Here is a 57671-nt window from a genome sequence, read left to right as displayed (position 1 = left end):
CTCCTGCGGATACGCGGACCCCGACGGGGGACCCGCCGCCGCGCACGCCGGACAGCAGGACGCTTTCGGCACCCCTCGGGCCACGAAGTACCACCGCCCGTGGTGCCCCCGGCTGCGCGACGGGCTCGGCGAGACGAAGGCCGCACAGCAGGGCGTGAAACTGCTGCTCGCCCACGAGCTGCGCAGTGAGGCGCTCCGTATCCTCATCCCCGCGGTCACCGCCTACACCGAAGAGCGCCTGGCCTCCTTCAAGGCGCTGCTCCTCGCGGGCATCGCCCAGAGCTACGGCGGCGACCCCGACCACCTGGCCGTGGTCACCGACTCGATGCCCGAGCCCGGCAGCGACGTCCGCAGGCACTTCCTCGTGCTGTACGACTCGCTGCCCGGCGGCACCGGCTATCTCCACCGGCTCGCGGGACCCGACGGGATGCACGACGTGCTGACCCGGGCCCGCCAGGTCATCGAGCGGTGCCCGTGTGTCGGTGAGGAGCGCCCCGCCTGCCACCGCTGCCTGCTGCGGCATGTCGGTAACAGCGAGTACGAACTGGTCTCGCGCGAGCACGCCCTCGACATCCTCGGTGAACTCCTCGGCCGTACCGGCGACGCCTGGAGCATCGAGGAGGCCGAGACGACCGGGGACATCAGTCTCGTCCAGCAGGTTGAGAGCGAGCTGGAAGCGCTGTTCCGCCGGGGGCTCCTCGCCTGGGCCGAAGGCGTCGACGACGTGAGTGTGCGTACCGCACAGACGCCGGACGGCGAGCGCGATACAACGCTGCGGTTCACAGCCCCGGACGGCAAGGTCAGCGGCTGGCGCATGGAGACGCAGACCGACCTCGGCTTCACCGTGCCCGACGTGGTCTTCCGCAGCCTGGACGACGACCGGAAGCGGGTCGCCGTCTATCTGGACGGCTACCGCTACCACGCGAGCCCCGCACACAACCGCATCGCGTCCGACGCCGACAAGCGGACGCGCCTGCGAACCGGACACGGCTGGCAGGTCTTCCAGCTGACCTGGGACGACGTACGCGCCTGGACCGGCGATGCGAAGCCTCCCGCCGATCCTGTGTGGGTGCCGTACCAGAACACGGCGCAGAAGACCGCCTCCGACATCCATCGGCGTCTGCACGGGGACGACCCGCGTGACCTGCATCGCTTCGTGTGGACGAATCCGGTCGAGACGCTGATCGGCTATCTGAGCACCCCGGACCACGGGGTGTGGCGGCGGCGTGCCCAGAGCGCGCTGGCAGGATTCGCCGCGGTCTCCGCGACCAGCCGAGCCCTGGCGGACGGGCCCGAGATCGGGCACCGCATCGCTGAAGCGCTGGAGGGCAAGCGGCTGGCCGGCGGCCAGGGTGCCGTCCAGGTCATGGCCACCAAGGACGGTAGCGGATGCCCCCTGACGGTTGCCCTCGATCTGCGCAACGGGCAGGCGGGCGCGGTGTGGACCGCTCTGACCGTGCTCGACGACAGTCCGCAGGCGCTGGGTCGCGACGAGAACGCCCATCGCAGGCGATGGCAGGCCTGGCTGTACTGGACCAACCTGCTCCAGTTCCTCAACGAGGGCGAGGGCGACGGCGTCCAGTTGGCGGCCAGTCAACTGCCGGGCTTCGACCCGGTGGAGCTGGCCGTGACGGGCGGGGCGGGCTGGCTGGAGTCCCGGCGACAGCGACAGCAGCCCGATTCGGAAGCGCCGACGACGGACGCCGCGGCACCACCTGCGGAGGCGTCGTCGCACGTTGAGGCCCCGCTGCCCTCGGATTCGGCGACGGGGGCCGTGCGCGATCCGGCCTGGGACGAGGTCGTCGACTATCTGGTGGAGGAGCCCGGGCTCGCCGAACTCGTCGAGGTACTGGTTCGGTCCGCAGTGCCCGCTCCCGAAGCCGGATTCGAGCTCGGCGACGCCGCATGGCCCGCCGAACTGGCCTGGTCCACCCACCGCATCGGTGTCGTCCTCGCCCCCGAGCACGAGGACGAAGCCGCGGTTGCCGAAGCGCGGGACCGCGACCGTGCCTACGCGGCAGCGGGGTGGACCGTACGGACCGCCGTGGAGTGGGACGCCGGGGAACTCGCGGCCGCCCTGACCCGGCTGGCCCAGGCAGACGGCCACCCGGCCGAGAACGACGACGAGGAGCCGGCCTGATGCCCAGCACGACCAGCACCGGCGCGCCGACAGCGGGCGCGACCCTACGCCTTCTCGACAAAGCGGACAAGGAAATCGTCAAGCTGGACCGGGCGATCGTCGGGGCGGTCTACAAATTCCAGCACGAGTTCCGCAAGAATCCCGAGGCGCCGGGCTTCGACCTCAAGCCGCTCAAGGGGCACGAGCGGCTGTGGTCGGCGCGCGTCAACCGCGAGTACCGGGCGCTGCTGGTGCGGCTGGGCGGCAACGACTGGCTGCTTGTCTCGGTCAAACACCGCGGACACGTCCACCGCAACCTCGACCGGCTCGCGTACGGCATCAACCAGATCACGGGTGCGATCGAGTATGTGGACCTCCAGGTGGTGGAGGACGGCGTCCTGGGCACGGAAGGCCCGGTGCCGCGTGCCGCAGCGGCCGCTCCGGAAGCCGTCCCCGACGCCCCGCTGTTCGCCGAATACACCGCGAAGCAACTGGCCGACCTGGGCGTGGCCGAGCCTCTGATCCCGATCGTCCTCAAGCTCACCACGGACGACGAGTTGCTCGGACTCGCCGAATACGCCCCGCGGCACACGGGAGAGGTGCTGCTGCGTCTGCGCGACGAGGTGCCGTACCAGCAGGTCATGGATGAGGTGACCGCGCCGGTCGCGGTCGCGTCCGAGGAATCGCCCGAGAGCGTCCGCGGCGAGGACTGGCAGGCGGCGGCCGACCGCTCGCAGGCCGTGGTGATCACCGATGACGAGTCGCTGCGGAGCATCCTTGAGGAGGGCGACTTCGGCCGGTGGAAGGTATTCCTCCACCCCACCCAGGAAAGGCTGGTGGGACGCACTTACTCCGGGCCCGCCCGCGTGGGTGGCGGTCCCGGAACGGGGAAGACGATTGTCGCCCTCCACCGGGTGAAATACCTCGTGGACCAGCTGCCCCCCGGCCACAACAAGCCGGTCCTCTTCACCACCTTCAACAAGAATCTCGCCGCCGACCTGCGCTCCCGCCTCCTCTCGCTCGGCGGACCGCAGACGCTCGCCCGCGTCGACATCCTGCATGTCGACCAGTTGGCGACGCGTGTGGTCAGCGAGGCCGACCCGGGGAACGCCAAGCGCAGAATCGATGACACACAGGCTCTGCGCGAGTGGCGCCAACTGCTCGTGGAGGCCGGGGAGAGCCGCTGGGACGCCGAGTTCCTGTGCGATGAGTGGAACCAGGTGATCCTCGGCCAGGCCGTGGCGTCGCGCGCCGACTACTTCCGGGCTCGGCGGGCGGGGCGGGGCCGCAGCGTGACCCGCCCCGACCGGGCCGAGATCTGGCAGCTCGCCGAGCGCTTCACCCAACGACTCGACGTCAAGGGGCTGGAGACGCACCGTCAAGTAGCGGAACGAGCAGCCCAGTTGGAGATGGCCCGCCAGCAGAAGATCGAGGAGCGCCGCCGTCAGGAGGAGGAGCGTGGCGGGCCTGGCAACATCCACGCGGAGTCGGGGACCGGCGCCTGGCTGCGCTACCGCTACCGGCACATCGTCGTGGACGAGGCCCAGGACCTCGGGCCCGCGCACTGGAAGATGCTGCGAGCCATGGTGCCCCCGAAGGAGGCCAACGACATCTTCCTCGTCGGTGACACACACCAGAGGATCTACGACAACCAGGTCACTCTGGGCAGTCTGGGCATCAACATCCGGGGCCGCTCGGCGAAACTGACGCTCAGCTATCGCACCACCCGCGAGATCCTGGCCGCCGCGATCGGCATCCTGGAAGGGACCGACTTCGACGATCTCGACGGCAGCACCGATGACCTCGCCGGATATCGGTCGGTGTTGCACGGCGGACGCCCGTTTCTGCGGAGCGCGGACAGCTGGGACAAGGAACTCGACCTCGTGGTGGAGCAAGTACAGGCCTGGCACGACGTCCCGCGCGAGTCCGTCGCGGTCTGTGTGCCGACGAACGAGAAGGTCGACGAGGTGGTGGCGCGGCTCGGCCGCCGCGGAATCGTGGCCACGAAGATCACTGGTGAAGGGGCGCGAGGGGCCGAGGGGGTGCACGTGGGCACCATGTACCGCTTCAAGGGTCTTGAGTACCGCTGCATGATCATCGCCGGTGTCTCGGAGGGCTTGGTCCCCCGCTCGGCCGTGGACACCTGGGAACGGACCGATCGCCTGCGCCACAGGCGCGAACTGCAGCGAGCGCGCTCCCTGCTGTTCGTTGCGGCCACCAGGGCACGGGACGCACTCACCATCTCTTGGAACGGTGAGCCCAGCCGGTTCCTTCGTCCCCTGGGAGCTGGGGGCCATTGATCCGGCCTCCTGCGTGTCGGGCGCATGTGCGGTGTGCTCGTCGACGACGCGTGCGGTGAGCCTTCTGGGAGGCGCGGATGGTGTCGCAGCGTCGCCATGACGCATCTGTGACGCACGGAGTTCTCCGAGATGGGCGAAGATCCGTTCGCAGGGTGATCAGCGGGAACACGCGGTCGACTGGGCAGTTGGGGGCTCCCGGCCGCGACCGAGCCTGGGTCCTCGCGTGGCGAGGGCATGGCGGCCCCGGTCGGCCCACCGGAGCCGAACGGCGCCGACTTGGACGACGCGGCCCCCGACGGCTGGCCGACGTACCCCTGACCCTGCCCGGTCCAGGCGGCGGTCCGGGTGAACGACCGCCTCTTTCGGCCCACGGTCGCCCCGCCCCGGGGCATGGGCCCCACGTGCCGCTGCTCCGGGCGGGGGCCGAGCTGGGCTACGGAATCCGGTACGGCTCCGTCCCGCTCTTCACGACCTTGCGTACGGTCTCGATGTCGCCGCATCCGGCGCCGAGAAGCCGTGCCCGCTCCGCGGTGAACGCGGCCGCCAGCTCCGCCCTGCGGTCGTCTGTGACGTTCTCGCGGGCACTGTTGAGGATGGTGCGCTCCTCCTCGTCGGTGTGGTGCGTGACCGCCTCGACCAGCTTTTCCAGCTTCTTGTCCCACTCGTCGGAGCCGATCTCGGCGACTTCGAGCAGGGCGAGCAGCGCCTCGTTCCCCTCGGCGTGCTCCTCCTCGCCGTGCTCGACCTCTTCGTTGTCGATGTTCTTGTAGCGCTTCAGGGCGGGGTAGACCTTGATCTCCTCCGCTTCCCCGTGGGCGATGAGAAGCTCCGCGAAGGACCGCAGGGCGCCTCCCCGGTCCGCTTCGACGCTGCGCATCTCGCGGAAGAGGCCCTCCATCGTCCGGTGGTCGTCGAGGATCAGCTCTACGACGTCCTGCGTGGCGCTCTGCTCGTCGGTCATGCCTGCGGCTCCTCCGTGTGCTTGCGCTGCTGTGCTTACGCGTATCTGGTCCCGGTACCCCGTTGTCGCCCCGGCAGTACGTCCTGACCACCGGATGGCGCAGCCGACATCGACAGATAGGAAAGTTTCCTGTTATCCATTGACAGGGACACGGCTCGTTGCCAGGCTGCCCCGCAGCGGCTCGGCGCGGCGCCCGACTCTTCGTGGGCGTGACGCGCTCAGCGAGAGCTCTGACCCGGCCGCCGCACGCCGCGCCCACCCTGAGCAGGGGCGTGGCTGCAAGCAAGCTGTCCAGCTCTCGCTGTCTCAGCCAGGGAGTCCAGGCATGCGCCTGACCACCGCCCCACCCCCACTCCGCACCAGGACCACCGTCCTGGCGACCGCGTTCGCCGCCGTTCTGCTCCTCATCGGCGGTCTGTTGCTGATGAATCCGGACCGGGCCGACGCCGCGGCCGATCCCCTGATCTCCGGCGGCAAACCCGCCACCGCGTCCTCCACGGAGGAAGCCGCACTCGGCCCCGCCCAGGCCTTCGACGGCGACCCGGCGACCCGCTGGGCCAGCGTCGAGGGCAAGGACCCGCAGTGGCTCCAGGTCGACCTCGGCGCCGCCGCCACCATTTCGCGGGTCACGCTCTCCTGGGAGGCGGCCTACGCGAAGGCGTATCGCGTCGAGGTCTCCGACGACGCCGTCACCTGGACCCGTCTCGCCAACGAGACGGCGGGCAACGGAGGTTCGGACGACTGGGCCGGCCTGTCCGGCAAGGGCCGCCATCTGCGGGTGTACGGAACCGCGCGCGGCACCGGGTACGGCTACTCGCTCCATGAGGTCCAGGTCTACGGCAGCCTGGCCGGTGGCCCGCCGCCGACCGGGGCCTTCGCGGTCGTCGCCGCCGGGGACATAGCGGCGCAGTGCACCGCGTCCTCCAGTTCCTGCGCCCACCCGAAGACGGCCGCGCAGGCGCAGCGCATCGACCCGAAGTTCTATCTGACCATGGGCGACAACCAGTACGACGACGCCATGATCTCCGACTTCCGTTCCTACTACGACACGTCGTGGGGGAAGTTCAAGGCGAAGACCCGCCCGGTGCCCGGCAACCACGAGACCTACGACCCGGCCGGGTCGCTCGCGGGCTACAAGAGCTACTTCGGCTCGATCGCCTACCCGCAGGGCAAGTCCTACTACAGCTACGACGAGGGCAATTGGCACTTCGTGGCCCTCGACTCCAACGCCTTCGACCAGGCCGCGCAGATCCAGTGGCTGAAGGACGATCTGGCGCGCAACAAGAAGGGCTGCATCGCCGCGTACTTCCACCACCCGCTGTACAGCTCGGGCGGACACGGCAACGACCCGGTCGGCAAGCCGGTCTGGAAGATCCTCTACGGCGCCAAGGCCGACCTCGTATTGAACGGCCACGACCACCACTACGAGCGCTTCGCTCCGCAGAACGCCGACGGGCAGGCCAAGGCCGACGGGATCGTGGAGATCGTCGGCGGCATGGGCGGCGCCGAGCCCTACCCGATCGAGGAGGTTCAGCCCAACAGTGAGAAGCGCATCAGCGGCCCGTACGGCGTGCTCAAGCTCAACTTCACCGACACCACCTTCGGCTGGCAGTACGTCGACACCGCGGGCCAGGTGAAGGACACCGGACCCACGTACACCTGCCACTGACACCGAGGCGGCAACGTCGGTCCCGGCACCCTCGTCACCCTCCGGACACTGCGGACGGTGACGAGGCGCCGGGCACTGTCAGTTCGGCCCGCCCCGAGCCGTCGGCGGGCACGGTCCAGACGGCCGAGGACCGCGCGGTGCGGCCGGGAACGGCGTAGGCGAGAGTGCGGTCGTCCAGCCAGGCCACCTGGTCGTCGACGGACCGGGTCTCGGCCAGTGGCGTCTCGCGCATCGTCCTGAGGTCGAGCACATGCAGCCGCCAGGGTGCCGAGCCGCCGCCGGACACCCGCTTCTTGAAGGCGATGCGGGTGTTGTCGGGGGAGAGCGAGGGGCATTCGACGTTCTCGCGGACGGTGTGCGCGCTCCACTTCTTCATGTCGCCCTCGACCAGGTAGGTCTTTCCCCGGGTGGCCATGGTCGCGAAGAAACGGTTGTCGTCGCGCGCGAAGGTGACGCCCCAGAAGTTCACGTCCGACGAGTGGTACCGCTTGCCGTCGCGGTAGACCTGGATGGTCTCCATGTTCTTGATCAGGTAGCCGGTGCGGGTGTCGAGAATGCCACTGCGGGTCGAGAAGGACGACGAGGAGTAGGAGTCCCCGGTCACGAAGACGGTCCAGGCGACCATCCGACCGGAGGCCGAGACCCTGGCCCTGTTGGGCACGCCGGGAAGCAGGACGCCGCGCTTCTCCTTGAGGTCCCGGTCGAGAATCACCGCCTTTGTCCTGGGCGGGATCCCGGGCCTGGTCGCCAGACAGACCGCCGTGGCGCCTCCGGCGTAGAACCGGTGACAGGGCATGGCGGACTCCTTCGCCTTCCCCCGGCTTCCACCCTTGCCACCAGCCGGCCTGGAGACCGATGCGAGCCTGCCCCGGTCGGTCCGGAAGAACACCGCGGGGCCGTCCCCCAGGGACAGGACGCTCTGCGCGCCGTCGGCCGGCTCGGTGCGATGCGCGCTGTTCACGGCGTGCACGACGCCCAGCGTCGCGAGCAGCACGGTGGCCGCGCCCACGGCGACGAATCTGGCCCGCAGGCTCATGGCAACCATGGGGGTCTTGGTGTGAGTTGGCTCATCGGCGGAGTTCACGGCGTCGGCTCCTGCTGTGTGGGGAGGAGGAAGAGACTGATCGGCAGGGTGAGGGCGAGACCGGCGGCAGCGAGGGCGAGGGCCGGCTGGGTGCCCCAGGTCGTCCAGGCCGCGCCGAAGAGCACGGAGGCCAGCAGGCGGCCGACGGCTTGGCCGGTCTGCAGAATGGCCAGCCCGCCCGCCCGCTGGGTTCCCGGCAGGGAGGGCCCCGCCAGGGCCATGAGTACGCCGTCGGTGGCCGCGTAGAAGGTGCCGTGCAGCGCGAGCGCGGCGACGAGTAGCGCCGGGCCGCCGAGTGGGGTGAGCAGCACCGCGTACACGGCCAACAGGGCTGTGTGGCCCAGGAGATAGAGCCCTCGTCGGCCGTGCCGGTCCGCGATTCTGCCGAACGGTACGGCGAGCGTCAGATACACCAGGGCGGTGCCGAGCGGCAGCAGGGGAAGGTAGCCGGCGGTAAAGTCGAGGCGGCTCTGCAGAAGCAGGAAGATGAAGCCGTCCCCGACGGTGACCAGGCCGAGCGCCGAAGCGGTGATCAGCATCCGGCGGAAGCCCGGCTCGCGCACCAGACCCACGGTGTCCCGCAGCCTCGGCGCGGCGGCCTCGCGGTCCGAGGTCTCGCGGTGCCCGGGGACGAACGCGAGCAGGATGACCACGCCCAGGACGCCGAAGCAGAAGCTGACGACGAAGACGCTCTCGTACGAGTCCATGGTCGCCCACAGCAGGGCGAACGCGGCAAGTGGCCCCAGGAGAGCGCCGGTTGTGTCCATCGCGCGATGCACGCCGAAGGCGCGGCCGAGGTCGCGCGGGTCGCAGCTGAGCGTGATGAGCGCGTCCCGGGGGCCGGTGCGAATGCCCTTGCCCACCCGGTCGGCGGCCAGGGCGGTGGAGAGGGCGGGGGCCGAGGTGCCCGCGAAGAGCAGGCCGAGCTTGCAGAGCGCAGAGAGGGCGTAGCCCGCACCGGCGACCGCCCTGTACCGCTGCCTGCGGTCGGCGATGTGCCCTCCGGCGAGCCGTACGAACGCGCTGATCCCGTTGTGGATGCCGTCGAGAAAGCCGAACTGGAGGGGGCTCAGCCCCAGGCCGAGGACGAAGTAGAGAGGCATCACCGCGGTGACCATCTCGGAGGAGATGTCACTGACGAGGCTGACCGCACCCAGCGCGACGACCGTCCCTGCCACTCCTTTGCGGGCGGTGCCCGGTCTGGGTGACCGGCCGCTCGCCGGGCCGTCGGGCACGTCCGTGGATCTGCTGGAGGCGAGATACATAGGGGCTCCGCGGCCGTGGGGGGCTGGTAGGGCAGGGCACAGCTGCGCCCGGGGAGTAGGGGAACGGAAGGCTCGACTGTTAGGAACCTTTCCTTATATTTGACTGCGCTTGTCGTGCCTCGCGCAAGAGGTGCGACAGGAGGCGTGGCGGGAGTTGTGACGGGATGCGCGTCGGGCGCCGGGCTGGGAGGTGGGGTGCCTTAACGAGCGGCGAACGAGGTGACAAGTAACCTGCCAGTAGCTTTCGGATCGAAGGCGCCCCGTATGCGCGCATGTCAGAGGGACCCCGGCCGTGGCCGGGGTCCCTCTGAGGTTCTGGGGTCGGGCTACGCGGCGGCCGGCTCGGGGTCTGGCTCCTGCGGGACGGGCTGGGCGAGCTGAAGCCGGCGGCCCATATTTAGCCGTACCTCGCCGTAAGGCTGGATGTGCATCCAGAACAGCGGGGTCAGGGCGCGTTTGTCCTCGTCGGTCAGGAGGTCTGCCCACTCGTCGTAGTTGTCCTCGTCCTCGCGGCCGGGCCGGTACAGCGTGACCTTGTTGATCTGCTTGATGCGCGGCAGCAGGTCGTAGCCCAGGAGCCGGGTGAGTCCGAACCCGATTTCCGACTGGCCGCGCGAATCGACGTAGTTGCCCTCGGCCTGCATGGTGGTGGCGTGCCGCATCATGCCCTCGATCGCGGCGGCGACCTCCGAGGCGGTGCAGTTCAGAAGCTGGCTGTGAATGGCCATCGAACCCTTTTCGATGTGCCAGTACACGAGCACGCCGCGGCCTCCGTACCGGGAGTGCCACTCGGTGAGGATGTTGCGGTCCCAGGCTTTGAAGTGCGTGGAGTCCGAAGCTGCGGTGGTGGTGCCCTGGCCCCAGATCGCTTCGGAGCGGGCCGCGAAGGTGGCATTCGCTATCTCGACGCCGGCGGCCTTCAGCCCGACGGCGGTCAGATAGCGGCGGGCCGTGTAGCGCGGCTCTTCCTCGGTGTGCTTGTGCTCGCCGGACGCGACGGAGCTGATCGCTGAGTTGGTGCCGTAGGCGTACGCGATCAGGAGCAGGCGTTCCAGGAGCTTCGCCTCGTCGATCGCCTCCCGGGTGCCGGCCGGGGCGAGGGCCTTGAGCATCCCGGTGCGCAGGGCGGCCTCTTTCAGGATGTCGATCAGGGCGACGGTGCCCCACTTCTTGCGGATCGCCTTCCTGAGCTTGCGCAGGTTCTTCGGCTCTTTCTGCGGCTCGGGCTCGGTGAACTTGATCGCGCGGACACCGTGTCGGCGTACCTGGCCAGCTCCCCGCCCCCATGGGTGAGCACGTATCGCCATCCGTCGTCGCCGCCAGGGCGGGCCGGGCCGTCCGCGGGCAGCTGACCTCGGCGAGAGAGCGCTGAGGTCGGGACAGTTACGACCTCGGGGGCAATAGTGCGCGGGCTCCCGGCGTCCTGTGACTCCGCCTCCGGCGTTGTCGTCGGTCGACGACGCTCCATTGCCCCCGAGGTCGTTACCGCTCCCGGACGGTGTAGGTCAGGTGCGTCACCCTTGGGGAGGGCTCCGCGCGGACCGGCTCCAGGGCCACGCGGCCCGCGTCCACGCCCTCGAACAGGCGGATTCCGGAGCCGAACAGCACGGGTGACAGCGCGATCGAGAATTCGTCGATCAGGCCCGCGTTCACGTACTCCAAGATCGTCGCGCCGCCGCCCGCGATGCGGACGTCGCGGTCGCCGGCGGCCTCGCGGGCCTGGTCGAGCGCGGTCTCGATGCCGTCGTTGACGAAGTGGAAGGTGGTCCCGCCGGGCCGCTCCCAGGGGGCACGCTTCTCGTGCGTCACGACGAACACCGGCGTGTGGAACGGCGCCTCCTCCGGCCACATCTTCTCGCCGGCGTCGAACATGCGCTTACCCATCACGCTCGCGCCGGTGCGCTCGAACGTCTCCCGCGCGATGTCGTTGTCGCGCCCTTCCTCGCCGCCCTCGCCGAGCTTCAGGTTCTCCCGGAAGAACCGCAGCGGGAAGATCCACTGCTGCAGTTCCATCCACTGCTGCCCCATCAAGTCCTCGGAGGACTCGGGCGCGATGAACCCGTCCAGCGACATCGACACGCTGAAGAACACCTTCCCGGCCATCAGCCCTCCGCTCCCTTCCGAACGATCCCGGTGACGTAGGCCGCCAGGTTGCTCAGGGTCTGCCGGCCGCCCTCGATCGCGTGGTACTTCTCGACCGCCTCGTCGCGCAGCTCCTTGGTGGGGAACAGCGTGCGCATCTCGATCCGGGTCACCGCGCCGTCGGGCGCGAACGTGAGGACCGACTCGAAGGCGTTCGGGTCGCCGCGGGACTCACCGTGGAGCAACGCGATCCGCTCCGGCGGGGCGATCTCGGTCCAGGAGATCCACTCCTGGTAGTCCGTCCCATCCGGTCCGTGCATCACGAAGTCCCACTCCCCGCCGACGCGGAACTCGAACGCCCGCGTGGTGGTGGTGAACCCCTCCGGTCCCCACCACCGTGACAGGTGCCGCACCTCGGTGAACGCCTCGAACACCAGCTCCCGTGGGGCGCTGATGGCCCGGGAGATCACGATTTCGCGGTCGGCCGTCGCTGACTGCGCCGGCGCCTCCCGTCCTGTCGCTGCCATCGGTCACTCCTCCTGTTTCGCCTGCTTGAGGTCCTGCACGTACTCGTCCAGCCGGTCGAAGCTCTCGTTCCAGAACCGCTCGAACCCGCCGGTCCACTCGTGGACCGGTCGCAGCCCGCGGGCGTCAAGGCCGTACAAGCGCTGCTTGCCTGCCTTGCGGTCCCGCACCAGCCCGACCTCCCGGAGCACCCGCAGGTGTTTGGACGCCCCCGGCTGGGTCATCCCCAACTCCTGGGCCAACTCGGTCACCGGCCGCTCACCCGCCCGCAGCAGCAGCAGGATCTCCCGGCGCTGCGGCTCGGCGATCGCGTTGAAGACGTCCGACGTCGTCGCTGCTCGTGCCATGGGTTCCATCATATTCCGATATAGGTATGCGTCAAGCCGGAGGAATCAGGCGGGTCTTGTCGGATAACGATCGTGGCCCTTGTCGGCGGCTGCGGAAACCGGGCGATGGCAGGCCCTGCAGGCATCACGGTAAGAACTACATCGTGCGCACGTACTTCCGTGGGCCTGTCAAGTACACGTTGCGCTGCGGCACCAGCACGTGGGGTTGGAAACACATAAAGGCGGGGCATGGCTGGAACAACACGATGAATAGGAAGATCAGTGCCGCCATATGGTCCGGCAAGCCCAACGGAGGTGGGTTCTCGATCTGGACCGCTTCGTGCCCAAGTCGCGAGAAGTTCCGCACCAAGCTCGGAACGCCCGCCGGAATCAACGACCTGCGGACCGCTTACCAGGTCACGAGCCTCGCCACCGCCATGTGTTAGCGACTAACTTGGGATACTCGTAGACGAGGTGAGAGGTGCATATGGCGGCTCACACGCCAGCTGAGCGCGCCCTGGCTCGCTCATACACCACCGGTGATGGCGCGATCAGGTTCAACGTTACCGACCTGACTGTAGACCACCAACCGGACCGCAGCGTCACGTTGACCTACCGGCTCATCATCGAGCGGAAGGGTTACGCCGACGAGTGCTGGGTGTTCACACTGCCATGGGGCGACAAGTCCTTTGTGGACGTGTTCACCTCGTCCGCCCCTGATCCTGAGCGTCTTCGCCAACTGGTTGAGCTGGTGAGTGGCCTTTTGGAAGAGTGGTGGGATACCAAAGGGTACAACCGGCGGTCGGCGAAGATGGGACGCCGATGCTCCTGAGCTGTCTCTACGGGCTGTAAGAGGTCGGGTCGCCCGGGGGTGAGAATCCCCCGGGCCCCCCCCCCCCCCCCCCCCCCCCCCCCCCCCGACTGTTTTTGAGTTACGACCTCGGGGGCAATAGGGCGTGGATCAGCGAGTCGCAGGACGTCGGGAGCCCGCGCACTATTGCCCCCGAGGTCGTTAGCTCAGGGGTAGTTGACGAGATCCTGTCCGATCGGAAGATCGGGCAGGATCTTCGTCGTTTCCGGGGCGTGTTCGATGCAGTGACGGCGGCCACCGTAGGTTGGCTCTCGCAAGATTTCCGTGACGAAGTGACAGACCGTCATCGCAGTGGGATCGTCCGGAGTATGTGACCGAACTCCTGGACATCGTGTTCCCGCATCTGGCGTCGGTGCTGGTGGAAGCCGTGCGCGTGGAGCGCGGGGTGGTGCGGGTCACCGCACGGACGCTGGAGCGAATGGCGCTGCCGTGCCTGGACTGCGGCACGTTGAGCGGACGGGTGCACAGTCGCTACCAGCGTCACATCGCGGATACCCCGCTCGGCGATCGCACTGTGATGATCGACCTGTCGGTCCGGCGGCTGTTCTGCGACGCGCCAACGTGCCCACGCCGTACGCTTGTCGAACCTCATGGAGCTGTCCAAGCAGCTGGAGGCCGACGGCGTCGACCTGTTCGTGCTCGACCAGGGCATCGACACCTCCACCGCGATCGGCCGCATGTTCTTCCAGATCCTCGGCGCCATCGCCGAGTTCGAGCGCGCCCTGATGTCCGAGCGCACCATGGACGGCCTGGCCGCCGCCCGCGCCCGCGGACGTACCGGAGGACAGAAGCCCAAGCTCGGCCTCCGCCGGGTGCAGCTGGCGCAGGCGATGCACGAGGAAACAGATGACAAGGGCCGCAGCCGCTACACCGTGGCGCAAATCGCCGAAGAGTTCGGCGTCTCCCGGCCCACCATCTACCGCCACCTCGGCCAGCAGATCCCCAGCCAGCCAGCCGGAGTGCAGGGGACTACGGACACCCGTGCAGCCGACTTCGGAAACTGACAGCGCGCATCACGTACATCGACTACAAGGACACCGACCTGCTGCGGAAATTCATCTCGGACCGGGGGAAGATCCGCAGCCGCCGGGTGACCCGGGTCGGCGCGCAGCAGCAGCGGCGGTTGGCCCGCGCGATCAAGAACGCCCGGGAGATGGCCCTGCTGCCGTATTCGTCGCGATGAGACTCCGCGGAACTCGCGCCCTGTCTCGGGGGGTTTCGCCCAGCAGCGTCCGGCGGAACTCGGCGACCAGCGGCCTGAGATCGACCCGGTGCCACACGGCCGGCGCCGGGCTCCCGGCCCTGGTCCTCGCCGGGATACTGGTGGCGTACAACGCCGCTTCCCTCGACCGGGTGGCGTGGCTGCTCCGCCACTGAACGCCCGGCCCCGCGCCGCCCCTTTTCGCCCCGAGCCCGGACTGGCCCGTGTCGGTGTTGGGCCGAACGGGTGAGACGGGTGAGAATGGCTCAATGCAGACACAGTGTGCGGGCCAGGTGGTCCGGTGAGCAGGTACGACGCCACCGACGAGCAGTGGGCCGGGCTCGCCCAGGTCGTGCCGCTGCGCGGCCGGGACCAGTGGCCGTCGCAGGTCGATCACCGCACGATGCCTCAGGAGTACGGCTCCGAGCAACGGCGCATGATCGTGCTGCGCGTCCAGGTCTTCGCCGACGCACGTGAGGTCGCGGAGTACCTCGTCGCGCAGATTCCGGTGCTGCTCGATCTGACCGCCGCCGACAGCGATGTGGCGAAACGAATCCTGGACTTCAGCAGCGGCGTCGTCTTCGGCCTCGGCAGCGGGATGCACCGGGTCGACCGCAATGTCTTCCTGCTGGCTCCGGAGGGCATGGAGGTCGAAGGGGCCGAGGCCGCCGCCGTCCCCCGATCGTAGGAAGATCCACCGGGCGGAACGATTCGCCACCACCGGCCCTGGCTACCCTCCGGCCATGACTGTGCTTCCCCGGGCGACCGCCCCCATCCCCGCGGCCGGACCCCACCGGCCGCCCACCGTCGTCGAACTCAGGCTGTCCGCCTTCAAGTCGCACCGCGGGACAGCCGTCCCGCTCGGCCCGGTCACCCTCATCGCCGGGGCCAGTGGCAGCGGCAAGTCGAGTGTCCTCCAGGTGTACGAGGCCCTGGCCCGGCTGGGCGGCGGCGCCGAACTGGCCGAGGCCTTCCCCCGGCCGACGGAGTGCGTGCCCGAACGGGCGGCGCCGGATGCCCAGGGGCGACGCGGTTTCCGGATCGGCTGCACCGTGGACGGGCCCGTGGGACCCGTCCGGCTCGACCTCGCCGTGCAGGTGGAGCCGGAGCTGCGGATCGCCGGTGAGCGGTTGACGTGCGACGGGCGGACGCTGCTGACCACCGCGCTGCGCGATCCGGCGCGGCGCTCCGTGCAGGCGGCCTGGCACACAGGGGGAGCCGCGCCGGTGACTCGTGCGCCCCTGCCCGACGACCGGCTGGGCACCGCGCTGTTGCCGCTGCGCGTCGCGGGCCGGACGCCGGGCCAGCTGCATGTGCTGGCGGCGGCCGAGCAGATGATTCTCGCGTTGCGGTCGGTGTTCGCATGCGACCCGAGGCCGCCGCGGATGCGAGAGCCGGTGCCGACGGGGGAGGGGCGGCTGCGGACCGGCTGCGACAATCTCGCGGAGGTGCTGTGGCGCACGCGCAGCCAGTGCGCGAGGCGCCATGCGCGACTGACCGCCATGGTGCGCGCCGGATGCGCGGGGCCGGTGGCCGAGCTGACCGTCGAGGAGCTGACCGACGGCACGGTACGGGCGGTGCTGGCCCGCGGTGAACGCTGGTCCACGCCCGTCGAGCGGCTGGGGGACGGGGAGTTGCGCTACCTGGCACTCGCCCTGGTGCTGCTGACCGGGCCCGGAGTGCTGGCCATGGACACCGTCGCCGAGGTACCTCCGGCGATGCAGGCGCTCACCGTCCTGGCGGACGGCTTCGACCGGTCCCTGGACGTCACACAGTCGCGGGAGCTGCTGGCCCTCGCCGCGGACATCTGTGGGGAGAGGCACATGCGGCTGGTGGGGGCGGTCTCGGATGCGCCGTACGCGCGCGGAGTGGACGGGGTGACGGTGGTAGACCTGGGGGCGTGACGGAACTGGATGTGCAGGGACTGCAGCGCAGGCTGGCCGAGTTCGCGACGGCGCGGGGGTGGGAGCCGTACCACACGCCGAAGAACCTCGCGGTGGCGCTGAGCGTGGAGGCGTCCGAACTGGTCGAGATCTTCCAGTGGTTGACGCCGGAGGAGTCGGCGCGGGTGATGGAGGATTCGCGCTCCGCGCACAGGGTGGCGGACGAGGCCGCGGACGTTCTGGCGTATCTCCTGCAGTTCTGTGAGGTGTTGGGGGTCGATGTGCTTGCGGCGCTGGCAGCCAAGATCGACCGGAACGAACACCGTTTCCCGGTGCCGGAATCCAAGAATCGTCACTCTTCGGAGTGAGTGACATATCCACAACTGTCGATTAGTGCACAGATTTCGCCATAGCCCTGGCTTTCCGGGCCCTGGAACCTCACTCTGGGTAGTGGACAGGAGAACGTAAGAAAGAAGCGGGCCATCGTAGGGACGGGGGCGGTGTATGGACGCGATGCGGCTCATCAAGGTCAGTCGGCATGCACTGGCGGAGAGCCGGGCGGCGCTGGACATCCTGGCGGAGGCGTGGCAGGCACAGACACTGGCGCAGGCGATCGGCGGCCGACTGGCACTGACCGGGCCGCCGGAGCTGAGAGGCGAGGCCCGGGGGCTGAGTGAGGTGGGTGGGCGGGGCTCCGGGGTGCTGGACAGTGCGGTGCTGCGAGCGAGCGAGCTGTGCTTTACCGGCGGGGTCCCTCCCTGCTCCCGCCCGCGCGCCGCGCAGCTGTCCGAAGTGGCGGACGTGCATGAGGCGTTGACCGGTTTGGCCGGGCTGCTCGGCGAGGTGGGGATAGCGCTCGTCGGGGTCGCGTGCGCCACCGACGAGGAGGCGCTCTACTGGCAGTGCATCGAAGGGATCGACGCCGCCGACGAGTCGAGCGACCGGGTGCGCGGGATGCTGCGTCGGCTCACGGTGCGGGAGCAGGGCAGGACGCGGAGCGCCGATCGGGACCCGGCGGCGGAGCCGTCATGACCTGGCTCTCCTCGGACGGTCCGTCAGGCGGACCGGTCGGCTCCGTCCGGGCAGCCGATCACCTCGGGCAGATTCGGTCACCGGGAGGGGCCGTACGGACGGGGAGGAGGTGTGCGAATGGTGAGCGTGACGAAATTTCACCCGACCGAGCAGGTGGGGGCCTGGTGAGGGAGGTGGGGTAGGCGGCAGTTCGACGGTGCAGGATGGCGGCATGGATCTTCGAATCTTCACCGAGCCCCAGCAAGGGGCGAGCTACGACACCCTGCTGACCGTGGCCAAAGCCACCGAGGACCTCGGCTTCGACGCCTTCTACCGCTCCGACCACTATCTGCGGATGGGGTCGGGCGACGGCCTGCCGGGACCGACCGATGCCTGGATCACCCTGGCCGGCCTCGCCCGCGAGACCAAGAGGATCCGGCTGGGCACCCTGATGACCGCGGGCACCTTCCGGCTGCCGGGCGTACTGGCCATCCAGGTGGCGCAGGTCGACCAGATGTCGGGCGGGCGGGTCGAGCTCGGTCTGGGGGCGGGCTGGTTCGATGACGAGCACCGGGCGTACGGCATTCCGTTCCCGAAAGAGAAGTTCGGCCGGCTCGAGGAGCAGCTGGCGATCGTCACCGGCCTGTGGGCGACGAAGGTCGGTGAGAAGTTCAACTATGACGGGACGTACTACCAGCTGACCAACTCGCCTGCCTTGCCCAAGCCCGCCCAGTCCAAGGTACCGGTCCTGATCGGCGGACACGGCGCGAGCCGTACGCCGCGACTGGCCGCGCAGTACGCCGACGAGTTCAATATCCCGTTCGCCTCGCTGGAGGACAGCGAGAAGCAGTTCGGCCGGGTGCGGGCCGCAGCCGAGAAGGCCGGGCGCAAGGCGGACGACCTGGTGTACTCCAACGCGCTGGTGGCGTGCGTGGGCAAGGACGACGCGGAGGTGGCGCGCCGGGCGGCTGTCATCGGAAGGGAGGTGGCGGAGCTGAAGGCGAACGGGCTGGCGGGCTCCCCCGCGGAGGTGGTGGACAAGATCGGCCGGTACGGCGCGCTCGGCGCCTCCCGGATCTACCTCCAGATGCTGGATCTGGACGACCTCGACCACCTTGAGCTGATCTCCTCGCAGGTCCAGTCCCAGCTGAGCTGACGCAAGCTGACGCGTCTGCGGGGCAGCGGCGCAGGAAGAGCTGGAAAGAGCAAAGGAGTCACTGTGAAGCCGGTGCGTTCGATGGCTGCCGCCCTCGCCGAGGGGCCGGTTGTCCTCGACGGCGGTCTGTCGAACCAACTGGAGGCGCAGGGCTGTGATCTTTCCGACGCGCTCTGGTCGGCGCGGCTCCTCGCCGATGCCCCGCAGCAGATCGCGGCGGCGCACGCGTCGTATGTACGGGCGGGCGCACAGGTGCTGATCACCGCCAGCTACCAGGCGACCTTCGAAGGCTTCGCGCGGCGGGGTGTCGCGCCGCGCGAAGCGGCGAAGTTGATGGCACGCAGCGTAAAACTGGCACGCGCCGCAGGGGAGTTCACCGAGCGGGAGGTGTGGGTGGCGGCCTCGGTCGGGCCGTACGGGGCGATGCTCGCCGACGGCAGCGAGTACCGCGGGCGGTACGGGCTGTCCGTGCGGGAGCTGGAGCGCTTCCATCGGCCCCGGATCGAGGCCCTGGTCGCGGCGGAGCCCGACGTGCTCGCGCTGGAGACGGTGCCGGACACCGACGAGGCGGAGGCGCTGCTGCGGGCAGTGGCCGGGTGCGGGGTGCCCGTCTGGCTCTCGTACAGCATCGACGGGGACCGTACCCGCGCTGGTCAGCGACTGGACGCGGCCTTCGAGCTCGCCGCTAGGAACGAGCAGGTGATCGCCGTGGGGGTCAACTGCTGCGAACCGCACGACGCGGACCGGGCCGTGGAGCGCGCCGCTTCGATGACCGGCAAGCCGGTCGTCATCTACCCGAACAGCGGGGAGAAGTGGGACGCGGAGGGCCGGAGATGGCGGGGTGGGCGTACCTATGATCCGGAGCGGGTGAGGGAGTGGCAGGCGGACGGGGCACGGCTGGTCGGCGGCTGCTGCCGGATCGGGCCGGGGCGGATCGCGGAGCTGGCCGGACTGCTGCGGCCGGAAGCGGGGTGACTCCGGCGGCACCCACCCCTCTCCTCCGCCGCTACGCTCTGCGCCACGTGCACAGGAGCAGGGGGAAAACATGGCCGGGGATCGTGACGCTGACGGTGTGGTCGTCTACTGGCGGCCCGGCTGCCCGTACCGCATGAAGCTGCGGCTGAGGCTGCGCCTCGCGCGGCTGCGGCGCACCGAGGTGAACATCTGGAAGCACCCCGGGGCCGCGGCGTACGTCCGCTCGGTCGCGGACGGGAACGAGACGGTGCCCACGGTGACCGTGGCCGGACGGGCGATGGTGAACCCGTCGATGCGGCAGCTGCGGCAGGAGGTCCGGAAACACGCGCCGCACCTGCTGCGCGAAGCCCCCTGAGCCCCGGCCGCCAGGAAGCGACCGGACTCGGCCCGACCGGGCTGACCCGGACTCTCCGCACCGGCACTGGCACCGGCCCCCGCACCTGCCCGCCCAGGCGCGACCCGGACTCCGCCGTCCAAACTCCCTGGCCGGAAGATGTCGATCCGGCGATACTCAGACGTGTGTTCATGACGATCAGCACCACAGGAACGGACCTGCGCCCCGCCACCGACCTCGGATTCCTGCTGCACAAGCATCCCGAGAAGGCGCAGGCGTACAAGACCTCCCACGGCACGGCGCACGTCTTCTACCCTGAGGCGACCGCCGAGCGGTGCACGGCCGCGCTGCTGCTGGAGGTCGATCCGGTGGCGCTGGTGCGGCGGAGCAAGGGCAAGGACCGCGGCAGCTCGCCCGACTCCGCGCTCGCGCAGTACGTCAACGACCGTCCGTACGCCGCGTCGTCACTGCTCGCCGTCGCGCTGAGCACCGTCTTCAGGACCGCCCTGCAGGGCCTGTGCAAGGCGCTTCCCGAGCGTGCGGAGTCCCCGCTGCCGCTGCGCGTCGAGCTGCCCGCGCTGCCCGCCCGGGGCGGCGCGGAGCTGGTGACGAAGCTGTTCGCGCCGCTGGGCTGGACGTCGGTGGTGGCCGAGCCGGTGCAGCTGGACAAGGAGTTCCCGCAGTGGGGCGACTCGCGGTACGTACAGCTGGTGCTGGAAGGGGAGCTGCGGCTCGCCGACGCGCTGCGTCAGCTGTATGTCCTGCTGCCGGTTCTGGACGACGCCAAGCACTACTGGGTCGCGCCCGACGAGGTCGACAAGCTGCTGCGGGCCGGTGAGGGCTGGCTGGCCGAGCACCCGGAGCAGAAGCTGATCACCAGCCGTTATCTGTCGCGCCGCTGGGGTCTGACCCGACAGGCGATGGAGCGCCTTGAGCTGGTGCGGCTGGCCGAGGCCGACGACCTCGTGGTCGAGGACGTCGACAACGCCGTCGACGAGTCGGCGGACACCGAGGACAAGCCGGTACCGCTCGCCGTGCAGCGCCGCGACGCGATCCTGGCGGCGCTGGGCGAGTCCGGGGCGTCCCGGGTTCTCGACCTGGGCTGCGGGCAGGGCCAGTTGGTGCAGGCGCTGCTGAAGGACGTGAAGTTCACCGAGATCGTCGGTGTCGATGTGTCGATGCGCGCCCTGACCGTCGCCTCCCGCCGGCTCCACCTGGACAAGCTCGGCGAGCGGCGGGCCGCACGCGTGAAGCTGATGCAGGGCTCCCTCGCGTACACCGACAAACGGCTCAAGGGGTATGACGCGGCAGTGCTCAGTGAGGTGATCGAGCACATCGACCTGCCCAGGCTGCCCGCCCTGGAGTACGCGGTGTTCGGCTCGGCGCGGCCGCGCACCGTCCTCGTGACGACGCCGAACGTCGAGTACAACGTGCGGTGGGAATCCCTGCCCGCCGGGCATGTGCGGCACGGCGACCACCGCTTCGAATGGACCCGTGAGGAGTTTCGCACGTGGGCCGCCGCAGCGGCCGAACGGCACCGCTACACCGTGGAGTTCGTCCCGGTCGGACCCGACGACCCCGAGGTGGGGCCGCCCACCCAGATGGCGGTGTTCAGCAGGACCGCCGAGCCGGAGAGCCCGAGCAGGGCCGGCACCAGGAACTCGAAGGAGGAGAAGGCAGCATGACCGGAAACAAGCGCACTCTCGCCGTGCCCGACCTCTCCCTCGTGGTGCTGATCGGCGCCACCGGATCCGGCAAGTCCACCTTTGCCAAAGCCCACTTCAGGCCCACCGAGGTCCTCTCCTCCGACTTCTGCCGCGGCCTCGTCGCCGACGACGAGAACGACCAGAGCGCGAGCGGCGACGCCTTCGACGTACTGCACTACATCGCGGGCAAGCGGCTCGCGGCCGGGCGGCTGACCGTCGTCGACGCGACCAGCGTGCAGTCCGAGAGCCGCAAAGAGCTGGTGAAGCTGGCCCGCGAGTACGACGTACTGCCCATCGCGATCGTCCTCGATGTGCCGGAGGCGGTCTGCGCCGAGCGCAACGCCACCCGCCCCGACCGGGCCGGTATGCCCCGCCATGTCATCCAGCGCCACCAGCGCGAACTGCGGCGCTCCCTGCGGGGCCTGGAGCGCGAGGGCTTCCGCAAGGTGCACATCCTGCGCGGTGTCGAGGAGATCGGGAGCGTCGAGATCTCGCTGGAGAAGCGGTTCAACGACCTGCGGCACCTCACCGGTCCCTTCGACATCGTCGGCGACATCCACGGCTGCCGCTCCGAGCTGGAGACCCTGCTCGGCAAGCTCGGTTACGTCGACGGGGCGCACCCAGACGGCCGCACGGCTGTCTTCGTCGGTGACCTCGTCGACCGCGGCCCCGACAGCCCCGGCGTGCTGCGCCTGGTGATGGGCATGGTCGCCGCCGGCAACGCGCTGTGCGTGCCCGGGAACCACGAGAACAAGCTCGGCCGTTATCTCAAGGGGCGCAACGTCCAGCACACGCACGGACTCCTCGAGACCATCGAGCAGTTGGAGAAGGAGGACGACGCCTTCAAGGAGAAGGTGCGGGAGTTCATCGACGGGCTCGTCAGCCACTACGTCCTCGACGGCGGTGAGCTGGTCGTCTGCCACGCGGGTCTGCCCGAGAAGTACCACGGCCGCACCTCGGGCCGGGTCCGCTCGCACGCTTTGTACGGCGACACGACCGGCGAGACCGACGAGTTCGGCCTGCCCGTGCGCTACCCGTGGGCCGAGGACTACCGGGGCCGCGCGGCCGTCGTCTACGGCCACACACCCGTGCCCAACACCTCGTGGATCAACAACACCATCTGCCTGGACACCGGCGCGGTGTTCGGCGGGAAGATGACCGCGCTGCGCTGGCCGGAGCGCGAGCTCGTCGACGTACCGGCCGAGCAGGTCTGGTACGAGCCGGTGAAGCCGCTCAGCACCGAGGCGCCCGGCGGTCACGACGGCCGTCCGCTGGACCTCGCCGACGTGCACGGCAGGCGCATCGTGGAGACCCGGCACATGGGGCGGGTCGCCGTCCGCGAGGAGAACGCGGCTGCGGCGCTCGAAGTGATGAGCCGTTTCGCGGTCGACCCGCGCCTCGTGCCGTATCTCCCGCCGACCATGTCGCCGACCGGGACCTCGGAGCGCGAGGGGTACCTGGAGCACCCGGCCGAGGCCTTCGCCCAGTACAGGTCGGACGCCGTCGCCAGGGTGGTGTGCGAGGAGAAGCACATGGGTTCGCGGGCGGTGGCCCTGGTCTGCCGTGACGCGGACGCGGCGCGCGAGCGCTTCGGCGTCGACGGCCCGACCGGCTCGCTGTGCACCCGTACCGGCCGCCCCTTCTTCGACAACCCCGCGGTCACCGAGGAGATCCTGGGCCGGCTGCGCGAGGCGGCCACAGCCGCCGGGCTCTGGACTGAACTGGAGACGGACTGGCTGCTGCTCGACGCCGAGCTGATGCCGTGGTCGCTCAAGGCCACCGGTCTGCTGCGGTCGCAGTACGCGGCGGTGGGCGCCGCGTCGCGCGCGGTCTTCCCCGGTGCGATCGACGCCCTCGAAGTCGCTCGGGCCCGTGGCGTCGAGGTGGACGGGCTGCTGGTCAAGCAGCGCGAGAGGGCCATCGACGCGGCCGCGTTCACCCGGGCGTACCGGCGTTACTGCTGGCCGACCGAAGGCCTGGAAGGCGTGCGCCTCGCGCCCTTCCAGATCCTGGCCGCCCAGGGCCGCAGCCTCGCAGGGCTGCCGCACGACGAGCAGCTCGCGCTGATCGACCGGATGATCGAGCACGACCAGTCGGGACTGCTGCAGACCACCCGCCGCCTGATCGTCGACACCGGCGACGAGTCCGACGTACAGGCGGGCATCGACTGGTGGCTGGAGATGACCAGCCGCGGTGGCGAGGGCATGGTGGTGAAGCCGCTCCAGGCGCTCGTGCGCGACGCGAAGAACAGGCTGGTGCAGCCGGGCATCAAGGTGCGCGGCCGGGAGTACCTGCGGATCATCTACGGTCCCGAGTACACCCGTCCGGAGAACCTGCGGCGGCTGCGCGGCCGGTCCCTCGGCCACAAGCGCTCGCTCGCGCTGCGCGAGTACGCGCTCGGCCTGGAGGCCCTGGACCGGCTGGCGGACAGCGAACCGCTGTGGCGCGTCCATGAGTCGGTCTTCGCGGTCCTCGCGCTGGAGTCGGAGCCGGTCGACCCCCGGCTCTGACGCCCGAGGGCGACCCCGGGGCCTGACCCTGGGGCGGCAGCTGCACCGGCTGCCGCCCCACGGTCCTTGCGACGAGTCGGCATTCGCCGAGTGAACGGCGGTCCGTGCGGTGAGGATGGGGGCATGGGATTCCATGTCGATTCCGAGACCGGACGGCTGCGCCGTGTCATTCTCCACCGGCCCGATCTGGAGCTGAAACGCCTCACGCCCACCAATAAGGACGCTCTGCTCTTCGACGACGTGCTGTGGGTGCGTCGGGCGAGACAGGAGCACGACGGCTTCGCCGATGTGCTGCGCGACCGCGGGGTGGAGGTGCATCTCTTCGGTGATCTGCTCTGCGAAGTGCTCCGGATCCCGGCCGCCAGGAACCTGGTGCTCGACCGGGTCTTCGACGAGAAGGAGTACGGACCGCTCGCCACCGACCACCTGCGGGAGGCGTTCGACGAACTGCCCGTGACCGATCTGGTCGAGGCGCTCGTCGGCGGCATGACCAAGCGGGAGTTCCTCGCGCGCCACCCCGAGCCGACGTCCGTCCGCTTCCACGTCATGGACCTGGACGATTTCCTGCTCGGCCCCCTCCCGAACCACCTCTTCACCCGGGACACCTCGGCCTGGATCTACGACGGGGTGTCCATCAACGCGATGCGCTGGCCGGCCAGGCAGCGCGAGACCGTCCACTTCGAGGCGATCTACAAGCACCACCCGCTCTTCAAGAGCCCCGAGGCGGGCTCCTTCCACACCTGGTCGGAGGGGCAGGTCGACTACCCGTCCACCATCGAGGGCGGCGACGTCCTGGTCATCGGCAACGGCGCCGTGCTGATCGGGATGAGCGAACGCACCACCCCGCAGGCCGTTGAGATGCTGGCCCGCGGTCTCTTCGCGGCCGGCTCCGCCACCACGATCGTGGCGCTCGACATGCCCAAGCACCGCGCGTTCATGCATCTGGATACCGTGATGACGATGGTCGACGGCGACACGTTCACCCAGTACGCCGGGCTCGGAATGCTCCGTTCGTACACGATCGAACCGGGCGCGGGTGACCGCGATCTGAAGGTCACCGACCATCCGCCCGAGCACATGCACCGCGCCATCGCCGCCGCCCTGGGCCTGAACGAGATCCGGGTGCTGACCGCCACCCAGGACGTGCACGCGGCGCAGCGCGAGCAGTGGGACGACGGCTGCAATGTGCTGGCCGTCGAGCCGGGCGTTGTCGTCGCCTACGAGCGCAACGCCACCACCAACACCCATCTGCGCAAGGAGGGCATCGAGGTCATCGAGATCCGCGGCAGCGAGCTGGGCCGTGGCAGGGGCGGCCCCCGCTGCATGAGCTGCCCCGTAGAACGAGATTCTGTATAGTGATGCGCTCCATCGTATAGACTTCCAGCCTCACTCAATCCGCGACCTCTCGCGCCCCAGGAGCAACCACCATGGCGATAGACCTCGCAGGCCGTCACTTCCTCAAGGAGCTGGACTTCACCGCCGAGGAGTTCCGTGGCCTGATCGATCTCGCCGCCGGACTCAAGGCGGCGAAGAAGGCCGGCGCGGAGGTGCGGCGGCTGCGCGGCAGGAACATCGCGCTGATCTTCGAGAAGACGTCCACCCGCACCCGCTGCTCCTTCGAGGTCGCCGCCGCGGATCAGGGGGCGTCGACGACGTATCTCGACCCCTCCGGCTCCCAGATAGGGCACAAGGAGTCGGCGAGGGACACGGCGCGGGTACTGGGTCGGATGTTCGACGGTATCGAGTACCGCGGGGACAGCCAGGCCGTCGTCGAGGAGCTGGGCGCGTACGCGGGGGTCCCCGTCTTCAACGGGCTCACCAACGACTGGCACCCCACCCAGATGCTCGCCGACATGCTCACCATGACCGAGCACTCCGACAAGCCGCTGGAGCGGATCACCTTCGCCTACCTGGGCGACGCCCGCCTCAACATGGGCAATTCGTACCTGGTCACCGGCGCGCTGCTCGGCATGGATGTACGGATCGTCGCACCCAGGGCCTACTGGCCGGCCGAAGAGGTCGTCGTGCGGGCCCGTGAGGCCGCCGAGCTGAGCGGCGCCCGGGTCACCCTCACCGAGGACCTCGCGGAAGGGGTGCTCGGCGCGGACTTCGTCAGCACCGACGTGTGGGTGTCGATGGGGGAGCCCAAGGAGGTCTGGGCCGAGCGCATCAAGGCGCTGTCGCCGTACGCCGTGACCATGGACGTGCTGCGCGCCACCGGCAACGCGGACGTGAAGTTCATGCACTGCCTGCCCGCCTTCCACGACCTGGGGACCAAGGTCGGGCGTGACATCCACGAGAAGTACGGCCTCACCGAGCTGGAAGTCACCGACGAGGTCTTCGAGTCCGCGCACTCCGTCGTCTTCGACGAGGCCGAGAACCGGATGCACACCATCAAGGCCGTGCTGGTCGCCACGATGGCAGGGGCGGAGTAACCGCCGGATCGCGGCACGGAAGCGCTATGCGCCCGATTGGGCGGACATGCGGGACGGTGGCTGGTATGTCGCCGATGAATGGGGTTCGAGCTCACACGCTCGAACCCCATTTGCTTTGAGCGTGCCAGCGCGCTGGTACGTCGAACACCTTGAGCACGTCGAAGACCTTGAGAACCTGAGAAGAGAACCACCCCACGCAGCGCATCAAGTCCCCGGACCGGCTGGTCAGCCAGGGCGGCCCGGAGCGGCAGGAAGCGTGAACCAGACCGCCTTGCCGTGCGCGGTGGGGCGGTGTCCGCAGGCGGAGCTGAGCGCACGGATGAGCAGCAGCCCGCGCCCGTGCTCCTGCCAGGGGTCGGGCGACTGGTCGGCCACCGTCCGGTCCAGATTGCCGGGAGGGGACGGGTCGCCGTCGTGCACCTCGACCTGACAACCGGCGGCGAGCAGCTCCACCACCAGCTCGATCGGCTCGTCCGGGCTGGTGTGCTCCACGGCGTTCGCGACGAGCTCGGCAGTCAACAGCTCCGCCGTGTCACTGTCCGCGGGCGCCTCGATGTCCGCGAGGGCGGTGCGTATCAGGGCGCGCGCTATCGGCACGGCGGCCGCGGTGTGCGGCAGGGCGATGCGCCAACAGGCGGGCCCGGCGGATTCGAGCAAAGTGGGACGCCCCTTTCGGGGAGTGAGAGGTCGTGCTTTCAACGATACGAAAGTGTCATGCGATACAGGTAGAGCCGCTGGGCCGCAGGGGGTGGGGCCTCCGACATACCGCGAACGGGACCTTTCGCCATGATGCGCATCGGATATCGCGCACTCGTGACGGCAGTCACGGACAGGTGATAACTTCGCAGGGCGGGTATCAGTCCCCAGGTTGAAGGAGGCCACAGCCCATGAGCCCCTTTCCCAGCTCAGCGTCGCGCACGGAGCAGTGGCACCATCTGCGGCTGACCGTCGATGACGGGGTCGCCACTGTCACTCTTGCCCGGCCCGAGAAACTCAACGCGCTGACCTTCGGTGCGTACGCCGATCTGCGCGATCTCCTGGCCGAGCTGGCCCGTGAGCGCACGGTACGCGCACTGGTACTGGGTGGAGAAGGCCGGGGTTTTTGCTCCGGCGGCGACGTCGACGAGATCATCGGCGCCACCCTCGCCATGGACACCGCTCAGCTTCTCGATTTCAACCGGATGACCGGGCAGGTCGTGCGGGCTCTGCGCGAGTGCCCCTTCCCCGTGATCGCCGCCGTGCACGGGGTGGCCGCGGGCGCGGGCGCCGTCCTCGCCCTCGCCGCCGACTTCCGGATCGCGGACCCGTCGGCCCGTTTCGCCTTCCTCTTCACCAAGGTCGGCCTGTCGGGCGGCGACATGGGGGCCGCGTATCTGCTGCCCCGCGTCGTCGGGCTCGGGCACGCGACCCGACTGCTGATGCTCGGCGACGCGGTGCGCGCTCCCGAGGCGGAGCGGATCGGCCTGATCAGCGAGATGACGGACGAGGGGCAGGCGGACCTTCGCGCGGCCGAGCTGGCACGGCGCCTCGCGGACGGCCCGGCCCTGGCCTACGCGCAGACCAAGGCACTGCTCACCGCGGAGCTCGACATGCCGCTCGCCGCCGCGGTCGAGATGGACGCCGCGACACAGGCGCTGCTGATGAACGGCGAGGACTACGCCGAATTCCACGCGGCGTTCACCGAGAAGCGACCGCCGAAGTGGCAGGGGCGCTAGCGATGCCGGGGCGTACGGCCGCGGCCCGGGCGGGCGCCGGTGGCGGGGCTGCGGCAGGGCGCACAGCAGGGGGCGGCGACGCGGCTGCGACCGGCGCGGGGCCTGCGGCCGGCCCCGCGCGGGAGGTCACTGCCGCGCCCGGGTCTGCGACCGGTCCCGCACCCGAGGTCGCCGCGCGGACCGCACCCGGGTCTGCGACCGGCCCCGCACCCAGCGCCACCGCCGGGCCCGAACCCGGGCCCGAACCCGGGCCCGAACCCGGGCCCGCACCCGGCACCGCCTCCCCGGCCACCGCCGGGCCCACACCCAGCGCCGCACCCGGGCCCGCTGCCGCACCCAGCCCCGCCCCCGCAGCGAGTTCCGCGAAAGCGGTCACCGGCGGTCGCGCCATGCGCGTCGCCGTGATCGGTGGCGGGCCCGGTGGGCTGTACGCGGCGGCCCTCCTCAAGCGGCTCGACCCCGCGCGCTCCGTCACCGTCTGGGAGCGGGGCGACCCAGACGACACCTTCGGCTTCGGCGTCGTCCTCTCCGACGAGACCCTCGGTGGCATCCAGCACGCCGACCCGGTCGTCTACCAGGCGCTCCAGGCCGAGTTCGTCCGATGGGACGACATCGACGTCGTCCACCGCGGCCACCGGCTGACCTCCGGCGGCCACGGCTTCGCCGCCCTCGGGCGCCGCAGGCTCCTGGAGATCCTGTACGAGCGCTGCCGCTCGCTCGGCGTCACCCTGCGCTTCCGCGAGGAGGCGCCGCCCGCTGCCGAACTCTCCACGGCGTACGACCTGGTGATCGCCGCGGACGGCGTGCACAGCCTCACGCGGGCGGCGCACACCGACGTCTTCGCGCCCCGCATCACCACCCACCGCTGCCGCTACATCTGGCTCGCCGCCGACTTCGCCTTCGACGCCTTCCGCTTCGAGATCGCCGAGACCGAGCACGGCGTGATGCAACTGCACGGCTACCCGTACGCGCAGGACGCCTCCACCGTCATCGTCGAGATGCGTGAGGAGGTCTGGCGGGCGGCCGGGCTCGACCGGTGCGACGAGGCCGAATCCACCGAGCGGTGTGCCAAGACCTTCGCAGACGCGCTCGGCGGCCGGTCGCTGCGCGGCAACAAGTCCTCGTGGATCCCCTTCCGCACCGTCGTCAACGACCGGTGGTCGCACGGAAATACGGTGCTCATCGGCGACGCCGCGCACACCGCGCACTTCTCCATCGGATCCGGCACCAAGCTCGCCGTCGAGGACGCCCTCGCCCTGGCCGCCTGCATCGAGGAGCAGCCCGACCGGGCGGCGGCCCTCGCCGCGTACGAGACCGAGCGACGCCCCGTCGTCGAGTCGACGCAGCGCGCGGCAGCCGCCAGCCTGCGGTGGTTCGAGGAGGTGGGCACGTATCTCGACCAGCCCCCGCGCCAGTTCGCCTTCAATCTCCTCACCCGCAGCCGCCGCGTCACTCATGACAATCTGCGGTTGCGCGACGCCGGTTTCACCCGGGACGTGGAGGACGGCTTCGGCTGCCCGCCGGGCACACCGCCGATGTTCACCCCCTTCCGGCTGCGCGGCCTGACCCTGCGCAACCGCGTCGTCGTCTCGCCCATGGACATGTACAAGGCGGAGGACGGCGTCCCCGGCGACTTCCACCTCGTCCACCTCGGCTCGCGGGCCCTCGGGGGAGCGGGCCTGGTCATGACCGAGATGGTGTGCGTGAGCCCCGAGGGCCGCATCACCCCCGGCTGCACCGGCCTCTACACCCCCGAACAGGCCGCCTCCTGGCGCCGGATCACCGACTTCGTGCACGAGCAGTCGCCCGGCACGGCGGTCGGCGTCCAGCTGGGCCACTCGGGCCGCAAGGGCTCGACCCGGCTGATGTGGGACGGCATCGACCAGCCGCTGCCGGACGGCAACTGGCCCCTGTCCGCCGCCTCCCCGCTCCCGTACCGCGCGGGCGTCAACCAGGTCCCGCACCAGCTCGACCGGGCCGGACTCACCGACATCCGCGAACAGTTCGCCTCGGCGACCCGGCGCGCCGCGCACTGCGGCTTCGATCTCCTCGAACTCCACTGCGCGCACGGCTATTTGCTCTCCGGCTTCCTTTCCCCTCTCGCCAATCAACGGACCGACGCCTACGGCGGTTCCCTCGACCGACGGCTGCGCTTTCCCCTCGAAGTCTTCGACGCGGTGCGTGACAGCTGGCCCGAAGACCGGCCGATGACGGTCCGGATCTCCGCCACGGACTGGGCGGACGGCGGCACGACGGCCGAGGACGCGGTCGAGATCGCCCGCGCCTTCGTCGCGCACGGGGCCGACGCCATCGACGTCTCGACCGGCCAGGTCGTCTCCGAGGAGGCGCCCGAGTACGGCCGCTCGTACCAGACCCCGTACGCGGACCGGATACGCAACGAGCTGGGCGCCCCGGTCCTCACCGTCGGCGCGATCTCCTCGTGGGACGACGTCAACTCCCTGCTGCTCGCCGGCCGCGCGGACCTGTGCGCGCTGGCCCGCCCGCACCTGTACGATCCGCACTGGACGCTGCACGCGGCGGCCGAGCAGGACTACGTGGGCCCCGGCGCGCCATGGCCCCTCGCGTACCGGGCAGGCAGCCGCAAGCCCCCGACGGGCCGCACGGACGGGCCGAAGCCACGGCTCAGCCTGACGTGACCTCCGTGCCCCGGATGCGGGCACGACGGGTGCCCGAATCCGGCTCAGGCCTCGTCCCGTACGAACTCCGCCCCCGCGTCCCGCAGCCGCGCGTGCAGCGCCGCGAAGACCTCCGCCGACCGGACACCGGGCCAGTCCTCCGGCAGGAGTTCCGCGGGCAGGCCCGGATCCGCGTACGGCAGGCGGCGCCAGGAGTCCAGGGCCGGTAGGTAGTCCCGGTACGCGTCCTCCGGCGACGCGGAGGGCGTCGATGACGCGCCACGCGCCGCGGTCCAGGCCCGCAGCACCGGCTCGTGCCGGTCCAGGAACTCCTCGTGCTGCTTCGCGATGGCCGCCAGGTCCCACCAGCGTGCCACTGCCTCGGCCGTCGCGGCGAAGCCGAGGTGTTCCCCGCGGAACAGGTCCACGTAGGGCGCGAGTTGGAGGCGTTCCAGGGTGTGGCGCGTCTCCTCGTACAGGCGCGCCGGGGCGATCCACACGCCCGGCGCGGCCGTGCCGAAACCGAGACGGGCCAGCCGGGAGCGCAGCAGGTGGCGCTTGCTGCGCTCGGCCTCAGGTACTGAGAAGACGGCCAGCACCCAGCCGTCGGACAGCCGTGGCATCGGGTGCTCGTAGATGCGGCGGTCCCCGTCGTCCAGCAGTTGGCGTGCGTCCTCGGACAGGGCGTAGCCGGCCGCTCCGCGCGTGGTACGCGCGGCGACGAGCAGACCGCGGCGCTTGAGGCGGGAGACCGATGAGCGCACGGACGGCGCGTCGACGCCCACTGCGGCCAGCAGCCGGACGAGCGAGGCCACGGGCATCGGCTCGCCGCCCCCGCCCGAGGAGCGGCCGTACGCACCGTAGAGGGTGACGATCAGGGAGCGGGGAGTGTGCTGGTCGGCCACGCGGTCACTCTACGGCCCGGAGCCGGAAGCGCTGGAGCTTGCCGGTCGGGGTGCGCGGGAGGGCGTCCAGGAAGACGATCTCGCGCGGGCATTTGTACGGTGCGAGCTCGGCCTTGGCGAAGTCGCGCAGCAGCGCCACCGTGGACTCGTCGCGCGGGACGCCTTCGCGCAGGACGGCGTACGCGACGACGATCTGGCCGCGCAGTTCGTCGGCCCGTGCGACGACCGCGGCCTCCACGACATCGGGGTGGCGCAGCAGCGCGTCCTCGACCTCGGGGCCCGCGATGTTGTACCCGGCAGAAATGATCATGTCGTCCGCGCGGGCGACATAGCGGAAGTAGCCTTCGGCGTCGCGCACATAGGTGTCGCCGGTGAGATTCCAGCCGTCCTTCACATAGTCGCGCTGACGCTCGTCCGCGAGATACCGGCAGCCCACGGGTCCGCGCACCGCCAGCAGCCCCGGCTCGCCGTCGCCCACCGGCCGACCTGCGGCGTCCACCACGCGCGCGTGCCACCCCAGTACGGGGACCCCGGTCGTGCCCGGCCTGATCGCCTCGTCCGCCGCCGAGATGAAGATGTGCAGCAGCTCGGTCGCGCCGATGCCGTTGATGATGCGCACCCCGGTGCGCTCGTACCAGGCCTGCCAGGTCGCGGCGGGCAGGTTCTCACCGGCCGAGACGCAGCGGCGCAGTGCGCCCAGATCGTAGGCGTCCAGGTCGTCGAGCATCGCCCGGTACGCGGTGGGCGCGGTGAACAGCACCGAGACCCGGTGCCGGTCGAGTGCGGGCAGCAGCTGCTTGGGGCCCGCCTGTTCGAGCAGCAACGCGGAGGCACCCGCCCGCATCGGGAAGATCACCAGCCCGCCGAGGCCGAAGGTGAAGCCGAGCGGCGGGCTGCCCGTGAAGATGTCGTCGGGCTCCGGCTTGAGCACATGGCGCGAGAAGGTGTCGGCGATGGCCAGCACGTCCCGGTGGAAGTGCATGCAGCCCTTGGGGCGTCCGGTCGTCCCCGAGGTGAAGGCGATCAGCGCGACATCGTCGGCGGACGTCTCGACGGCCGTGTACCGCGCGGGCTTGACGGCCGCCAGCCGCACCAGATCGTCGGGCGCGTCACCGCCGTACGTCGTGATGCGCAGCCCGGGGACCTCCGCCTTCACCAGATCGTCGACGGACCGCACGTCGCACAGGGCGTGCCCGACCCGGGCGATCTCGCAGATCGTCGCCAGCTCGGCCGACCGCTGCTGGGCCAGCACCGTCACCGCGACGGCGCCCGCCTTCATCACCGCGAGCCAGCAGGCCGCCAGCCAGGGCGTGGTGGGGCCGCGCAGCAGGACGCGGTTGCCGGGTACAACGCCGAGATCGCCGGTCAGGACGTGGGCGATCCGGTCGACCTGGTCGTGGAGCTCGCCGTACGTCCACACCTCACCGCCGGCCGTCCTGAAGACGGGCCGCTCGGCGCCGAAGCGCTCTACGGTGCGGTCGAGCAGCTCGGCCCCGCAGTTGAGCCGGTCCGGGTAGCGCGGGCCGGGTGCCCCGGGTGAGTCCGGTGAATCGAAGACAAGTTCCGGCCACTGGTGGGTGGGCGGCAGTTGGTCGCGCGGAAAGGTATCGACGTGCGCTGAGGTATTCAGCTCCATGACGGGATCGCCCCCTTGTCGCCTCTGGAGCGTATCGTTTGGGTGACGACAGTCAACGGTCCGCGATAAAAGTGAGGTGCCGCTCCATGCCGGGATTCGCGCTCGAACCTGAACAGCAGGGGTGGTGCGAGGAGCTGCGCGCGCTGGCCACCGACCGGCTGCGCCCCCTCGCGGAGAAGGGAGAACCGGGCCGGATCAACCGCCCTCTGGTCGCAGCGCTTGGCGCGTCGGGGCTCCTGGAGCGACTGTTCACCTCCGGTGCCCTCGACCTCTGCCTGATGCGTGAGTCGCTCGCCCGATCCTGCACGGAGGCCGAGACAGCCCTTGCCCTGCAAGGGCTCGGAGCCTCGCCCGTCGCCCGGTTCGGAACCGCGGAGCAGCGTGCGCGCTGGCTGCCGGAAGTGATCGCGGGCCGGGCGGTCGCCGCCTTCGCGCTGAGCGAGCCCGGCGCGGGTTCGGACGCCGCGGCCCTCTCGCTCACGACCGTACCGGAGGGGGACGGGTGGCGCCTGTCCGGTGAGAAGTGCTGGATTTCCAACGCGCCGTACGCCGATTTCTACACCGTGTTCGCACGTACGACCGAGGGGGCCGGAGCCCGCGGAGTCACCGCGTTCCTCGTCCCCGCCGACCGGCCGGGACTGACCGGGACCCCGCTCGACATGCTCTCGCCGCACCCCATCGGCGCCCTCGCCTTCGACGCCGTCTCCGTGACTCCCGCCGATGTGATCGGCGAGGTGGACCGGGGTTTCCGCGTAGCCATGGACACGCTCAATCTCTTCCGCCCCAGCGTCGGCGCCTTCGCCGTCGGCATGGCCCAGGCCGCACTCGACGCGACCATCGCGCACACGGCCGGGCGCACCGCGTTCGGCGGCCCCCTGAAGGACCTCCAGTCCGTCGCCCACCAGGTCGCCGAGATGGCCACCCGCACGGAGGCCGCGCGGCTCCTGGTGTACGCCGCCGCCTCGGCCTACGACGCGGGCGCGCCCGGCGTCCCCAAGCGCGCCGCCATGGCCAAGCTGTTCGCCACCGAGACCGCCCAGTACGTCGTCGACGCCGCGGTCCAGCTGCACGGGGCCCGCGCGCTGGAGCGCGGCCACCTCCTCGAACACCTCTACCGTGAGGTCCGCGCTCCGCGCATCTACGAAGGCGCCACCGAGGTCCAGCGCACGATCATCGCGAAGGAGCTTTACCGATGACCCTGCACCGCATCAACCCGGCCGAACTCTCCCCGCCGACCGGCTTCTCCCACGCGGTCACCGCCACCGGCTCCCGACTGGTCTTCCTGGCCGGGCAGACGGCACTCGACCAGAACGGCAAGGTGGTCGGCGCCGGGCTCCCCGAGCAGTTCGAGACGGCCCTCGCCAATCTCCTGACGGCCCTGCACGCCGCCGGGGGCGCCCCCGCCGACCTGGCCAGGGTCACCGTGTACGCCACCGATGTCGCCGACTACCGGACCCACGCCGCCGAACTGGGCCGGATCTGGCGGCGGTTGGCGGGCCGCGACTATCCGGCGATGGCCGTGATCGGGGCGGCCAGGCTGTGGGACGAGCAGGCCCTGGTAGAGCTGGACGGAGTGGCCGTACTGCCCTGAGTGCCCGGCTCGGAGCACCGGGCCTTTCACGACCGGCTGGGTGCACCCCGGCCCCGAGCGCCGGGCGCCGCACACCGGGCCCGATTGCCCGGACCGGGCCCGTCCGCGCGATCTCCGTGGCAGGGTGTGCGCAACCGACGTACCGGACCTGGACAGGAGCATCCATGCCCGAGATCGAACTCTCCGCAGGGACCGTCGAGTACGAGGACACCGGCGGCGACGGCCCCGTCGTCGTTCTGCTGCACGGCCTGGTGCACGACCGGACGGTGTGGCGCAAAGTCGTCGCGGACCTGCGCGCCGATCACCGCTGCGTCGCCCCGACCCTCCCGTACGGATCGCATCGAACGCCGATGCGTCCCGACGTACCGCTCGGCCCCGACTCCGTGGTGGAGCTGATCGTCGAGTTCATGGAGCGGCTCGGCCTCACCGACGTCACGCTCGTCGAGAACGACTGCGGGCGCGCCCAGACTGTTGCCGCCAAGCATTCCGAGCGGCTGGCCCGCCTTGTGCTCACCTCCTGCGAGGCCTTCGACAACTACCCTCCCGGCGTGCCCGGCAAGCTCATCGGGCTTGCCTGCAAGGTGCCGGGCGGCGTCGCGCTCCTCGTCCGAACGCTCGCCCTGCGCCCGCTGCGCCGCCTGCCCGTGGGCCTGGGCGCCCTCGTCAAGCGGCCCGTGCCGGACGAGATCGTCGACGGCTGGCTGAAGCCGCTCCTCACCGACAAGGCGATCCGCGGCGACTTCCGCCGCTACAACAGGGCCGTGCGCAAGACGGAGTTGCTCGAAGCGGTGGACGGGATGAGGAAGTTCGACAAGCCGGCGCTGGTGGTGTGGGCGCTGGAGGACCGGATGATGCCACGGGCGCATGGGCGGCGGCTGGCGGACGTACTGCCGCAGGGGAGGCTGCTCGAGGTCGAGGACAGTTGCACGCTGATCGCGGAGGACCAGCCGAAGGTACTGTCCACGGCTCTGCGGGAGTTCATCGCCGAGCGGGGATGAGCGGGCCCTCCGGGCAGCCCTTCCCCGGCCCGCTCCCGGAGCCGGGGTGGGGAAGCGGGCCGGCTTCCGCCCTACCCCCGCCCCCTACTTCTCGCCCGCCACCTTGCCGAAGGTCAGACCCGTGCCTGCCAGGTCCGCCCTGATGCCTTCGCTCTCCACCGAGATGTCCCGCAGTCGGAGATCGCCCGGTGTCTTCGGCAGCCGGAAGGACAGCGAGAGCTGCTCGGAGAGTTCCGGCGGTCGCAGGCTCAGCAGCGCCGCGACCAGCTTGGGGTCGATGCCGACCTTCTTCAGCAGCCAGGGGTTGTCGATGACCACATCGACGAGGTTGACCTTCATCAGCTGCTCGACGAAGCGCGGTGAGCCGGTGAGCCTGCTCAGCTCCTTCTCGCTGCGCAACGCCTGATCGACCCGCGCTTTGGGCAGGCCGAGCCGGTCCACGACCGCGGGCACCGTCAGCATCGCCTTGATGCGCGCGCCCTCGCGGCTGATCCGCTCGGCCGCCTCGGGATGCAGGCGCAGGCCCGAGGACTTGGGGTCCTTTCCCGGCCGGTAGGTGACGAGCCCGGGGATGTCGAGCTGCATGTGGTCGACCGTGGTGGAGACCGCCTGGTCGCCGTCGCGCCGCACATGGGCCTCGGCCTCGATGCGCACCTCGTGCCCCGCGACGGGCAGCGAACCGTCCACCCGCACCCGGTTGGCGCCGTCCTTCGTGAACTTGGCCTGCGAGGACCCCAGTTCACGGTTCAGGTCGTCGAAGGACAGCAGTACGTCGCCGTCCACGCTGCCGATGACCGCGCCCTCGATCGAGGACGGGAGGCTGCCGACGATGCTGATGTCCTTGGCGGTGGCCCGTACTTCCGCGAGCGAGACCCGGTCGGCGGCCACGTCGGGGACCGCGACGTCGACCTTGTCGAGCCGCTTGTCCAGGACCTGGGTGAGGAAGGGGAAGCCGTGGATGTTGACTTCGGGCGCGGTCGCGAGCCCGAGCGATTCCTGGAGCTTGTCCTCGGCCTTGCCCTGCGCGTACATCACGGCGAACCGGTCGGAGAGGAGCAGGAACGAGACCACGACCAGGCCGGTGAGGGCCAGTTTGAGCGCGACGGGGACGGCCGCGAGCCGGCTCTTGCCGCGGTGGTTGGGCGGGGCCCAGGCCTCGTCCTCGTCGTCCGGGGCGAGCCCCAGGCCGAGCGGGTCGTCGTAGCTGTCGCTCCCGCTCTGCTTCCTGGTGTGTTCGCTGCCGTGCTCCTGGTGGTCGTCGGCGGGGTCCGGCTCCGGTGGGGCCAGCTGCGCGAGCTCGTCGTAGGGATTGGGCGGGTGTCCGGCTATGCGTGTGGGGGGTCGCATCGGCTCATCCCACCACGCGTGCCTCCCTCGAACGCAAACTCGATTTCTGTTACCTCCGGTTTTGGTCAGGTTTATGGCCAGGAAAGGGCCTGTTCACGCTCCCGTTATCGTGGCTTTGCTCGATCAGTTGATCAAGCGATGGCGTTCGTGATCCCCGCGTCGGAAGGCACCCGATGAGCAGCGCGTGGCTCGACCGACCGACTCTGACCGGCCGTTGTGTGCGTCTTGAGCCGTTGGCGTCGAGCATGCGGAGGGGCTCTCTGAGGCCAAGCTGCTGCTGATGGGGCGCGCGTTCCAGGAGCTGGGCGCGCTGCGGGTCGCCTGGCACACCGATCTGCTCAACGAGCGTGCGCAGCTCGCCATCGAGGGGGGCGAGTCACCCCCTAAATGTCCCGGAAGATCTCGATCTGCGCACCGATTGAGTTGAGGCGCTCGGCCAGGTCCTCGTAACCGCGGTTGATGACATACACGTTGCGCAGTACGGACGTGCCCTCCGCCGCCATCATCGCGAGCAGCACGACCACGGCCGGCCGCAGCGCGGGCGGGCACATCATCTCGGCGGCGCGCCAGCGCGTCGGGCCCTCGACCAGGACGCGGTGCGGATCGAGCAGCTGGAGGCGCGCACCGAGGCGGTTGAGGTCCGTCAGATAGATCGCGCGGTTGTCGTAGACCCAGTCGTGGATGAGGGTCTTGCCCTGGGCGACGGCCGCGATGGCGGCGAAGAACGGCACATTGTCGATGTTGAGCCCGGGGAACGGCATCGGGTGGATCTTGTCGATCGGCGCCTCCAGCTTGGAGGGCCGGACGGTGAGGTCCACCAGCCGCGTACGGCCGTTGTCGGCGGTGTACTCGGTGGAGCGGTCGTGGTCGAGACCCATCTCCTCCAGCACCGCGAGCTCGATCTCCAGAAACTCGATCGGCACCCGACGGATGGTCAGCTCGGACTCCGTGACCACGGCCGCCGCGAGCAGGCTCATCGCCTCGACCGGGTCCTCGGAGGGCGAGTAGTCCACGTCCACGTCGATGTTCGGCACGCCGTGCACGGTCAGGGTGGTCGTCCCGACCCCGTCGACCCGCACGCCCAGCGCCGCCAGGAAGAAGCACAAGTCCTGGACCATGTAGTTCGACGAGGCGTTGCGGATCACGGTCGTGCCCTCGTAGCGGGAGGCCGCGAGCAGCGCGTTCTCGGTCACCGTGTCGCCGCGCTCGGTCAGCACGATCGGGCGGTCCGGCCCCGTGGAGCGCTCCACCACCGCGTGGTAGATGCCCTCGGTCGCGGTGATCTCCAGGCCGAAGCGGCGCAGCGCGATCATGTGCGGCTCGACGGTCCGGGTGCCGAGGTCGCAGCCGCCCGCGTAGGGCAGCGTGAAACGCTCCATCCGGTGCAGCAGCGGACCGAGGAACATGATGATGCTCCGCGTCCTGCGCGCCGCCTCCTCGTCGATGGCCGCCATGTCGAGATGGGCCGGCGGGATGATCTCCAGATCCTTCCCGTCGTTGATCCAGCGGGCCCGGACGCCGATGGAACTCAGCACCTCCAGGAGGCGGTAGACCTCCTCGATGCGCGCCACCCGGCGGAGGACCGTGCGCCCCTTGTTGAGCAGCGAGGCGCAGAGCAGCGCCACGCAGGCGTTCTTGCTCGTCTTGACGTCGATGGAGCCCGAGAGGCGGCGTCCGCCCACTACACGAAGATGCATGGGACCTGAGTACCCGAGTGAGACGATTTCACTGTCGAGTGCCTCGCCGATACGCGCGATCATCTCAAGGCTGATGTTCTGGTTTCCGCGTTCGATGCGGTTCACGGCACTCTGGCTGGTGCCGAGCGCATCGGCAAGCTGGGTCTGTGTCCAGCCCCGGTGCTGACGGGCGTCACGGATGAGCTTGCCGATGCGTACGAGGTAGTCGTCTGCCATAGCGGCAGGTTATCTCAGATATGAGATGACGCCTCCTTGTGGTGCGCCACCGGAGTGACGGGGAAAATGTTCCGGTTGTACCGGAAAAGGTTGGCGGGGTCGAGAGCCGTTTTGAGCGCGGTCAGCCGGCGGTGGGCCGCCTCGTCGTAGCCCGTGCGGGTCCGCGCCTCGGTCGCCCGCTCCCAGTCGCCGTAGGAAGGGCAGCGAGCTGCCGGTGGCCGCGGGCGCGAGCGCCGCCGTCACCCGGTCGTGCACCTCCCTGGCCTGTGCGACGGCGTCCGGGCCCACCAGCATCGAGACGACCCGCAGGATGTACCGCGCCGCGCGGTTGCCGACCGCGCTCGCCCCGGCCGGCTCGTGCGACAGCGCGCCGCCCAGCTGCCGCAGATCCACCACGTGCGTCAACGGCGCGCCGGGACAGGTCAGTTCGAGCACGGCGCGCAGCGCGGCCGGATCGAGTTCGCGCACCGGGGCGTTGGTCCCGCTGTACGCGTGCGGGAAGGGCGGGACCTGATAGGTGGATGCGCCTTCGCTGTAGGGGAGTTGCCTCAGGTCGTCGATCAGCCGGGGCCCGACCGCCCGCAGCGGCGCCACCAGCCGCTCGCCCTCCTCCGGCGTTCCGTTGAACGCGATCCGCGCATGCGCGACGTACCGGCCGCGAAGCGGCTCGGGCAGCTGCGGAAGGTCCGGGTGGGGGATCAGGCCGACGGAGGGCGTGACCTCCTCGGGTGACCGTGTCCATCCGGTGGGTACTGATCAGCATCCCGCCGTCCGTCGCCACCGAGAGCCCGTGCCCGGTGGCCTGCACGGCGCCGGCAGTCCGTGCGCCGCCGCGAACCGCACGGCCTCGCGCACGTCCTCGGCGCCTCTCGCCCGACGGTCACGGCAGGCCTGTGCCGGTACGCCGTCTGGAACCCGGCCGGTTCCTCGTCGAATCCGTCGTCGCCCGGCGGTAGGACGGGTCCCCGCACGCGGTCGCTCAGGGGCTTGACCTGGGTGGTCGTGAAGTGGTTGGTCATGAGGGGGATCGTGCCGCGGAAGCCTGACACCCGCCGTCAGGTTTTCCCCGGGGGCGTGGTGTGCTCGTCGCAGTCGGGTCCGGGCATGACCGAGTCGCGGTCATGTACTAGAGTTATCTCGACATCGAGATATCTGCCGAAGGCGTACCGCAGCCGCCGGCCGGTAAGGGTGACCTTAGTAAGTCGCACCTTAGCGGATGGGCCAGGGGTCACGGCGGCAGGATGCGGTAGAAGGCGCGTAGAAAGCGCACATTGAAGAAGGAGACTGTCGTGTCGGCGAACAGCTTCGAAGCCCGCAGCACGCTGCGCGTGGGCGACGAGTCGTACGAGATCTTCAAGCTGGACAAGGTCGAGGGCTCCGCGCGCCTCCCTTACAGTCTGAAGGTTCTGCTGGAGAACCTGCTCCGCACCGAGGACGGCGCGAACATCACCGCCGACCACATCCGGGCGATCGGGAACTGGGACTCGCAGGCTCAGCCCAGCGAGGAGATCCAGTTCACCCCGGCCCGCGTGATCATGCAGGACTTCACGGGCGTCCCCTGCGTGGTGGACCTCGCGACCATGCGTGAGGCCGTGAAGGAACTCGGCGGCGACCCGGCGAAGATCAACCCGCTGGCCCCGGCCGAGCTGGTCATCGATCACTCCGTCATCGCCGACAAGTTCGGCACGGCCGACGCCTTCCAGCAGAACGTCGAGCTGGAGTACGGCCGCAACAAGGAGCGCTACCAGTTCCTGCGCTGGGGCCAGACCGCCTTCGACGAGTTCAAGGTCGTCCCCCCGGGCACCGGCATCGTCCACCAGGTCAACATCGAGCACCTGGCCCGTACGGTCATGGTCCGCAATGGCCAGGCGTACCCCGACACCCTCGTCGGCACCGACTCGCACACCACCATGGTCAACGGCCTGGGCGTGCTGGGCTGGGGCGTCGGCGGCATCGAGGCCGAGGCCGCGATGCTCGGCCAGCCCGTCTCCATGCTCATCCCGCGCGTCGTCGGCTTCAAGCTGACCGGTGAGCTGCCCGCCGGCACCACCGCCACCGACCTCGTGCTGACCATCACCGAGATGCTGCGCAAGCACGGTGTCGTCGGCAAGTTCGTGGAGTTCTACGGCCAGGGCGTCGGCGCGACCTCCCTCGCGAACCGCGCCACCATCGGCAACATGTCGCCGGAGTTCGGCTCCACCGCCGCGATCTTCCCGATCGACGACGAGACGCTGAACTACCTGCGCCTGACCGGCCGCGACGCCCAGCAGGTCGCGCTCGTCGAGGCGTACGCCAAGGAGCAGGGCCTCTGGCTGGACCCGGCCGCCGAGCCCGACTTCTCCGAGAAGCTTGAGCTCGACCTCTCCACGGTCGTCCCGTCCATCGCGGGCCCGAAGCGTCCGCAGGACCGCATCGTTCTGGCCAACGCCAAGGAGCAGTTCGCCCGCGACGTACGCAACTACGTCAACGACGACGAGGAGGCGGGCAAGGAGTCCTTCCCGGCCTCCGACTCGCCGGCCACCACCAACGGCGTCCCGACGAAGCCGACCCTGGTCACGGCCCCCGACGGTTCGACGTACGAGATCGACCACGGCGCCGTCACCGTCGCCGCGATCACCTCCTGCACGAACACCTCGAACCCGTACGTCATGGTCGCCGCCGCGCTGGTGGCCAAGAAGGCGGTCGAGAAGGGTCTGACCCGCAAGCCGTGGGTCAAGACCACGCTCGCCCCGGGCTCCAAGGTCGTCACGGACTACTTCGACAAGGCCGGTCTCACGCCTTACCTCGACAAGATGGGCTTCAACCTCGTCGGCTACGGCTGCACCACCTGCATCGGCAACTCGGGCCCGCTGCCCGACGAGGTCTCCAAGGCCGTCAACGACAACGACCTGGCCGTCACCTCGGTGCTCTCCGGCAACCGCAACTTCGAGGGCCGGATCAACCCCGACGTCAAGATGAACTACCTGGCCTCCCCGCCGCTGGTCGTCGCGTACGCCATCGCCGGCTCCATGAAGGTGGACATCACCACCGAGGCGCTGGGCACCGACACTGAGGGCAACCCGGTCTACCTCAAGGACATCTGGCCCTCCGAGGCCGAGGTCAACGAGGTCGTGGCCGCCTCCATCGGCCAGGAGATGTTCAACGACTCCTACAAGGACGTCTTCGCGGGCGACGCCCAGTGGCAGGCGCTGTCCATCCCGACGGGCAACACCTTCGAGTGGGACGCCGAGTCGACGTACGTCCGCAAGCCCCCGTACTTCGACGGCATGACGATGGAGACGACCCCGGTCGAGGACATCGCCGGTGCGCGCGTCCTCGCCAAGCTGGGCGACTCGGTCACCACCGACCACATCTCCCCGGCCGGTGCGATCAAGGCCGACACCCCGGCCGGCAAGTACCTCACGGAGCACGGCGTCGAGCGCCGCGAGTTCAACAGCTACGGCTCGCGCCGAGGCAACCACGAGGTCATGATCCGCGGCACCTTCGCCAACATCCGCCTGCGCAACCAGATCGCGCCGGGCACCGAGGGCGGCTTCACTCGCGACTTCACCATCGATGGCGGCCCGGTGTCGTTCATCTACGACGCCTCGCAGAACTACCAGGCCGCCGGCACCCCGCTGGTCATCCTGGCGGGCAAGGAGTACGGCTCGGGGTCGTCCCGCGACTGGGCGGCCAAGGGCACCGCGCTGCTCGGCGTCAAGGCCGTCGTCGCCGAGTCCTACGAGCGCATCCACCGCTCGAACCTGATCGGCATGGGCGTCCTGCCGCTCCAGTACCCGCAAGGCGCCTCGGCGGCCTCCCTGGGCCTGACCGGCGAGGAGACCTTCTCGATCACCGGCGTGACCGGCCTCAACGACGGCGGCATCCCGGACACGCTCCACGTGGTGGCGGGCGACGTCGAGTTCGACGCGAAGCTGCGCATCGACACCCCCGGCGAGGCGGACTACTACCGCAACGGCGGCATCCTGCACTACGTGCTGCGCCAACTTGCCGGTTCTTGACCTGACGTGAACGAGCGCCCCGCCCCTGCATCTCTCGCGCGGGGCGGGGGCGGGGCGCTCGCGCTCGACGGGGCGGAATACGCGCCTGTGACCATGATCGCAGGCGATCTGTTCCCGGAGCGGAGCTGCGCATCCTACGACGACGAAGAACCCCGCACCTGGTACCAGGTGCGGGGTTCTTCTGTGGGGTGTTCACGAGTGTCTCTGACCAGGCGGGACAGAAACGGTTGAAGATCGCTTCCCAGTCAGCCGAAGATCGTTTCCCGCTGATGGGGCGGCCTCTCGTGTCCGTCGCCACTGCAGTTGTCCGTTGGTCTTGCCCTGAGCTGCCGGTTTGCCAGGATGGCTGCGAACGCCTCTCCTCGCGTTCTCAGCGAAGCTGGCTTCTGCGGAACGTCCAGCGGCAGTGAGCATCGACACCTCAGCAGAGGGTGATGCCGAGGAGGAGCGAAATCCCTCGGGTCCGGCTCGTTTCGAGTGACTGGCTGAGCTGGCGTTTTGTGTGAGAAGCCGTTGTTATTCCGGCCGTGATCGTTGAGTTTTCGCCGGTGAGGAGTGAACTCCCGTTTGGTGAGGGAGTGTTGGGGCGTCGTGCTGCTCCTTGATCGGGTGGAGGTGGCGGGTGCCGTCGGTTCTGGGTCTGCTGGAGGCGAAGGAGTCGGCCGCGAGGGAGGCGGTCGAGCGAGCGCGGGAGGAAGCGGCCCGGATCGCGGCCGCGCTGGAAGAAGCCGAGCGGGTGCTGGAGCGGCTGGTCATCGCCCGTGATGCGGTGGTCGAGGTGCTGGCCGAGCCGGTCGCCGAGGCCGTGGACGGGGTGGGGGACGTGGCGGTGGCTGCCGCGGTGGCGGGAGCGCAGGTTCCCCGCCAAAGCGGGCAACTGCCCCGTGCGGTCCTGGCACCGGAGTACCAGCGGATCATGTCGGTCCTGGAAGCGGAAGCGGCGGCGGGCCGGGGCAGAGTGCGGGCCAAAAACCTCGCGGTGGCGCTGGGGGTGGAGCTGGTGCCCGCGAAGATCGAAGGGGTCCGCTCGCGGGCGAAACGCCTGGCCAAGCGGTGGTGGATCACCCGGCACCAATCCGGGGAGTTCAGCATCATGACGGCATGACGGCGAGGTTCATGCTGCCAGGGACACGGTCGATGTCGTCGTGCGGGTGCGGCGGGCGAGGCGGCGGCTCATGAGCATGGTCATCGACCAAAGAATCATGGATTCGCTGGTGGCGGGCAGCGTCTCGTAATCGCGGACCAGGCGGCGCGAGCGCATTAGCCAGCTCAGCGTCCTCTCCACCACCCACCGTCTCGGCAGCACCACGAAGCGCGGCTCGTCACTGCGCTTGACGATGTCGAGCGTGAGGCGGAGTGCGTCGCGGGCGAAGCCGGCGAGCATGCCGGTGTAGCCGCCGTCCGCCCAGATGAGGCGGAGCTTGCGGTGCGCGGCCCTGACCCGTTCCAGGAGCCCCACGGCCGCCTCGCGGTCGCCGACGTTCGCGGCGGTCACCGCGACCACCAGGAGCAGGCCGAGACAGTCCGTGATCACGTGCCGCTTACGGCCCGGCACCTTCTTTCCGCCGTCATAGCCTCGCGTGGCGGCCGGGACCGAGGACGCAGCCCGCACCGACTGCGAATCGATGATGGCGGCTGTCGGCTCGTCCGACCGGCCCTCCGCCTCACGGAGGCGGCCGCGCAGACGGTCGTGGAACTCATCGGTCAGGCCCTGGCGCCGCCAGCGGCGGAAGAAGGCATAGACGCGGTCCCAGGCCGGGAAGTCCACCGGCAGGGAACGCCACTTGGTGCCGTTGTCGCAATGCCGTTGCTTGAGAGGGGCAAGTAGTTCCTCTCTCAGGCACGGTGACCGCCGGGGTGCTGGTTCGTTGGCCCGGACATGCATCCATGGATCGGGTTATCCGATGAGGTACGGCTCGGGTTGCTCACCGAGTGGATCGTTCCTGAGCTGGTGGACGAGGTGCTGACCGCGTGTGGTCGGCGGGATGCCAAGCCCCGTCCCCTGTCGAGCCGGTTCATGGTCTACTTCGTGCTGGCTCTGGCGCTGTTCCAGCAGGACTCCTACGACGATGTCGCGGAGAACATGGTCGGGGCCCTGGACGAGATGGACCAGTCGGTCCCGAACAAGTCGTCGTTCACCAGGGCCCGGCAGCAGCTTGGGGCCGCACCGCTGGAAGGAGTGTTTTGCCGTGTGGCGGGGGCGATCGCTCCGACCACACTCGAGGCGGCGTTCTGGCGCGGGATCAGAGTCGCCGCGGTCGACGGGTTCTTGCTGGACGTGCCGGAGAACGAGACGACACGTGCCGCCTTTGGCGGACAGGTGGACAGCGCCGGTCGTCCCATCGGGTTCCCGCAGGCCAGAGTGGTGACCCTGACCGAGACCGGTACACACGCGACGATCGACGCGCGGATAGGCAGCTTCAGGAGTGTTGGTGGCGAGCCCGCGCTGGCGACAGAGATGGCCAGCAGCGCCGCCGACATGCTGGTGATCGTGGACCGGGCCTTCCCCGGTGTCGCGCTGTGGAAGGCATACACGCAGGCCGGAGCCCACTTGCTGATCAGAGCCCGCACCTTCGTCGCCGCGAAGCCCACGGAGGTCTTGCCTGACGGGACCTATCTGACCCGGATGAATCTCGCCGGGCAGCGGCGCTCTCATCCGGGCGGGGTGACAGTGAGGGTGATCGACTACCAGGTCGACGGCGGCGAGACAACCAGGCTGCTGACCGACCTGCTCGATCCCGAGGTCTGGCCCGCCGAGGAGCTGGCAGCCCTGTATCACGAGCGCTGGGAGGTCGAGTCCGCCTACCGGCAGCTGAAGACCTTTCAACGGGGAAAGGCCGAGGTACTGCGGTCGGCGTCGCCGGAATTGGTACGGCAGGAGATCTGGGCCCATCTGACCGTCCATCACTGTCTGAACCGGATCATCATGCGACTGGCCGACGGCGAGGGGCTGGACCCCGACCGGATCTCGTTCGTCAAGGTCCTCAAGCACACACGACGCAGCGTCGTCCTCCAAGCGGGCCGGTCGACCCGCCGTCTGCGGCAGTTCATGAAACGGATGGCCACGAAAGCCGTACGCAAGCTCGACAACGGTCTCCGGCGGCTACGCGAGGCGGACCGCTACACCCGCCGCCCGCTACCGCGACCGCACATCCGTCTCGCGCAAGAAGTCCGACCCCGGCGACGCCCTCGTCCTGGCGAACATCCTGCGTACCGACATGCACGCCCACCGTGCTGCCCGAGGACAGCGATCTCGGCCGCGCCATCGCCGTCCTCGCCCGCGCTCAGCAGGACTCACTCTGGAACCGGCAACAGCTCTCCAACCAGCTTTGCTCCCTGCTGAGGGAGTACTACCCGGCCGCCCTGGCGGCCTTCGAGCCCTGGCGCAACGGGCTGTGCCGGCCGGAGGCCCGAGAACTCCTCAAGGTCGCCCCGACTCCGACCCGGGCCGCGCGGCTGACCCGCACGCAGTTGGAGGCCGCGCTCAAGCGGGCCGGCCGCAAGCGGGGCATCACTGCCGAGGGCGACCGGCTCCGTGACATCTTCCGCGGCGACTACGCTCATCAGCCGCCGCTGGTCGAGGACGCGCTGGGCAAGCAGACGCATGCGCTCCTGGTCCAGTTGGAGGCCGCCTGCACCGCGACTGACGACCTCGCCAAGGCGGTCGAAGAGGATTTCCCTCAGCCCCCGGACGCTGAGATCATCCTCAGCTTCCCCGGCCTCGGCATCCAGCTCGGAGCCCGGGTGCTCGCCGAGATCGGAGACGACAAGACCCGCTTCGCGGACGCCCGAGGCCTGAAGGCATACGCCGGTGCCTCGCCCATCACCAGGGCCTCCGGCAAGAAGTCGAGCATCACCCGCCGGTGGGTGAAGAACGACCGGCTTAACCACGCCGGCTACCTCTGGGCCTTCGCCTCCATCACCGCCTCACCCGGCGCCAAGGCCCACTATCGGCGCCGCCGCGACGGCCACAACGACTGGCACGCAGCCGCACAGCGCAACCTCTTCAACCGCATGCTCGGCCAGCTTTACTACTGCCTCCAGCACCACACGCTGTTCGACGAACACACGGCCTTTCCGACCGCTCTCGCCGCAGCTGCTTGACACGTTGAGCGCCTGAGGTGTCTACATCCCCACCGCCGAGGGCTGGCTCTACCTCGTCGGCTGGCTGGACCTCGCGACGCGCGAGATCGTCGGCTACTCGATGGCCGATCAGCATCGCGCCGACCTCGTCGTCGACGCCCTGGACATGGCCGCGAACCTGGGCCGCCTGGAACCCGGCTGCGTGATCCACTCCGACCGCGGATCCGAATACACCTCCGCTCAACTCCGCGACAAAATAGGGCAGTTGAGCGGCCGGCAAAGTATGGGGCGGACCGGAATCTGCTTCGACAACGCCGTGGCGGAAAGCTTCTGGGCCGTCCTCAAAGAGGAGATCGGCACCCGCTTCTGGCCCGACCGGGCCACCGCCCGCGCCGAGATCTTCACGTTCATCGAGACCTTCTACAACCGCCGCAGACTCCGCAAGCACATCACCTGGGGCTGCCTCACACCCCACGAGACGCGCCTGCGCTACCAGCAAGAACAGGCCCTCGCGGCATAACAGAACTGTGTCCATGATCACGGGGAAACTTCACCTGGACATGGCGCTCGCGTTGGTCACACAACTGCTCCAAGGCCTCTGCGGTGGCCTCCAGCTCCTTCTCCGCCGTAATGGGCGCATTCGCGTGCTCCGAGGCGATGACTCGAGAGCCCGGTCAGTTCGCATATACTGCTCGAATTCCGTCTGGTTTAGTAATTGAGTGGAGGTTCCTTGCGAGTGGGGAACTGGCATTTCAGGCTGTGTGCGGTAGCGGTAAATACGGCAAATCGCGCTTAAATAGCCGTCGCGAATCAGCATTAAACGCCCACAAGGGCGCGTCGAATGCGGCCGTGAGCCGCACTGCGAATGGGGTGGGGAATGTCTAAACACCGGTTGTCCAAAAAGAGCCGTTACATTGCTTGGGCGACTGCGGGTGTCGCTGTGGTCACAGGTGCCGGATTCGCGGCACAGGCAGCCACCGCAGCCCCCGTCTGGCCTGCGCAGAAGACATACACCGGCGGAGCGTTCGACACATGCGCCGCGCCCTCGCTCAACGCGATGAAAGCGTGGAAACCGGGGCCCTACGGTGCCGCCGCCGTCTACATCGGCGGAAAGAACCGCGGCTGTGCACAGCCCAACCTGACCGCGCCCTGGGTGAAGTCGGTCAACGCCTCTGGCTGGAAGCTCATACCGCTTTACGTGGGGGCGCAGCCGCCCTGCCAGAAGAGCGCGAACCCGGAGAGGCTCACCTCATCTACGGCCGCCTCCCTCGGTGCGAGTAACGCCAAGGACGCGGTGGCCAAGGCGTCAGCGCTCGGGATGAAAGCCGGCAGCCCGATCTACCTGAACATGGAGTCGTACGACATCACAGACAAGGCGTGCAACGACGCCACCCTGGCCTACGTGCGCTCCTTCACCAAAACGCTGCGCAATGCCACTTACCGTGGTGGCTTCTACGGCTTCAGCAGCTCCAGCGCCAAGGCCATCGCCACCGCCCCAAACAAGACGGACCTGCCGGGAAACCTCTGGTACGCGTTGTGGGACCAGAAGAACACGACCACTACGGACTGGCCGTGGAACCCTGCGCAGTTCACCAACCACAGCCGCGGCCACCAGTATATGGTCAACAGCAAGGAAACTCGCGGTGGTTACACCATCACGGTCGACCGCAACGCATGGGACGCTCCTGTCGCGATCATCGGCTGAAATCCTCACGCACGACGATTGACCGGCCACTGGCAGGCATCAAAGAACGTTCCGGCCCCGCGGTTGACTTCTGGAGAGCGCGTGTCCGGGCTGGTCCACGCCAGGACGGCCGTGCTGCTGGGTATGTCAGGCCGCGCTGCCGGGGCATCTCGCGCGCCATCACCGTGTGTGACCGCGCTCCTGAGCGTCTTATCGTAGAACGCCGTGGCGGGATACAGCGGCAGGAAGCACGTGGCGAGCCACGGAAGGGCTGAGGGTTCCGTCGGTGTGTCGCGCGAGAGCAGGGTCGCGTACCGCGGCGAGGAACGTCGGCTTGGTGATCGTCTCCAGCTGCGTGTAGTTGTTCAGGAGCTTCACGGGGTCCCGCCCGGACTGCGGCAGGGGGGTCCGTACGGCTGCCGGAGCGTTGTCGGCCTATGAAACCTGCGGCGCGGCAAGACCGGACACCGGCGCAGACGGCCCGAGAGCGACAAGGACCCGGCGCAATGTCCGTTGGCCGGCGGCTACAACTGCCAGTACGCCGTACGCTGCGGAGTGGACCGCGGCCAGGCTGCGCTGGGCCCTCGCCGCAGCTGGGCGGAGCGGGAAGCCTGCTGGGAGGCGGGCGTCTGGAGACTTTCGGTTACCACGACAAGCCCGCCTCCCCGAACCGTCGGCCACACCGTCGAGGCGGCCGAATCGGCTGTACGGGCCGAGGAACTGATCCGCGAGAGCATCGCACGCAACGGCATCGTGCCCGAGACCGTGCCCGTAACCGACGAGGGTGTCGCGCCTGGGGCGGGCGCAGATCTGCGTAGACGGGGTGAAGGGCACCACTGCGGAACTGAAATCTGCAACCACGCAGTTCCGCCAGACGGTCTTCATCAAGACGTGGGGCTGCCAGTGTCAAAGCGAGCCTTCAAGATCGTCGTAGTCGGTACGAGCGGCCGGCTCATTTTTATGACGGACGGCATCACCCACATCAAGTAACAACGGCTCCGTCAACATGAGATGCCGGCAGGCCTCAGGCGCCTGTCGGCATCTCATGCGTTCATGTTCCCGCGCAATCCGAGATCACCGACGCCTCGCAAGGTTCCGCTTCCCATCCAGCCCGCCCTCACCCTCCGAAGCCGTAGGCGCGGGTGACGGAGTGTCACGTCACGCAGCGGCTTACCTGACCTCTGGTCCAGCCACCGCAGGGGTGGCACCGCACCAAACTGGCGCATCGCGTGACAGACGTCACTCCCTGAGTTGGAACTCTGATGATCATTACGTCAACTTCGGCGCGCTATGCGGCATTTCGCACCGGATAGGTTTCCGTTCTGGTCGACACTGCCCGTACACGGTGTCTTCACATGCATCCAGAGACCGAGGAACTGATGAAGATACGTTCGTTCGCGCCACGATGGCGTGAACAGCCTTGGGCCGGGGGGCGCAGCCGCTACATTGCTGGCTGTCTCTCCCTGGCCGTGGCCGTCACCATGCTCGACGGCACAAGTTCCGCTTTCGCGGCGCAGAGCCAGGCCCAGGAAGCTGCGCCGAAGCCGGGGGTGACCCAGGCAGCCGACATTCCCTCGGCCCGAGTGGCGGCCCGCCTGTCCGGCAAGCGGGTGGAGGCGCTCTCCGAGCGCACTGAAACCTCCACGACGTGGGTGAACAAGAATGGTTCCCTCACCACCGAGATTGCCGCGGGTCCCGTCCGATTCAAGGACGATGCCACCGGTGGATGGCGCGATGTCGACCTGAACCTGGTGACCGGTGAGTCTGGTGCGGTCGAGCCGAAGGCGCACCCCGGGGGTCTGAGGCTCTCGGGCAAGACGGGCACACGTGCCACCTCGCTCAAGGCGTCTCAGGCGGGCAAGGCAGTCGACCTGGTCACCCTCGGTGAGGGTGACCAGCAGATCACTCTGCAGTGGAAGGGAGGCCTGCCGACCCCGAAGCTGGACGGCACGCGGGCTGAATACGCCGAGGCCGTTCCCGGCGCGGACGTCGTCGTTGAGGCGACCCGTACCGGCTTCGAGCAGTTCGTCGAGATCAAGAAGAAGCCGACGGCCGAAGGCTTCTCGTACACGCTGCCGCTGAAGACCAAGGGCCTCAAGGCCAAGCAGCAGGCCGACGGCAGCGTGCTGTTCACCGACAAGAAGAGCAAGAAGACCGCAGTCATGCCGGCCCCCGTAATGTGGGACGCCACCGTGGATCCGTCCTCCGGTGAGCACACCCGCCGGGTCAAGGTCGGCATGAAGGCAGTCATCAAGGGCTCCTCCATCGACCTCGTCGTCACACCGGACGCCGAGTTCCTGGCTGACCAGAAGACCAAGTACCCGGTCACAGTCGATCCATCCACCTCGGCGCTATCCAATGTCTTCGACACCTACGTCCAGCAGGGGGAGACCGTCGACTGGTCGGCCGACACCGAGCTTGACCTCGGCAACCCCGGTACCACCAACGGCGACGGAACGCCTCGCACCGCGCAGTCCTTCATTTCCTGGAACACCGAACCGATCCAGGACGCGCTGATCCTGGACGCGAAGCTGAGCCTGTGGAACTTCCACTCCGGAAACACCGCGTGCACAGCACAGCCGTGGGAAGTCTGGTCCTCACCCGCATCCACCACCGCCAGCCGCTGGACGAACCGGCCGGCCATGACGGCGAAGAAGGCCACCTCCACCGAGACCAAGGGCAACCCTGTCTGCACCACCGCCCCGGACGGCTGGATCAACGCCGACATCGACACCCTGGTCCAGGAATGGGCCTCGGCCAAGGCCACCCGCGGCCACATGGGCCTGCGCGCCACAAGTGAAACGGATACCGCGCAGTGGAAGCGGGTCAACTCCGCCAACGCCGCCTCGAACCCGCCCAAGCTGGTGGTCAACTACAACTACCGGCCGCGGACCGGCACCAAACAGGAGGCCGGCCCGCCGTACTTCTCCTACGGCGGCGCCTACACCGTAAACACGACAACGCCCACGTTGCGCGACACCTTCGTCGACGCCAACGGTGACAAGGTCAACGGCACCTTCCAGATATTCGACAACGCCACCAACACCCAGGCCGGCGACGTCATCGTCTCCCCGTACGTACCCTCCGGCAAGGTCGCCTCGGTGACCGTCCCCGCCACGGTCCTGGCCAATGGCAAGACCTACAAGTTCCGCACCAGTCCGTATGACGGCACCAGCTACAACCCGGGCTGGTCGGCCTGGAAGACCTTTACGGTCGACACATCCGCCCCCTCTGCCCCGACCGGAATCACGTCAACAGACTATCCGTCTGGCTCCTGGGTCAAGGGCGCGGGCCAGACCGGAACGTTCAACGTGACTCCGCCCGCGGCCGACCACAACTGGCTCGAGTGGTCACTGGATGGCGTGACCTGGACCAAGGTCGCCACAGCTGGTTCTGCTGCTGCCAAGGGCATCTCCGTCACGCCGTCCCGTGACGGTAACCACACCTTTCGGGCCCGCGCCGTCGACAAGGCGGACAATAAGTCCGAGGCTGTGGAATACGACTTCCACGTCGGCCAGGGTGGGTTCGTCCAGCCAAGCGAAGGAGAGCGCACAGCACGCCGTCTGTCGCTAGTAGCCGAGGCCGACGCCGCCAAATATGACTCCGTGTCCTTCTCGTGGCGCCGGTCTGCGGCCGACGCGTGGATCCAGATCCCGGCTGGCCATGTCACGAAGGACGGGCAGGCTCTGACGTCATGGCCCGTCACTTTGACGAACGGCAAGAACGCCCCTCTGATCTGGAATACCACTGACACCGTCGACCCTGACGGCAGCGTCGAGATCAAGGCTGACTTCACCGGCCCAAGCAGTGCGTCAGGTAGCACGGATCCGCTGACGGTCGTTGTGGACCGCAACGCCGACGGAGCTGCGGCCGAGGCCGTTGGCCCAGGTTCGCTCAACCTCCTCACGGGCGACTATTCGCTGTCCGAGACCGACGTCTCGAACTTCGGCCTGTCCGTGGAACGCTCTGCTTCCTCCCGCACCCCCAGTGCAACGCAGGAAGGCCAGGTGTCCATCTTCGGCAAGGAGTGGGTCAGCGGCACGACTGCTGAGCTCACTGAGTCCGACTACAGCTACCTTCGCAGGATTTCCGATACTGCGGTGGACGTGGTGACGTCGGACGACTCTGCGATCCACTTCGCCGCCACTGCGGACAAGACCGGCTGGATACCAGAACCCGGTTCGGAGTCACTGACGCTCAAGGGCAGCACGAGCGGAAGCTTCACCCTGTATGACACCGAGGGCACCTCAACCGAGTTCACCAAGCCCAGCGGCGCCACGACCTGGCAGATCAGCAGTACCAAAAACGATGGCCAGACCGAGTCGACCACCAGCATCGAGTCCAAGACTGTCACGGTTGGAGGAAAGGAACTCGCCCGTCCTGAGCGGGTCTTCGCCCCTACATCGGCCACCACGGTTGCGGCGTGCAAGGCAGATCCGTCCACCAAGGGCTGCCGGGTACTGGAGTACGTGTACGCCACCTCGACGACCGCGACTGACAGCACCTTCGGCGACTTCGACGGTCAGGTGAAGGAGATCCGGCTGCGGTCCACTGCCTCTGGCGCCACGTCGGCGACAGCCAAGGCCGTGCAAAGCTACGCCTACGACGCTTCCGGACGGTTGCGGCAAACCTGGGACACTCAAATCTCCCCGGCCCTGACGACCAAGTACAGCTACGACAGTGCCGGCCGGGTCATCCAGGTGACGCCTCCCGGGGAGCTGGCGTGGTCCTTCACCTACGGAAAGGCGGGGTCAAGCAGCGCTGCAGGCGATGGCATGCTGCTCAAGGCCTCGCGAGCCGCGCTGAAGCAGGGCACAGCCGCCACGATCGAGGGTGAGGCCGTCACCTCCGTGGTTTACGACGTCCCCCTCACTGGCACGAGCGCCCCCTACAAAATGGGAGCCTCCAATGTGACGGCCTGGGGACAGAGCGATGTCCCCACGGACGCGACCGCCGTCTTCCCTGCCGACTCCGTTCCCGCTGCGCACGCGGGTTCGTCGCTCGGCTCGGGTGACTACAACCGGGCGACGGTCCACTACCTCGGGACCTCCGGCCGTACGGTCGACAAGGCTGCTCCCGGCGGCCACATCGCCACCACGGAGTACGACCGTTTCGGGAACACGGTCCGTGAACTGACAGGCGCCAACCGAGAAGTCGCCGTCGGCACCTCGGCCAATGACATCGCTACCCGCAGCGACCTCGGGATCGCGGACCTGCCTACGGCCGAGCGCGCTGAACTGGTCTCCACCCGTACGGTCTTCGACGTCAAGGGCACCCGCGAGCTGGAGGAGTACGGCCCGCTTCGCCGGGTCGACCTGACAGCGGACCTGAAGTCCGGCAGCACCATACTCGTCGGTTCGGGCACGTCGGTCACCGCGCGATCCTGGACCGTCAACAGCTACGACGAGGGACGTCCGACCGACGGCAGCGCCGTGGTCAAGGACCAGATCACCAAGGTCATCACCGGTGCACAGGTACGCGAGCACCCGGGCGTTCAGGGCGAGAGCCGAGAAGTACAAACGGTCTACGACTGGGCTAAGGGCATGCCCACGAAGAGGATCGAGGACCCCGCAGGACTGGCGATCGCCGAGACCACCGAGTACGACGCCCAGGGCCGGGAAACCAAGGTCATTCAGCCTGGTGGAAACGGCACCGATGCCACTACACGAATCACTGCTTACTGGTCGGCGACAGGTACAGGCGCTTGCTCCGGCCGTCCCGAATGGGCCGACATGCTGTGCTCCACCGGGCCGGCCGGTGCCATCACGGGCGGCGGTTCCAATCCTTCCCAGCTGCCGGTCAAGACCATCGAGTACGACTGGTGGGGCCTCGCGGCCAAGACCACTGAAACGGCCAACAACTCGACCCGTACCACCACAGTCGCCACGGACGCGGCGGGGCGTGTCAACTCGGTGAAGATCACGGGCGGAGTCGGCCAGACCGCACCGGAAACCAATGCCGAGTACAACACGGCGACCGGTCGTGAGATCAAGACCGTGTCTCCCACCGGCGGAACACTGACCACGGTGTTCGACAACCTCGGCCGCGCTATCTCGTACACCGACGCTGACGGCGGCGTCACCACCACCGAGTACGACCTTCTCAACCGACCCGTCAAGAGCGGTAACAACATTCCGTCCACGGTGACATACAGCTACGACCACACGGCAGAGCCGCGTGGCCTCGTCACCAAGGCTGTGGACTCCGTGGCGGGAACGTTCACCGCGTCGTACGACGGAGACGGCGTCGTAGTGGGCGAAAAGCTGCCCGGAGGCTACGCCCTCAAGCACTCCATCGACCCCTCGGGCACCCCGATCGACCGCACCTACACGCGGGACAGCGACAGCGTGATCGTGCAGTCCGACACCACCACCCGGTCCATTCACGGCCAGGTGACCTCGGACGCGCAGATCTCGGAGCAGACCTACCGGTACGACGCGATCGGCCGACTGACGTCCGTCGAGGACACCGCCGAGACCGTTTGCACCAAGCGCACATACGTCTTCGACAAACGGTCCAACCGTACGTCCCGCACCTCCGCGACCGGAACCCCCGGCACGGACTGCCCGACCACGGCAGGCAGCACCACCAACTACACCAATGACAGCGCCGACCGGCAGGTCAACACTGGCTACACGTACGACGCCTTCGGCCGCACCACCGCCAAGTCGGGCGGTGTGACCCTCGGCTACTACAACAACGACCGGATCTATCAGGAGACGGTGGGCAGCCAGCGGCAGACCTGGAAGCTCGACGGCTCCCAGCGCATCCGTTCCTGGACCGTTGAGTCGAACAGCGGCGGCACATGGTCCCAGACAAAGGCGAAGGTCAACCACTACGACTGCGGCTGTGATAAGCCCAGTTGGACTGTTGAGGACACCGCTACGGGTGCGGTCACTCGTCATGTGGAGTCGCTTGGTGGCAGCCTCGCCGCTACCACCAGCAAGACCGGGGACACAGTTCTCCAGCTCAGCGATATCCACGGGGACGTGGCCATCCAGCTGCCGCTCGACACCGCCAAGGCGCCGACCGTCCTGGACACCGACGAGTACGGCAATGTGCGCGCGGATAGCGTGCCTGCGCGGTACGGATGGCTCGGAGCAGAGCAGCGCTCGGGCGAGACGCTTTCCGGACTCAGCCTCATGGGTGCGCGATTGTACGACTCGGCCACGGGGCGGTTCCTGCAGGCGGACCCGGTTACAGGCGGCGGCTCGAACGCTTACGGCTACCCGGTTGACCCGATCACCATGTACGACCTGAACGGCAAGTGGTGGTGGTCCAACAACACGGTGTGGGCGCTCTGGAAGTGCGCATACGCCATCTTCGGCGTCGTCATCGGGTTCACCGCGTGGGGATGGGCACTGAAGATCAGAAAAGCCGTGAAGGTGATCAAAAAGGTTGGCATCAAGCGAACCTATAAGCTCCTCAAAGCCTTCCGGAACAAGCCAAGGCGCAACTGGAAGAGAGTGGCTGGTCTCATAGGTGGGGCCATCTCCACTTTCATGGGAATTTCTTCAGTCCAAGAAGACTGTGGAGCAGTCCTTTAGCATGATCACTGCCGCCCCGGAGACTCAGTCTGAGTCTCCGGGGCGGTGACCGCTACCACAATGAAGGAACCTCATGTCTACTGGCGTTTGGGAATTCGCCGCCATCGCATCGCTCGCCATCGCGACCCTTACCCTGGCCGCCTACTGTTTCCTTAAGATTCGAGCACGCCGCGATGCCCGAAAGCGGAAGATTTTGAGGTTCGAACTTCCGGTTACTGTCGCTTTCGGCTCCATCTTCGGGGTTCTCATAGGTGAGTTGATGACGGGACGGTACCCCCATGCGGATCTCGATGAACTCAAGACGCTCATGGTTCCACTCACATTCGGAATGACCAGTCGATCCTTGATCATGTATTGCCTCAAGGACGAACAAGGTGTGCATAGCGCGTCGAAATACGTGCCGGGAGTCTCCTCTCTGCTCACCGCAATCTTCATCGCCGGTGGAACGGCTTTTCTCGGCTCCTGAACAGCCATCAGAGAGATCCTCGAGTCTGCCCTCGAAGGCGAGATGACCGACCACCTCAGGCACGAGAAGCACGTGAAGGCCGCGAGCAGCAACACCCGTAACGGGACCCGCTCGAAGACCGTGGTCACCGAGGTCTGGCGCGTCGAGATCGAGGTTCTCAGGGGCCGGGCGGGCTCGTTCGAGCCGTAGATTCTCAAGAAGCGGTGTGAGTGGGTGCTTTGGTGGCATTGGGTGGGTGTCAGCGGGACGGGGTGCTGGGTGCCGTCCCGAACCCCTTTACATGTTCGTGGAACAGCGATCACCACCCGTCGGTCGACCTCCTGCACCGCCCGCTTCCCCGCTCGCGCCGCACGCGGGCCAGGGCCGACCGGTTGGACCTCAGATTCCTGGCCGTGGCGGCCCGTGACTCCGCCAACCCCATTGTGGCGCTGGTGCAGATGTTCACCGAAGTCGTGGCGGCGGACGACCCGCAGGCGGCCGAGTATGTGCATCGCGGCTCCACTAGCCAGGACATCTTCGACACCGCCATGATGATGGTGGCGCAACGGGCGGTGCGGCTGATCCGCGCAGACCTGATCAGGATCGCCGAGGCGCTCGCGGATCTCGCCCTAGTACTGCAACCGTGTTTGGCGTGACGGTGTGTCGTTGTGGTCGTTGTTCCTGTCATGGGTGGGGATCTCGAAGTCGGTGACGTGTGGCGGTGGGCGGCGGGGCTGAAGGAGGTGCATGGGCGGTT

Annotated in this window: 42 protein-coding genes and 5 pseudogenes (1 of these 47 running past the window's edge); 33 read left to right on the top strand and 14 right to left on the bottom strand. The window is 68.8% G+C overall.

From position 1 onward, the window contains the following. Together QMK30_RS28420 and QMK30_RS28415 are read left to right on the top strand one after the other, a co-directional pair. Nucleotides 1–2140 carry the 3' portion of a DEAD/DEAH box helicase gene (locus QMK30_RS28420; protein WP_283521191.1) on the top strand. 4658 nt of this gene lie to the left of the window's left edge, so only the last 2140 of its 6798 coding nucleotides appear in the window; its start codon lies beyond the left edge, outside the window; the stop codon is at nucleotides 2138–2140. Continuing rightward, entirely contained in the window at nucleotides 2140–4419 is a 2280-nt protein-coding gene (locus tag QMK30_RS28415) for a UvrD-helicase domain-containing protein (RefSeq protein ID WP_283521190.1), read from the top strand. Before QMK30_RS28420 ends, QMK30_RS28415 begins: the two co-directional genes overlap by 1 nt. Nucleotides 4420–4852: 433 nt before the next feature. Here the strand turns inward: QMK30_RS28415 and QMK30_RS28410 are convergent, their stop codons facing one another. Continuing rightward, a complete protein-coding gene (locus QMK30_RS28410; RefSeq protein ID WP_283521189.1) occupies nucleotides 4853–5380 on the bottom strand; it encodes a hemerythrin domain-containing protein in 528 nt (175 codons plus the stop codon). A 325-nt stretch (nucleotides 5381–5705) separates the two neighbouring features. Here QMK30_RS28410 and QMK30_RS28405 point away from each other — a divergent pair, with 325 nt between their 5' ends. Further along, nucleotides 5706–7049: a discoidin domain-containing protein gene (locus QMK30_RS28405; RefSeq protein ID WP_283521188.1), complete on the top strand. Its 1344-nt coding sequence runs from the start codon at nucleotides 5706–5708 to the stop codon at nucleotides 7047–7049. A 34-nt stretch (nucleotides 7050–7083) separates the two neighbouring features. On the opposite strand, the gene QMK30_RS28400 is transcribed toward QMK30_RS28405, so the two are convergent. From QMK30_RS28400 to QMK30_RS28375, 6 genes are all read right to left on the bottom strand, one after another. After that, nucleotides 7084–8133 carry a TolB-like translocation protein gene (locus QMK30_RS28400; protein WP_283521187.1) on the bottom strand — a complete coding sequence of 350 codons (1050 nt, stop codon included), beginning with the start codon at nucleotides 8131–8133 and terminating at the stop codon, nucleotides 7084–7086. After that, nucleotides 8130–9398, bottom strand: a complete 1269-nt coding sequence (locus QMK30_RS28395) for an MFS transporter (protein ID WP_283521186.1) — start codon at nucleotides 9396–9398, stop codon at nucleotides 8130–8132. Before QMK30_RS28395 ends, QMK30_RS28400 begins: the two co-directional genes overlap by 4 nt. A 326-nt stretch (nucleotides 9399–9724) precedes the next feature. Beyond that, the gene (locus QMK30_RS28390; RefSeq protein ID WP_283521185.1) at nucleotides 9725–10705 is read right to left on the bottom strand and encodes a Tn3 family transposase; all 981 of its coding nucleotides are present in this window, start codon (nucleotides 10703–10705) and stop codon (nucleotides 9725–9727) included. Between the two features lie 175 nt (nucleotides 10706–10880). Further along, nucleotides 10881–11501, bottom strand: a complete 621-nt coding sequence (locus QMK30_RS28385; RefSeq protein ID WP_283521184.1) for a dihydrofolate reductase family protein — start codon at nucleotides 11499–11501, stop codon at nucleotides 10881–10883. Beyond that, nucleotides 11501–12007 carry an SRPBCC family protein gene (locus QMK30_RS28380; RefSeq protein ID WP_283521183.1) on the bottom strand — a complete coding sequence of 169 codons (507 nt, stop codon included), beginning with the start codon at nucleotides 12005–12007 and terminating at the stop codon, nucleotides 11501–11503. The genes QMK30_RS28385 and QMK30_RS28380 overlap by 1 nt, the downstream gene beginning before the upstream one ends. Before the next feature lie 3 nt (nucleotides 12008–12010). Next, the gene (locus QMK30_RS28375; protein ID WP_283521182.1) at nucleotides 12011–12352 is read right to left on the bottom strand and encodes an ArsR/SmtB family transcription factor; all 342 of its coding nucleotides are present in this window, start codon (nucleotides 12350–12352) and stop codon (nucleotides 12011–12013) included. Between the two features lie 466 nt (nucleotides 12353–12818). Between QMK30_RS28375 and QMK30_RS28370 the strand changes: the two genes are divergently transcribed. The 15 genes and pseudogenes from QMK30_RS28370 (at nucleotide 12819) to argF (ending at nucleotide 26413) form a co-directional block, all read left to right on the top strand. Next, nucleotides 12819–13163, top strand: coding sequence for a hypothetical protein (locus QMK30_RS28370; RefSeq protein ID WP_283521181.1), 345 nt, complete (start codon nucleotides 12819–12821; stop codon nucleotides 13161–13163). A 457-nt stretch (nucleotides 13164–13620) separates the two neighbouring features. Beyond that, nucleotides 13621–13746: pseudogene (locus QMK30_RS28365) on the top strand (transposase family protein); the annotation flags it as partial. A 34-nt stretch (nucleotides 13747–13780) separates the two neighbouring features. Beyond that, entirely contained in the window at nucleotides 13781–14206 is a 426-nt protein-coding gene (locus QMK30_RS28360; RefSeq protein WP_283521180.1) for a recombinase family protein, read from the top strand. Continuing rightward, complete coding sequence (gene rpsR, locus QMK30_RS28355; protein WP_283521207.1) at nucleotides 14203–14385, top strand: 30S ribosomal protein S18; 183 nt, start codon at nucleotides 14203–14205, stop codon at nucleotides 14383–14385. Before QMK30_RS28360 ends, rpsR begins: the two co-directional genes overlap by 4 nt. 319 nt (nucleotides 14386–14704) lie before the next feature. Next, nucleotides 14705–15091: a cell division protein SepF gene (locus QMK30_RS28350; protein WP_283521179.1), complete on the top strand. Its 387-nt coding sequence runs from the start codon at nucleotides 14705–14707 to the stop codon at nucleotides 15089–15091. Nucleotides 15092–15146: 55 nt separating this feature from the next. Further along, nucleotides 15147–16307, top strand: a complete 1161-nt coding sequence (locus QMK30_RS28345) for an AAA family ATPase (protein WP_283521178.1) — start codon at nucleotides 15147–15149, stop codon at nucleotides 16305–16307. After that, nucleotides 16304–16654, top strand: a complete 351-nt coding sequence (locus QMK30_RS28340) for a nucleotide pyrophosphohydrolase (RefSeq protein ID WP_283521177.1) — start codon at nucleotides 16304–16306, stop codon at nucleotides 16652–16654. Before QMK30_RS28345 ends, QMK30_RS28340 begins: the two co-directional genes overlap by 4 nt. Before the next feature lie 136 nt (nucleotides 16655–16790). Then, nucleotides 16791–17318 (top strand): DUF6099 family protein, encoded by a 528-nt coding sequence (locus QMK30_RS28335; protein ID WP_283521176.1) that lies wholly within the window; start codon nucleotides 16791–16793, stop codon nucleotides 17316–17318. 211 nt (nucleotides 17319–17529) lie between these two features. Beyond that, nucleotides 17530–18453: an LLM class F420-dependent oxidoreductase gene (locus QMK30_RS28330; RefSeq protein ID WP_283521175.1), complete on the top strand. Its 924-nt coding sequence runs from the start codon at nucleotides 17530–17532 to the stop codon at nucleotides 18451–18453. A 63-nt stretch (nucleotides 18454–18516) separates the two neighbouring features. Then, nucleotides 18517–19428 carry a homocysteine S-methyltransferase gene (mmuM, locus tag QMK30_RS28325; RefSeq protein WP_283521174.1) on the top strand — a complete coding sequence of 304 codons (912 nt, stop codon included), beginning with the start codon at nucleotides 18517–18519 and terminating at the stop codon, nucleotides 19426–19428. Nucleotides 19429–19498: 70 nt separating this feature from the next. Next, a complete protein-coding gene (locus QMK30_RS28320; protein WP_283521173.1) occupies nucleotides 19499–19783 on the top strand; it encodes a glutaredoxin domain-containing protein in 285 nt (94 codons plus the stop codon). A 164-nt stretch (nucleotides 19784–19947) separates the two neighbouring features. Then, the gene (locus QMK30_RS28315) at nucleotides 19948–21447 is read left to right on the top strand and encodes a 3' terminal RNA ribose 2'-O-methyltransferase Hen1 (RefSeq protein WP_283521172.1); all 1500 of its coding nucleotides are present in this window, start codon (nucleotides 19948–19950) and stop codon (nucleotides 21445–21447) included. Then, entirely contained in the window at nucleotides 21444–23978 is a 2535-nt protein-coding gene (locus QMK30_RS28310; RefSeq protein ID WP_283521171.1) for a polynucleotide kinase-phosphatase, read from the top strand. Before QMK30_RS28315 ends, QMK30_RS28310 begins: the two co-directional genes overlap by 4 nt. A 123-nt stretch (nucleotides 23979–24101) precedes the next feature. After that, a complete protein-coding gene (locus tag QMK30_RS28305; RefSeq protein WP_283521170.1) occupies nucleotides 24102–25334 on the top strand; it encodes an arginine deiminase in 1233 nt (410 codons plus the stop codon). A gap of 71 nt (nucleotides 25335–25405) precedes the next feature. Further along, nucleotides 25406–26413, top strand: coding sequence for an ornithine carbamoyltransferase (gene argF / locus QMK30_RS28300; RefSeq protein ID WP_283521169.1), 1008 nt, complete (start codon nucleotides 25406–25408; stop codon nucleotides 26411–26413). A 225-nt stretch (nucleotides 26414–26638) separates the two neighbouring features. On the opposite strand, the gene QMK30_RS28295 is transcribed toward argF, so the two are convergent. Next, nucleotides 26639–27070 (bottom strand): ATP-binding protein, encoded by a 432-nt coding sequence (locus tag QMK30_RS28295; RefSeq protein ID WP_283521168.1) that lies wholly within the window; start codon nucleotides 27068–27070, stop codon nucleotides 26639–26641. Between the two features lie 230 nt (nucleotides 27071–27300). On the opposite strand from QMK30_RS28295, the gene QMK30_RS28290 reads away from it, so the two are divergent. Both QMK30_RS28290 and QMK30_RS28285 read left to right on the top strand, forming a co-directional pair. Beyond that, complete coding sequence (locus QMK30_RS28290; protein ID WP_283521167.1) at nucleotides 27301–28128, top strand: enoyl-CoA hydratase family protein; 828 nt, start codon at nucleotides 27301–27303, stop codon at nucleotides 28126–28128. Nucleotides 28129–28517: 389 nt separating this feature from the next. Further along, nucleotides 28518–30785 (top strand): bifunctional salicylyl-CoA 5-hydroxylase/oxidoreductase, encoded by a 2268-nt coding sequence (locus QMK30_RS28285; RefSeq protein WP_283521166.1) that lies wholly within the window; start codon nucleotides 28518–28520, stop codon nucleotides 30783–30785. Nucleotides 30786–30829: 44 nt separating this feature from the next. Here QMK30_RS28285 and QMK30_RS28280 read toward each other — a convergent pair whose 3' ends face one another. Beyond that, nucleotides 30830–31669, bottom strand: a complete 840-nt coding sequence (locus QMK30_RS28280) for a PaaX family transcriptional regulator (RefSeq protein ID WP_283521165.1) — start codon at nucleotides 31667–31669, stop codon at nucleotides 30830–30832. 4 nt (nucleotides 31670–31673) lie between these two features. Further along, nucleotides 31674–33305, bottom strand: a complete 1632-nt coding sequence (locus QMK30_RS28275; protein ID WP_283521164.1) for an AMP-binding protein — start codon at nucleotides 33303–33305, stop codon at nucleotides 31674–31676. Between the two features lie 86 nt (nucleotides 33306–33391). Between QMK30_RS28275 and QMK30_RS28270 the strand changes: the two genes are divergently transcribed. From QMK30_RS28270 to QMK30_RS28260, 3 genes are all read left to right on the top strand, one after another. Beyond that, nucleotides 33392–34501, top strand: coding sequence for an acyl-CoA dehydrogenase family protein (locus QMK30_RS28270; RefSeq protein WP_283521163.1), 1110 nt, complete (start codon nucleotides 33392–33394; stop codon nucleotides 34499–34501). Continuing rightward, on the top strand, nucleotides 34498–34896 hold the full coding sequence (locus tag QMK30_RS28265) for a RidA family protein (protein ID WP_283521162.1): 399 nt from the start codon (nucleotides 34498–34500) through the stop codon (nucleotides 34894–34896). Before QMK30_RS28270 ends, QMK30_RS28265 begins: the two co-directional genes overlap by 4 nt. Before the next feature lie 164 nt (nucleotides 34897–35060). Further along, a complete protein-coding gene (locus QMK30_RS28260; protein WP_283521161.1) occupies nucleotides 35061–35894 on the top strand; it encodes an alpha/beta fold hydrolase in 834 nt (277 codons plus the stop codon). An 84-nt stretch (nucleotides 35895–35978) separates the two neighbouring features. Here QMK30_RS28260 and QMK30_RS28255 read toward each other — a convergent pair whose 3' ends face one another. From QMK30_RS28255 to QMK30_RS28245, 3 genes are all read right to left on the bottom strand, one after another. Then, entirely contained in the window at nucleotides 35979–37241 is a 1263-nt protein-coding gene (locus QMK30_RS28255) for an LmeA family phospholipid-binding protein (protein WP_283521160.1), read from the bottom strand. Between the two features lie 383 nt (nucleotides 37242–37624). Then, nucleotides 37625–39154, bottom strand: a complete 1530-nt coding sequence (locus tag QMK30_RS28250; protein ID WP_283521159.1) for a helix-turn-helix domain-containing protein — start codon at nucleotides 39152–39154, stop codon at nucleotides 37625–37627. Nucleotides 39155–39163: 9 nt separating this feature from the next. After that, on the bottom strand, nucleotides 39164–39748 hold the full coding sequence (locus tag QMK30_RS28245) for a hypothetical protein (RefSeq protein WP_283521158.1): 585 nt from the start codon (nucleotides 39746–39748) through the stop codon (nucleotides 39164–39166). Between the two features lie 695 nt (nucleotides 39749–40443). Here QMK30_RS28245 and acnA point away from each other — a divergent pair. Together acnA and QMK30_RS28235 are read left to right on the top strand one after the other, a co-directional pair. After that, complete coding sequence (gene acnA / locus QMK30_RS28240; protein ID WP_283521157.1) at nucleotides 40444–43155, top strand: aconitate hydratase AcnA; 2712 nt, start codon at nucleotides 40444–40446, stop codon at nucleotides 43153–43155. Between the two features lie 622 nt (nucleotides 43156–43777). After that, complete coding sequence (locus tag QMK30_RS28235; RefSeq protein WP_283521156.1) at nucleotides 43778–44260, top strand: hypothetical protein; 483 nt, start codon at nucleotides 43778–43780, stop codon at nucleotides 44258–44260. A 9-nt stretch (nucleotides 44261–44269) separates the two neighbouring features. Here QMK30_RS28235 and QMK30_RS28230 read toward each other — a convergent pair whose 3' ends face one another. After that, complete coding sequence (locus QMK30_RS28230) at nucleotides 44270–45040, bottom strand: IS5 family transposase (protein ID WP_283521155.1); 771 nt, start codon at nucleotides 45038–45040, stop codon at nucleotides 44270–44272. Between QMK30_RS28230 and QMK30_RS28225 the strand changes: the two are divergent. The 8 genes and pseudogenes from QMK30_RS28225 to QMK30_RS28190 form a co-directional block, all read left to right on the top strand. After that, nucleotides 45035–46063, top strand: a pseudogene (locus QMK30_RS28225) (IS4 family transposase); the annotation flags it as partial. The gene QMK30_RS28230 and the pseudogene QMK30_RS28225 overlap by 6 nt on opposite strands. 220 nt (nucleotides 46064–46283) lie before the next feature. Continuing rightward, a pseudogene (locus QMK30_RS28220) lies at nucleotides 46284–47259 on the top strand (transposase); the annotation flags it as partial. A 25-nt stretch (nucleotides 47260–47284) separates the two neighbouring features. Further along, complete coding sequence (locus tag QMK30_RS28215; protein ID WP_283521206.1) at nucleotides 47285–47758, top strand: DDE-type integrase/transposase/recombinase; 474 nt, start codon at nucleotides 47285–47287, stop codon at nucleotides 47756–47758. A 357-nt stretch (nucleotides 47759–48115) separates the two neighbouring features. After that, nucleotides 48116–48943 carry a glycoside hydrolase domain-containing protein gene (locus tag QMK30_RS28210; RefSeq protein ID WP_283521154.1) on the top strand — a complete coding sequence of 276 codons (828 nt, stop codon included), beginning with the start codon at nucleotides 48116–48118 and terminating at the stop codon, nucleotides 48941–48943. A 1460-nt stretch (nucleotides 48944–50403) separates the two neighbouring features. Further along, nucleotides 50404–56469 (top strand): DNRLRE domain-containing protein, encoded by a 6066-nt coding sequence (locus tag QMK30_RS28205; protein WP_283521205.1) that lies wholly within the window; start codon nucleotides 50404–50406, stop codon nucleotides 56467–56469. A gap of 73 nt (nucleotides 56470–56542) precedes the next feature. Further along, a complete protein-coding gene (locus QMK30_RS28200) occupies nucleotides 56543–56935 on the top strand; it encodes a hypothetical protein (protein WP_283521153.1) in 393 nt (130 codons plus the stop codon). A 9-nt stretch (nucleotides 56936–56944) separates the two neighbouring features. Then, nucleotides 56945–57121, top strand: a pseudogene (locus QMK30_RS28195) (transposase); the annotation flags it as partial. A gap of 134 nt (nucleotides 57122–57255) precedes the next feature. Further along, nucleotides 57256–57543, top strand: a pseudogene (locus tag QMK30_RS28190) (lyase family protein); the annotation flags it as partial. Between the last annotated feature and the right edge of the window lie 128 nt (nucleotides 57544–57671).

The organism is Streptomyces sp. H27-C3 (genome assembly GCF_030063415.1).
Classification (GTDB): domain Bacteria; phylum Actinomycetota; class Actinomycetes; order Streptomycetales; family Streptomycetaceae; genus Streptomyces.
Note: the sequence above shows the minus strand (reverse complement) of the source record. Positions and strands in the feature narration are given on the sequence as shown.

Coding starts and splice junctions, on each gene's coding strand:
- argF (WP_283521169.1), top strand. CDS start 25,406: ATGGCGATAGACCTCGCAGGCCGTCACTTCCTCAAGGAGCTGGACTTC.
- QMK30_RS28380 (WP_283521183.1), bottom strand. CDS start 12,007: ATGGCAGCGACAGGACGGGAGGCGCCGGCGCAGTCAGCGACGGCCGAC.
- QMK30_RS28330 (WP_283521175.1), top strand. CDS start 17,530: ATGGATCTTCGAATCTTCACCGAGCCCCAGCAAGGGGCGAGCTACGAC.
- QMK30_RS28305 (WP_283521170.1), top strand. CDS start 24,102: ATGGGATTCCATGTCGATTCCGAGACCGGACGGCTGCGCCGTGTCATT.
- QMK30_RS28290 (WP_283521167.1), top strand. CDS start 27,301: ATGAGCCCCTTTCCCAGCTCAGCGTCGCGCACGGAGCAGTGGCACCAT.
- QMK30_RS28210 (WP_283521154.1), top strand. CDS start 48,116: ATGTCTAAACACCGGTTGTCCAAAAAGAGCCGTTACATTGCTTGGGCG.
- QMK30_RS28405 (WP_283521188.1), top strand. CDS start 5,706: ATGCGCCTGACCACCGCCCCACCCCCACTCCGCACCAGGACCACCGTC.
- QMK30_RS28200 (WP_283521153.1), top strand. CDS start 56,543: ATGTCTACTGGCGTTTGGGAATTCGCCGCCATCGCATCGCTCGCCATC.
- QMK30_RS28385 (WP_283521184.1), bottom strand. CDS start 11,501: ATGGCCGGGAAGGTGTTCTTCAGCGTGTCGATGTCGCTGGACGGGTTC.
- QMK30_RS28395 (WP_283521186.1), bottom strand. CDS start 9,398: ATGTATCTCGCCTCCAGCAGATCCACGGACGTGCCCGACGGCCCGGCG.
- QMK30_RS28230 (WP_283521155.1), bottom strand. CDS start 45,040: ATGCATGTCCGGGCCAACGAACCAGCACCCCGGCGGTCACCGTGCCTG.
- QMK30_RS28285 (WP_283521166.1), top strand. CDS start 28,518: ATGCGCGTCGCCGTGATCGGTGGCGGGCCCGGTGGGCTGTACGCGGCG.
- QMK30_RS28255 (WP_283521160.1), bottom strand. CDS start 37,241: ATGCGACCCCCCACACGCATAGCCGGACACCCGCCCAATCCCTACGAC.
- QMK30_RS28410 (WP_283521189.1), bottom strand. CDS start 5,380: ATGACCGACGAGCAGAGCGCCACGCAGGACGTCGTAGAGCTGATCCTC.
- QMK30_RS28375 (WP_283521182.1), bottom strand. CDS start 12,352: ATGGCACGAGCAGCGACGACGTCGGACGTCTTCAACGCGATCGCCGAG.
- QMK30_RS28275 (WP_283521164.1), bottom strand. CDS start 33,305: ATGGAGCTGAATACCTCAGCGCACGTCGATACCTTTCCGCGCGACCAA.
- QMK30_RS28345 (WP_283521178.1), top strand. CDS start 15,147: ATGACTGTGCTTCCCCGGGCGACCGCCCCCATCCCCGCGGCCGGACCC.
- QMK30_RS28270 (WP_283521163.1), top strand. CDS start 33,392: ATGCCGGGATTCGCGCTCGAACCTGAACAGCAGGGGTGGTGCGAGGAG.
- QMK30_RS28335 (WP_283521176.1), top strand. CDS start 16,791: ATGGACGCGATGCGGCTCATCAAGGTCAGTCGGCATGCACTGGCGGAG.
- QMK30_RS28265 (WP_283521162.1), top strand. CDS start 34,498: ATGACCCTGCACCGCATCAACCCGGCCGAACTCTCCCCGCCGACCGGC.
- QMK30_RS28205 (WP_283521205.1), top strand. CDS start 50,404: ATGCTCGACGGCACAAGTTCCGCTTTCGCGGCGCAGAGCCAGGCCCAG.
- QMK30_RS28370 (WP_283521181.1), top strand. CDS start 12,819: ATGGCGGCTCACACGCCAGCTGAGCGCGCCCTGGCTCGCTCATACACC.
- QMK30_RS28310 (WP_283521171.1), top strand. CDS start 21,444: ATGACCGGAAACAAGCGCACTCTCGCCGTGCCCGACCTCTCCCTCGTG.
- QMK30_RS28250 (WP_283521159.1), bottom strand. CDS start 39,154: ATGGCAGACGACTACCTCGTACGCATCGGCAAGCTCATCCGTGACGCC.
- QMK30_RS28390 (WP_283521185.1), bottom strand. CDS start 10,705: ATGGCGATACGTGCTCACCCATGGGGGCGGGGAGCTGGCCAGGTACGC.
- QMK30_RS28320 (WP_283521173.1), top strand. CDS start 19,499: ATGGCCGGGGATCGTGACGCTGACGGTGTGGTCGTCTACTGGCGGCCC.
- QMK30_RS28260 (WP_283521161.1), top strand. CDS start 35,061: ATGCCCGAGATCGAACTCTCCGCAGGGACCGTCGAGTACGAGGACACC.
- QMK30_RS28415 (WP_283521190.1), top strand. CDS start 2,140: ATGCCCAGCACGACCAGCACCGGCGCGCCGACAGCGGGCGCGACCCTA.